This is a genomic window from Pseudomonas quebecensis, from assembly GCF_026410085.1.
GTDB classification, from domain to species: Bacteria; Pseudomonadota; Gammaproteobacteria; order Pseudomonadales; family Pseudomonadaceae; genus Aquipseudomonas; species Aquipseudomonas quebecensis.
Genome location: NZ_CP112866.1, coordinates 1,308,001 through 1,363,423 on the forward strand (window position 1 = coordinate 1,308,001; position 55,423 = coordinate 1,363,423).

At 61.1% G+C, this 55,423-nt stretch carries 56 protein-coding genes (1 of these 56 cut by a window edge); 19 read left to right on the forward strand and 37 right to left on the reverse strand.

The window, feature by feature from the left end; genetic code table 11:
- Positions 1–230 carry the 5' portion of a substrate-binding periplasmic protein gene (locus OSC50_RS06190; protein WP_253508874.1) on the reverse strand. The gene continues 532 nt to the left of window position 1, outside the view, so the window shows 230 of its 762 coding nt (coding positions 1–230); the start codon lies at positions 228–230; its stop codon lies off the left edge, out of view.
- A gap of 133 nt (positions 231–363) precedes the next feature.
- Between OSC50_RS06190 and dnaX the strand changes: the two genes are divergently transcribed.
- The 4 genes from dnaX to recR all read left to right on the forward strand — a co-directional run bounded on the left by dnaX (position 364) and on the right by recR (position 4,622).
- Positions 364–2,403, forward strand: coding sequence for a DNA polymerase III subunit gamma/tau (gene dnaX, locus OSC50_RS06195; RefSeq protein ID WP_266246319.1), 2,040 nt, complete (start codon positions 364–366; stop codon positions 2,401–2,403).
- 44 nt (positions 2,404–2,447) lie between these two features.
- On the forward strand, positions 2,448–2,786 hold the full coding sequence (locus OSC50_RS06200; RefSeq protein WP_017527493.1) for a YbaB/EbfC family nucleoid-associated protein: 339 nt from the start codon (positions 2,448–2,450) through the stop codon (positions 2,784–2,786).
- 132 nt (positions 2,787–2,918) lie between these two features.
- Positions 2,919–3,953, forward strand: coding sequence for an NADPH-dependent curcumin/dihydrocurcumin reductase (curA, locus tag OSC50_RS06205; protein ID WP_266246318.1), 1,035 nt, complete (start codon positions 2,919–2,921; stop codon positions 3,951–3,953).
- Between the two features lie 66 nt (positions 3,954–4,019).
- Entirely contained in the window at positions 4,020–4,622 is a 603-nt protein-coding gene (recR, locus tag OSC50_RS06210; protein WP_266246317.1) for a recombination mediator RecR, read from the forward strand.
- Between the two features lie 201 nt (positions 4,623–4,823).
- On the opposite strand, the gene OSC50_RS06215 is transcribed toward recR, so the two are convergent.
- The 18 genes from OSC50_RS06215 to ccoN (OSC50_RS06300) all read right to left on the reverse strand — a co-directional run bounded on the left by OSC50_RS06215 (position 4,824) and on the right by ccoN (OSC50_RS06300) (position 21,102).
- Positions 4,824–5,372, reverse strand: coding sequence for an adenine phosphoribosyltransferase (locus OSC50_RS06215; RefSeq protein WP_181076081.1), 549 nt, complete (start codon positions 5,370–5,372; stop codon positions 4,824–4,826).
- 81 nt (positions 5,373–5,453) lie between these two features.
- Entirely contained in the window at positions 5,454–6,188 is a 735-nt protein-coding gene (gene fnr, locus OSC50_RS06220) for a fumarate/nitrate reduction transcriptional regulator Fnr (RefSeq protein ID WP_181076079.1), read from the reverse strand.
- A 129-nt stretch (positions 6,189–6,317) separates the two neighbouring features.
- On the reverse strand, positions 6,318–7,700 hold the full coding sequence (hemN, locus tag OSC50_RS06225) for an oxygen-independent coproporphyrinogen III oxidase (protein ID WP_181076077.1): 1,383 nt from the start codon (positions 7,698–7,700) through the stop codon (positions 6,318–6,320).
- 101 nt (positions 7,701–7,801) lie between these two features.
- On the reverse strand, positions 7,802–8,485 hold the full coding sequence (locus tag OSC50_RS06230; RefSeq protein ID WP_181076075.1) for a sulfite exporter TauE/SafE family protein: 684 nt from the start codon (positions 8,483–8,485) through the stop codon (positions 7,802–7,804).
- Entirely contained in the window at positions 8,478–8,696 is a 219-nt protein-coding gene (gene ccoS / locus OSC50_RS06235) for a cbb3-type cytochrome oxidase assembly protein CcoS (protein WP_181076073.1), read from the reverse strand. The genes OSC50_RS06230 and ccoS overlap by 8 nt, the downstream gene beginning before the upstream one ends.
- 22 nt (positions 8,697–8,718) lie before the next feature.
- Positions 8,719–11,169 (reverse strand): heavy metal translocating P-type ATPase, encoded by a 2,451-nt coding sequence (locus OSC50_RS06240; RefSeq protein ID WP_266246316.1) that lies wholly within the window; start codon positions 11,167–11,169, stop codon positions 8,719–8,721.
- A 128-nt stretch (positions 11,170–11,297) separates the two neighbouring features.
- Positions 11,298–11,837: a FixH family protein gene (locus OSC50_RS06245; protein WP_266246315.1), complete on the reverse strand. Its 540-nt coding sequence runs from the start codon at positions 11,835–11,837 to the stop codon at positions 11,298–11,300.
- A 30-nt stretch (positions 11,838–11,867) separates the two neighbouring features.
- Positions 11,868–13,283, reverse strand: a complete 1,416-nt coding sequence (ccoG, locus tag OSC50_RS06250; RefSeq protein ID WP_181076067.1) for a cytochrome c oxidase accessory protein CcoG — start codon at positions 13,281–13,283, stop codon at positions 11,868–11,870.
- Between the two features lie 207 nt (positions 13,284–13,490).
- Positions 13,491–13,901: a type II toxin-antitoxin system VapC family toxin gene (locus OSC50_RS06255; RefSeq protein ID WP_181076065.1), complete on the reverse strand. Its 411-nt coding sequence runs from the start codon at positions 13,899–13,901 to the stop codon at positions 13,491–13,493.
- Positions 13,901–14,155: a type II toxin-antitoxin system Phd/YefM family antitoxin gene (locus tag OSC50_RS06260; protein WP_181076063.1), complete on the reverse strand. Its 255-nt coding sequence runs from the start codon at positions 14,153–14,155 to the stop codon at positions 13,901–13,903. Before OSC50_RS06260 ends, OSC50_RS06255 begins: the two co-directional genes overlap by 1 nt.
- A 178-nt stretch (positions 14,156–14,333) precedes the next feature.
- Positions 14,334–15,296, reverse strand: a complete 963-nt coding sequence (ccoP, locus tag OSC50_RS06265; protein ID WP_181076061.1) for a cytochrome-c oxidase, cbb3-type subunit III — start codon at positions 15,294–15,296, stop codon at positions 14,334–14,336.
- Positions 15,293–15,478 (reverse strand): CcoQ/FixQ family Cbb3-type cytochrome c oxidase assembly chaperone, encoded by a 186-nt coding sequence (locus OSC50_RS06270; RefSeq protein ID WP_016775513.1) that lies wholly within the window; start codon positions 15,476–15,478, stop codon positions 15,293–15,295. The genes ccoP (OSC50_RS06265) and OSC50_RS06270 overlap by 4 nt, the downstream gene beginning before the upstream one ends.
- Positions 15,479–15,484: 6 nt before the next feature.
- Complete coding sequence (gene ccoO, locus OSC50_RS06275; protein ID WP_181076059.1) at positions 15,485–16,093, reverse strand: cytochrome-c oxidase, cbb3-type subunit II; 609 nt, start codon at positions 16,091–16,093, stop codon at positions 15,485–15,487.
- Positions 16,093–17,535, reverse strand: a complete 1,443-nt coding sequence (gene ccoN, locus OSC50_RS06280) for a cytochrome-c oxidase, cbb3-type subunit I (protein ID WP_181076057.1) — start codon at positions 17,533–17,535, stop codon at positions 16,093–16,095. The genes ccoO (OSC50_RS06275) and ccoN (OSC50_RS06280) overlap by 1 nt, the downstream gene beginning before the upstream one ends.
- Before the next feature lie 369 nt (positions 17,536–17,904).
- A complete protein-coding gene (ccoP, locus tag OSC50_RS06285; RefSeq protein WP_266246313.1) occupies positions 17,905–18,852 on the reverse strand; it encodes a cytochrome-c oxidase, cbb3-type subunit III in 948 nt (315 codons plus the stop codon).
- Positions 18,849–19,055, reverse strand: a complete 207-nt coding sequence (locus OSC50_RS06290; protein WP_003175459.1) for a cbb3-type cytochrome oxidase subunit 3 — start codon at positions 19,053–19,055, stop codon at positions 18,849–18,851. The genes ccoP (OSC50_RS06285) and OSC50_RS06290 overlap by 4 nt, the downstream gene beginning before the upstream one ends.
- A gap of 3 nt (positions 19,056–19,058) precedes the next feature.
- Complete coding sequence (gene ccoO / locus OSC50_RS06295; RefSeq protein ID WP_181076053.1) at positions 19,059–19,667, reverse strand: cytochrome-c oxidase, cbb3-type subunit II; 609 nt, start codon at positions 19,665–19,667, stop codon at positions 19,059–19,061.
- Positions 19,668–19,677: 10 nt separating this feature from the next.
- Entirely contained in the window at positions 19,678–21,102 is a 1,425-nt protein-coding gene (gene ccoN / locus OSC50_RS06300; protein WP_181076051.1) for a cytochrome-c oxidase, cbb3-type subunit I, read from the reverse strand.
- Positions 21,103–21,180: 78 nt separating this feature from the next.
- Between ccoN (OSC50_RS06300) and OSC50_RS06305 the strand changes: the two genes are divergently transcribed.
- Complete coding sequence (locus OSC50_RS06305; RefSeq protein WP_253508860.1) at positions 21,181–21,873, forward strand: alpha/beta family hydrolase; 693 nt, start codon at positions 21,181–21,183, stop codon at positions 21,871–21,873.
- 80 nt (positions 21,874–21,953) lie between these two features.
- Here OSC50_RS06305 and OSC50_RS06310 read toward each other — a convergent pair whose 3' ends face one another.
- From OSC50_RS06310 to OSC50_RS06320, 3 genes are all read right to left on the reverse strand, one after another.
- The gene (locus OSC50_RS06310; RefSeq protein ID WP_181076047.1) at positions 21,954–23,519 is read right to left on the reverse strand and encodes a methyl-accepting chemotaxis protein; all 1,566 of its coding nucleotides are present in this window, start codon (positions 23,517–23,519) and stop codon (positions 21,954–21,956) included.
- 73 nt (positions 23,520–23,592) lie between these two features.
- Entirely contained in the window at positions 23,593–24,384 is a 792-nt protein-coding gene (locus OSC50_RS06315) for a CPBP family intramembrane glutamic endopeptidase (protein WP_253508859.1), read from the reverse strand.
- Positions 24,385–24,451: 67 nt separating this feature from the next.
- A complete protein-coding gene (locus tag OSC50_RS06320) occupies positions 24,452–25,348 on the reverse strand; it encodes a DMT family transporter (RefSeq protein WP_266246311.1) in 897 nt (298 codons plus the stop codon).
- A gap of 204 nt (positions 25,349–25,552) precedes the next feature.
- Between OSC50_RS06320 and aceK the strand changes: the two genes are divergently transcribed.
- Positions 25,553–27,274 carry a bifunctional isocitrate dehydrogenase kinase/phosphatase gene (gene aceK / locus OSC50_RS06325; RefSeq protein ID WP_181076042.1) on the forward strand — a complete coding sequence of 574 codons (1,722 nt, stop codon included), beginning with the start codon at positions 25,553–25,555 and terminating at the stop codon, positions 27,272–27,274.
- Positions 27,275–27,365: 91 nt separating this feature from the next.
- Here the strand turns inward: aceK and OSC50_RS06330 are convergent, their stop codons facing one another.
- Positions 27,366–28,112 carry a hypothetical protein gene (locus tag OSC50_RS06330; RefSeq protein WP_266246310.1) on the reverse strand — a complete coding sequence of 249 codons (747 nt, stop codon included), beginning with the start codon at positions 28,110–28,112 and terminating at the stop codon, positions 27,366–27,368.
- Here OSC50_RS06330 and hrpA point away from each other — a divergent pair.
- From hrpA to OSC50_RS06350, 4 genes are all read left to right on the forward strand, one after another.
- A complete protein-coding gene (gene hrpA / locus OSC50_RS06335) occupies positions 28,062–31,973 on the forward strand; it encodes an ATP-dependent RNA helicase HrpA (RefSeq protein ID WP_266246308.1) in 3,912 nt (1,303 codons plus the stop codon). The two genes, OSC50_RS06330 and hrpA, sit on opposite strands and share 51 nt — an antisense overlap.
- 263 nt (positions 31,974–32,236) lie before the next feature.
- Positions 32,237–33,358 carry a beta-ketoacyl-ACP synthase III gene (locus OSC50_RS06340; RefSeq protein WP_181076037.1) on the forward strand — a complete coding sequence of 374 codons (1,122 nt, stop codon included), beginning with the start codon at positions 32,237–32,239 and terminating at the stop codon, positions 33,356–33,358.
- 17 nt (positions 33,359–33,375) lie between these two features.
- Positions 33,376–33,990, forward strand: coding sequence for an RNA polymerase sigma factor (locus OSC50_RS06345; RefSeq protein WP_181076035.1), 615 nt, complete (start codon positions 33,376–33,378; stop codon positions 33,988–33,990).
- Positions 33,984–34,229 carry an anti-sigma factor family protein gene (locus OSC50_RS06350; RefSeq protein ID WP_181076033.1) on the forward strand — a complete coding sequence of 82 codons (246 nt, stop codon included), beginning with the start codon at positions 33,984–33,986 and terminating at the stop codon, positions 34,227–34,229. Before OSC50_RS06345 ends, OSC50_RS06350 begins: the two co-directional genes overlap by 7 nt.
- Positions 34,230–34,336: 107 nt before the next feature.
- Here OSC50_RS06350 and OSC50_RS06355 read toward each other — a convergent pair whose 3' ends face one another.
- The gene (locus OSC50_RS06355) at positions 34,337–35,659 is read right to left on the reverse strand and encodes a putative porin (RefSeq protein ID WP_181076031.1); all 1,323 of its coding nucleotides are present in this window, start codon (positions 35,657–35,659) and stop codon (positions 34,337–34,339) included.
- A gap of 283 nt (positions 35,660–35,942) precedes the next feature.
- On the opposite strand from OSC50_RS06355, the gene OSC50_RS06360 reads away from it, so the two are divergent.
- The 3 genes from OSC50_RS06360 to OSC50_RS06370 all read left to right on the forward strand — a co-directional run bounded on the left by OSC50_RS06360 (position 35,943) and on the right by OSC50_RS06370 (position 37,651).
- Complete coding sequence (locus tag OSC50_RS06360; RefSeq protein WP_266246306.1) at positions 35,943–37,067, forward strand: GNAT family N-acetyltransferase; 1,125 nt, start codon at positions 35,943–35,945, stop codon at positions 37,065–37,067.
- A gap of 79 nt (positions 37,068–37,146) precedes the next feature.
- On the forward strand, positions 37,147–37,425 hold the full coding sequence (locus OSC50_RS06365; protein ID WP_181076027.1) for a BrnT family toxin: 279 nt from the start codon (positions 37,147–37,149) through the stop codon (positions 37,423–37,425).
- Complete coding sequence (locus OSC50_RS06370) at positions 37,403–37,651, forward strand: BrnA antitoxin family protein (protein WP_181076025.1); 249 nt, start codon at positions 37,403–37,405, stop codon at positions 37,649–37,651. The genes OSC50_RS06365 and OSC50_RS06370 overlap by 23 nt, the downstream gene beginning before the upstream one ends.
- Before the next feature lie 204 nt (positions 37,652–37,855).
- On the opposite strand, the gene OSC50_RS06375 is transcribed toward OSC50_RS06370, so the two are convergent.
- The 4 genes from OSC50_RS06375 to OSC50_RS06390 form a co-directional block, all read right to left on the reverse strand.
- A complete protein-coding gene (locus OSC50_RS06375) occupies positions 37,856–39,688 on the reverse strand; it encodes an ABC transporter ATP-binding protein (protein ID WP_181076023.1) in 1,833 nt (610 codons plus the stop codon).
- Positions 39,689–39,770: 82 nt separating this feature from the next.
- The gene (locus OSC50_RS06380; protein ID WP_253508849.1) at positions 39,771–40,334 is read right to left on the reverse strand and encodes a peptidylprolyl isomerase; all 564 of its coding nucleotides are present in this window, start codon (positions 40,332–40,334) and stop codon (positions 39,771–39,773) included.
- Positions 40,328–41,140: an alpha/beta fold hydrolase gene (locus OSC50_RS06385; protein ID WP_266246305.1), complete on the reverse strand. Its 813-nt coding sequence runs from the start codon at positions 41,138–41,140 to the stop codon at positions 40,328–40,330. The genes OSC50_RS06380 and OSC50_RS06385 overlap by 7 nt, the downstream gene beginning before the upstream one ends.
- A gap of 14 nt (positions 41,141–41,154) precedes the next feature.
- Entirely contained in the window at positions 41,155–42,078 is a 924-nt protein-coding gene (locus OSC50_RS06390) for a PA3225 family LysR-type transcriptional regulator (protein WP_266246304.1), read from the reverse strand.
- 49 nt (positions 42,079–42,127) lie between these two features.
- On the opposite strand from OSC50_RS06390, the gene OSC50_RS06395 reads away from it, so the two are divergent.
- The 4 genes from OSC50_RS06395 (at position 42,128) to OSC50_RS06410 (ending at position 44,755) form a co-directional block, all read left to right on the forward strand.
- Complete coding sequence (locus OSC50_RS06395) at positions 42,128–42,442, forward strand: 3-phosphoglycerate kinase (RefSeq protein ID WP_181076016.1); 315 nt, start codon at positions 42,128–42,130, stop codon at positions 42,440–42,442.
- A 150-nt stretch (positions 42,443–42,592) separates the two neighbouring features.
- A complete protein-coding gene (locus OSC50_RS06400; protein WP_253508843.1) occupies positions 42,593–43,192 on the forward strand; it encodes an FMN-dependent NADH-azoreductase in 600 nt (199 codons plus the stop codon).
- 203 nt (positions 43,193–43,395) lie between these two features.
- Positions 43,396–44,271: a carboxylate/amino acid/amine transporter gene (locus OSC50_RS06405; RefSeq protein ID WP_253508841.1), complete on the forward strand. Its 876-nt coding sequence runs from the start codon at positions 43,396–43,398 to the stop codon at positions 44,269–44,271.
- Between the two features lie 67 nt (positions 44,272–44,338).
- Positions 44,339–44,755, forward strand: a complete 417-nt coding sequence (locus OSC50_RS06410) for an Lrp/AsnC family transcriptional regulator (RefSeq protein ID WP_181076010.1) — start codon at positions 44,339–44,341, stop codon at positions 44,753–44,755.
- A gap of 24 nt (positions 44,756–44,779) precedes the next feature.
- On the opposite strand, the gene OSC50_RS06415 is transcribed toward OSC50_RS06410, so the two are convergent.
- The 6 genes from OSC50_RS06415 to OSC50_RS06440 all read right to left on the reverse strand — a co-directional run bounded on the left by OSC50_RS06415 (position 44,780) and on the right by OSC50_RS06440 (position 51,140).
- Positions 44,780–45,445, reverse strand: coding sequence for a phenylalanine--tRNA ligase beta subunit-related protein (locus OSC50_RS06415; protein ID WP_181076008.1), 666 nt, complete (start codon positions 45,443–45,445; stop codon positions 44,780–44,782).
- 16 nt (positions 45,446–45,461) lie between these two features.
- Positions 45,462–46,688, reverse strand: a complete 1,227-nt coding sequence (locus OSC50_RS06420; protein ID WP_266246303.1) for an ATP-grasp domain-containing protein — start codon at positions 46,686–46,688, stop codon at positions 45,462–45,464.
- Positions 46,689–46,700: 12 nt separating this feature from the next.
- Positions 46,701–47,882 carry an MFS transporter gene (locus OSC50_RS06425; protein WP_181076006.1) on the reverse strand — a complete coding sequence of 394 codons (1,182 nt, stop codon included), beginning with the start codon at positions 47,880–47,882 and terminating at the stop codon, positions 46,701–46,703.
- Positions 47,883–47,887: 5 nt separating this feature from the next.
- Positions 47,888–48,205: a Rieske 2Fe-2S domain-containing protein gene (locus OSC50_RS06430; protein ID WP_181076004.1), complete on the reverse strand. Its 318-nt coding sequence runs from the start codon at positions 48,203–48,205 to the stop codon at positions 47,888–47,890.
- 12 nt (positions 48,206–48,217) lie between these two features.
- Positions 48,218–49,240 (reverse strand): iron-containing redox enzyme family protein, encoded by a 1,023-nt coding sequence (locus OSC50_RS06435; RefSeq protein WP_266246302.1) that lies wholly within the window; start codon positions 49,238–49,240, stop codon positions 48,218–48,220.
- 610 nt (positions 49,241–49,850) lie between these two features.
- Positions 49,851–51,140 (reverse strand): mechanosensitive ion channel family protein, encoded by a 1,290-nt coding sequence (locus OSC50_RS06440; RefSeq protein WP_266246301.1) that lies wholly within the window; start codon positions 51,138–51,140, stop codon positions 49,851–49,853.
- Between the two features lie 193 nt (positions 51,141–51,333).
- On the opposite strand from OSC50_RS06440, the gene OSC50_RS06445 reads away from it, so the two are divergent.
- Positions 51,334–52,680, forward strand: coding sequence for a DEAD/DEAH box helicase (locus tag OSC50_RS06445; RefSeq protein ID WP_253508829.1), 1,347 nt, complete (start codon positions 51,334–51,336; stop codon positions 52,678–52,680).
- A 49-nt stretch (positions 52,681–52,729) separates the two neighbouring features.
- Here OSC50_RS06445 and OSC50_RS06450 read toward each other — a convergent pair whose 3' ends face one another.
- Complete coding sequence (locus OSC50_RS06450) at positions 52,730–53,005, reverse strand: hypothetical protein (RefSeq protein ID WP_253508827.1); 276 nt, start codon at positions 53,003–53,005, stop codon at positions 52,730–52,732.
- 154 nt (positions 53,006–53,159) lie between these two features.
- Here OSC50_RS06450 and OSC50_RS06455 point away from each other — a divergent pair, with 154 nt between their 5' ends.
- Positions 53,160–53,561 carry a transcriptional regulator gene (locus OSC50_RS06455; protein ID WP_253508825.1) on the forward strand — a complete coding sequence of 134 codons (402 nt, stop codon included), beginning with the start codon at positions 53,160–53,162 and terminating at the stop codon, positions 53,559–53,561.
- 44 nt (positions 53,562–53,605) lie between these two features.
- Here OSC50_RS06455 and OSC50_RS06460 read toward each other — a convergent pair whose 3' ends face one another.
- Both OSC50_RS06460 and OSC50_RS06465 read right to left on the reverse strand, forming a co-directional pair.
- Entirely contained in the window at positions 53,606–54,472 is an 867-nt protein-coding gene (locus tag OSC50_RS06460) for a DUF6279 family lipoprotein (protein WP_253508823.1), read from the reverse strand.
- A gap of 66 nt (positions 54,473–54,538) precedes the next feature.
- Positions 54,539–55,261, reverse strand: coding sequence for a TorF family putative porin (locus OSC50_RS06465; protein ID WP_181075992.1), 723 nt, complete (start codon positions 55,259–55,261; stop codon positions 54,539–54,541).
- Between the last annotated feature and the right edge of the window lie 162 nt (positions 55,262–55,423).

The window sequence follows — 55,423 nt, forward strand, 5'->3', positions numbered from 1 at the left end:
AGCATGGCGGTGGCGATGCGCGCGCGTGCCAGCACCTGGAACCGGGCCGGTTGGCCGAGCTGATTGGCCAGGCTCGCCATCACGTCATACATAATCCCTTGGGTAGGCTGGCCGTTTTCCAGCTGCACCATGGGCATCGCCCAGCTGTCGGAAACCGAAAAGCGCAGCGGGGCGGGCGCCGCCAGGCTGGCCGTGGTAATCATCCATAAAGCGCCCAGGACTACGCGCATACACTCTCCGGGTTCAGGCCGATTGGGGGCCAGTGAGCAGAGCTTAGTCAGATTAGACGAGCGTGCCGGATGCAATTTCCCCCTTGCTCCGCTAGCATTACCGGCTTCCGCTTCCCAGTTGCGACGGTTTTCGATGAGTTATCAGGTTCTTGCACGTAAATGGCGCCCGCGCTCGTTCCGCGAAATGGTCGGCCAGACCCATGTGCTCAAGGCTCTGATCAATGCCTTGGACAGCCAGCGGCTGCACCACGCCTACCTGTTCACCGGTACCCGCGGGGTCGGCAAGACCACCATTGCGCGGATCATCGCCAAGTGCCTGAACTGCGAGACCGGTATCACCTCGACGCCCTGCGGCACCTGTTCGGTGTGCCGGGAAATCGACGAAGGACGTTTCGTCGACCTGATCGAGATCGACGCCGCCAGCCGCACCAAGGTCGAAGACACCCGCGAGCTGCTGGACAACGTGCAGTACGCGCCGAGCCGAGGCCGCTTCAAGGTCTACCTGATCGACGAAGTGCACATGCTCTCCAGCCATTCCTTCAACGCCTTGTTGAAAACCCTGGAAGAGCCGCCGCCCTACGTCAAATTCATCCTGGCGACCACCGACCCGCAGAAACTTCCCGCAACTATTCTGTCGCGTTGCCTGCAGTTCTCCCTGAAGAACATGACCCCCGAGCGCGTGGTCGAGCATTTGACCCATGTGCTGGGCGTCGAGAACGTACCGTTCGAAGACGACGCGCTGTGGCTGCTGGGCCGCGCGGCCGATGGCTCGATGCGTGATGCCATGAGCCTTACCGACCAGGCCATCGCCTTCGGTGAAGGCAAGGTCATGGCCGCCGATGTGCGTGCCATGCTCGGCACGCTGGATCACGGCCAGGTCTTCGACGTGCTGCACGCGTTGATCGATGGTGACGCCAAGGCATTGCTGGAAGCCGTGCGCCATTTGTCGGAGCAAGGCCCGGACTGGAACGGCGTGCTCTCGGAAATTCTCAATGTGCTGCACCGCGTGGCTATCGCCCAGGCGCTGCCCGAGGGGGTCGACAACGGCCATGGCGACCGCGACCGCGTGCTGGCGCTGGCCCGGGCATTGCCGGCCGAAGACGTGCAGTTCTATTACCAGATGGGCCTGATCGGCCGTCGCGACCTGCCCCTGGCGCCGGACCCGCGCGGCGGGTTCGAGATGGTGCTGTTGCGCATGCTGGCGTTCCGGCCCGCCGATACGGCGGACGCACCGAGACAGCCGCTAAAGCCAGTGGGAATCAGCCAGGCCACAGTTGATTCCGCCAAATCCGTGGCTGGCGTCGCCGTGGTCGCGCCAGTCGTTGCCGCGCCGGCGCTTGTAGAGCCTCCAGCGGCGCCGGTGGTGGAACCGGTGGCGGTTGAACCCCCCGAGCCTGTGGCGGAGGTCGACCTGCCGTGGAACGCGCCGGCGGACCCCGAGCCCGAGCCCGAACTGCAGCCCGCCGTCGAGCCGGTGCTGGAAACCCTCGGCGAGCAGCCCGAGCTGACCCCGATGCCCACGCCGACGCCTGACAGCGCAGTGCCGGATGCGCCGGAGTGGGTCAGCGCGCCGGTGCCCGAGCCAACGGTGGCACAGGTCGAAGCGGCCACGCCGGGCATCGATCTCGACGATGAGCCGCCGCTGGATGAAGATTACATCGAACCGGACATGGATTCGGCCTACAGCTACCTGGACGAGTTGGCCAGCGAACACGCCGCCGAACCGGCCCCGGAGCCCGAGCCGGAACCCGCCGCGGCGCCGGCCACCGGCCTGGCCCTGCAGTGGCTGGAACTGTTCCCGAAATTGCCGATTTCCGGCATGACCGGCAGCATCGCCGCCAACTGCACGCTGGTCGCCATCGAGGGCGACCATTGGTCGCTGCACCTGGACCCGGCCCACAGCGCCCTGTTCAACGCGACCCAGCAGCGTCGCCTGAACGACGCGTTGAACCAGTACCACGGTCGCCCGTTGACGATCAGCATCGAATTGATCAAGCCTGAGCAGGAAACCCCGGCCCAGGCCGCGACCCGCCGACGTCTGAACCGCCAGCGGGAAGCCGAGGAAGCGATCCACACCGATCCGCTCATCCAGCAAATGATGCAACAGTTCGGCGCAGTGGTCCGCCACGATACTATTGAACCTGTCGAAGCCCCGGTGCCTCAGGCGTCATGACACCGGGCTACTAACTTGATCCACGTACTTTTGAGGTGATTCCCATGATGAAAGGTGGCATGGCCGGCCTGATGAAGCAGGCGCAGCAGATGCAGGAAAAAATGGCCAAGATGCAGGAAGAACTGGCCAACGCCGAAGTCACCGGTAAAGCCGGTGGCGATATGGTCAGCGTGGTGATGACGGGTCGCCATGACATCAAGCGCGTGAGCATTGACCCGAGCCTGCTCGAAGGCGTCAGCGATGATGACCGTGAGGTGCTGGAAGATCTGTTCGCGGCTGCCGTGAACGACGCCGTGCGCAAGATCGAAGCCAACAGCCAGGACAAAATGTCCGGTGTGACCGCCGGCATGCAACTGCCGCCGGGCATGAAGCTGCCGTTCTGATCCACAGGCATTGGCTAGACTCAAATGCCAGGCATCGCGCCTGGCATTTTTGTTTATGCCGATCCGATCGAACCCCGGCCCGGCATCGATGGTCTGCACCCTATACCGACGAATTCGATAAGGAGCCCTCTGATGCCTCAAGAACCGACACTCAACCAGCGAATTGTTCTGGTCTCGCGCCCCAAAGGCGCACCGACACCGGAGAATTTCCGCCTGGAACGTGTGACCCTGCCGGAGCTGGCGGACGGCCAGGTGCTGCTTAAGACGCTTTACCTGTCCCTCGATCCTTATATGCGCGGGCGGATAAGTGACGCACCGTCCTACGCGGCACCGGTTGAAATAAACGAGGTAATGACGGGTGGCGCTGTAAGCCGTATCGAACAGTCGCGTCATCCGAAATTTGAAGTGGGTGATCTGGTGGTCGGTGCCACTGGCTGGCAGAGTCACAGCATTTCCGATGGCAGCAACCTGATACCGGTGCCTGATGGCCTCGCCAGCCCGTCCATGGCCCTGGGTGTATTGGGCATGCCTGGCATGACCGCCTATATGGGCTTGATGGACATCGGCCAGCCAAAGGCCGGCGAAACCCTGGTGGTGGCTGCAGCGTCCGGTGCGGTGGGCTCGGTGGTGGGGCAGGTGGCCAAGCTCAAGGGCTTGCGTGTGGTCGGCGTCGCCGGCGGCGCACAAAAGTGCCGCTATGTGGTGGATGAGTTGGGCTTCGATGCCTGTATCGACCATAAAAGCGAGGACTTCGCCGACGAGCTGGCTCAGGCCTGCTTCAATGGCGTAGATATCTATTTCGAAAACGTCGGCGGCAAGGTGTTCGATGCAGTGATGCCGCTGCTCAACCCCAAGGCGCGGGTGCCGTTGTGCGGCTTGATCGCCGGTTACAACGCCCATGAAGCGCCCAGCGGCCCCGACCGCCTGCCGGCCCTGCAACGCACATTGCTGACCAAGCGCGTGCGTATCCAGGGCTTTATCGTGTTCGACGACTACGGCGACCGCCAGCCCGAATTCCTCAGCGCCATGGCGCCGTGGGTGCGCGACGGTAAGATCAAGTTCCGCGAAGACGTGGTCGACGGCCTGGAACACGCGCCTGAAGCTTTTATCGGCCTGCTCGAAGGGCGTAACTTCGGCAAGCTGGTGGTGCGCGTCGCGCAGGATTGATCATTTGACGCTAATCCGGGGCGCGGGTATAAACCGCGTCTCGTCGTTTTGTCGGACCCATGCCCCATGAGCTTCAGCCCCCTGATTCGTCAACTGATCGACGCCCTGCGCACGTTGCCGGGCGTCGGCCAGAAAACCGCCCAGCGCATGGCGCTGCAACTGCTGGAGCGTGATCGCAGCGGCGGCACTCGCCTGGCCCAGGCCCTGAGCCAGGCCATGGAAGGCGTTGGCCATTGCCGCCAATGCCGCACCCTCACCGAAGAAGAACTCTGCCCGCAATGCGCCGACCCGCGCCGCGACGACACCTTGCTGTGCGTGGTGGAAGGGCCGATGGATGTATACGCGGTGGAACAGACCGGCTATCGCGGACGCTACTTCGTGCTCAAGGGCCACCTTTCGCCGCTTGACGGCCTGGGGCCGGAAGCCATCGGCATCCCGCAACTGGTGGCGCGCATCAAGGAACAAGGCACCTTTACCGAAGTCATCCTCGCCACCAACCCCACGGTGGAAGGCGAAGCGACCGCGCATTACATCGCGCAACTGCTGACCAATAAAGGCCTGATCACCTCGCGTATCGCCCACGGCGTGCCGTTGGGTGGCGAGCTGGAACTGGTGGACGGCGGCACCCTGGCGCATTCGTTCGCTGGTCGCAAGCCGATCGCTCTCTAAAGACCACCGCAGGACCCACTGCTATCGGGGGCAAGCCCCCTCCCACATTTTGAGACTGTTCTTTCAGTTAGTACTGGGGGAACAGTATGGATTGGCAATGCCGCAAACTAAGCGGTGCTGCGCCGTATGATCCAGCCCAGGCAATGACTGTCAAAAAGGTGGGAGGGGGCTTGCCCCCGATGGTGTCAGTCCGGGCAACCGTTAACGATCAGTCAACGCAAACTGCGTCAGGCAAAAAACCGGAATCCCCATATCTTCCAAGCGTTGCGAGCCGCCCAGCTCCGGCAAATCAATAATCGCCGCCGCTTCGAAGACCTTGGCCCCCATGCGCCGTACCAGGTTCGCCGCTGCGATCAAGGTACCGCCGGTGGCGATCAGATCATCGAATATCAGCACCGAGTCGCCTTCGCACAGGCTGTCGGCGTGCACTTCCAGGAAGGCTTCGCCGTATTCGGTCTGGTAACCCTCGGCCAGCACGTCGGCCGGCAGTTTGCCTTGTTTGCGGAACAGGATCAGCGGCTTGTTCAACTGGTAGGCAATGATCGAACCGATCAGAAAGCCACGGGCGTCCATCGCGCCGATATGGGTGAAGTCGGCCTCTACGTAGCGCTGGGCAAAGCTGTCAGCCACCAGGCGCAGGGCCTTGGGCGATTGGAACAGCGGCGTGATGTCACGGAAGATCACCCCAGGCTTGGGGAAGTCGATGACGGGGCGGATCAGGGATTTGATGTCGAACGAGTCGAAGGTCATCGTCGAAGAGTCCTGGGTGCGGAAAACGGACTCGAAGTATACCTGCGGCCTCGCCGATTGGCGCGGCCGCAGGTGTCTGCATCAACCTTCCAGGGAGCCTCCGGCCAGCGCGCACAGCTGGATCGGGTCGAGGATGTGCACTTCCTTGCCTTCGGCGGCGAGCAATTCGTTCTGCTGGAAACGGGTGAATACGCGGGACACGGTTTCTACCGCCAGGCCCAGGTAGTTGCCGATTTCGTTACGCGACATGCTCAGGCGGAACTGGTTGGCCGAGAACCCACGGGCACGGAAACGGGCCGACAGGTTGACCAGGAACGTAGCGATGCGCTCGTCGGCGGTTTTTTTCGACAACAGCAGCATCATTTGTTGGTCGTCACGGATCTCGCGGCTCATCACGCGCATCAACTGGCGACGCAGTTGCGGCAATTGCAGAGCCAGCTCATCCAGGCGCTCAAAGGGGATTTCGCACACTGAGGTGGTCTCCAGCGCCTGGGCCGACACCGGATGAATCTCGGTGTCCATGCCCGACAGCCCCACCAGTTCACTGGGCAGATGGAAGCCGGTGATCTGTTCCTCGCCGCCATCGCTCAGACTGAAAGTCTTCAACGCGCCGGAACGTACTGCATAGACGGAATCGAACTTGTCACCCTGGCGAAACAGAAACTCGCCTTTTTTCAGCGGGCGACCGCGTTTAACGATGTCGTCCAGCGCATCCATGTCTTCCAGATTCAGCGAAAGTGGCAGGCAGAGGGGCGCCAGGCTGCAATCCTTGCAATGGGCCTGGCTGTGAGCGCGCAGTTTGACTGGCTCAGACATTTCTTAAATCCTTGTGGGAAAACACACATAATGCGTAAGGGTAACGCACTGTGGTGCAGTCAGGCCAGCCTGTACAAAAAAGCAGCAATGGTATAGCAACCTGCGCAGCGTCCCGGCGTCGCTCGGCTTTCAGATCACCCGCGAAAACCGCTGCCGGTTCTGATGCTCCAGATAGGCATCGAACACCATGCATACCGAGCGCACCAGCAGCCGTCCGGCCGGAAGGACGCGAATGCCCTGCTCGTCGAGCACGATCAGGCCATCCGTGGCCATCGCCTCCAGTTGAGGCCAGAGGTCAGCGAAATACCCGCGAAAATCGATGTTGAAACGCTGCTCGACGGGTTCGAAAGCCAGGCTGAAATTGCAGATCAACTGCTGAATGACTTCGCGCCGCAAGCGGTCATCGGTGGTGCACACCAGGCCACGACTGGTGGCCAACTGCGCGCCGGCCAGGGTGTTCTGATAGCTGTTGAGGTCGCTGCCGTTCTGGCAATACAGGTCGCCGATCTGGCTGATCGCCGACACGCCCAGTCCGATCAGGTCGCAATGACCGTGTGTGGTATAGCCCTGGAAGTTGCGCTGCAGCCGGCCTTCCTCCTGGGCGATGGCCAGCTCGTCATCGGGCAGGGCGAAGTGGTCCATGCCGATGTAACGATAGCCGGCCTGGGTCAGCTGTTCGATGGTGGTCTGCAGCATCAGCAGTTTTTGCGCCGGCGAGGGCAGGTCGTCGCCGTTGATGCGCCGCTGGGGCATGAAACGCTCCGGCAGGTGCGCATAGTTGAACACCGATAGACGGTCCGGTTGCAGCTTGATGACTTCCTCCACGGTACGCGCGAAGTTGATCGGCGTCTGTTTGGGCAGGCCGTAGATCAGGTCGATGTTGATCGAGCGAAATTGCAGGGTGCGCGCCGCGTCGATCACCGCGCGGGTTTCTTCCAGGCTTTGCAGGCGGTTCACTGCGCGCTGAACCTCGGGGTCGAGGTCCTGCACGCCGATGCTCACGCGGTTGAAACCCAGTTCGCGCAGCAGGCCCATGGTGGCCCAGTCGGCTTCGCGTGGGTCGATCTCGATGCCATAGTCGCCGGAGTCATCGTCCAGCAGGTTGAAGTGCTGGCGCAGGCAGGCCATCACCTGGCGCAGTTCGTCGTGACTCAGGAAGGTCGGGGTGCCGCCGCCGAAGTGCAACTGTTCCACCGCCTGCCTGGGGTCCAGGTGGCAAGCCACCAGTTGAATCTCCTGTTCCAGGCGCTGCAGGTAGGCATGGGCGCGGCCACGGTCCTTGGTGATGACTTTGTTGCAGGCGCAGTAATAGCAAATGTTCGCGCAGAACGGCACGTGCACGTACAGCGACAGTGGCCGCGTGGCCTTGCGGCTGTCACGCAGGGCGTGGAGCAGGTCGAATGTTCCGACCTGGCTGTCGAATTGCACGGCGGTTGGGTAGGACGTGTAGCGCGGCCCTGCCAGGTCGTAGCGGTTAATCAGATCGGTGTCCCAACGAATGGCGTCGAGCATGCGGGCGTCCCCCGGATAGGCTAGTGGGCCGAGTCTAGGGGCTGGCCGGGGAGGGCGCCTTGATTTGCATCAACGGGGAGCGGCGCTATGCCACACGTTGTCTAGTGGCCCATCAACCAGTGCTGATGGGGGCCGGGCAGTGTCCAGATGCCGAAGAGCATTACCAGCATGCCGCCGGCCATGCGCACGCTGCGTTTGCGCAGGAGCGCGGTGACGCGTTCCGCCGCCAGCCCGGTGGCCAGCAACACCGGCCAGGTGCCAAGGCCGAACGCGAGCATCAGCAAGCCGCTGTCCAGCGCATTACCCTGGCTGGCCGCCCACAGCAAAGTGCTGTACACCAACCCGCACGGCAACCAGCCCCACAGCGCGCCCAGCAGCAGCGCGCGAGGCAGGCTGGACACCGGCAGCAACCGGTTGGCAACCGGCTGGATATGCCGCCACAGGCCGCGACCGAGCTGTTCGATGCGGGTCAGGCCGCTCCACCACCCGGCCAGGTACAGGCCCATGCCGATCAACAGCAGACCGGCCAGCACTCGTAAGATCATCGCCGCCGGGCTATTGGCTACGGCCCAGCCGGCCATGCCGATCAACAGCCCGGCGCAGGCGTAACTGAGCACACGCCCCAGGTTGTACGCCAGCAGCAGACGAAAGCGGCGGCTGCGCTGTTGCTTGGGAATGGCCAGGGTCAGCGCCCCCATCAGGCCGCCGCACATACCCAGGCAATGGCCGCCGCCGAGCAGGCCGAGGATCAGCGCGGAGACCAGCAATGGCGCCAGTTCAAACACGGGGCGGGTCCTGGGGCTTGGACGCCTGCTCGGGGCCGTTGGCTTCGTCGATGGCGGCCAGGTGGTTGGGGTCCTGGTCGTCGAACAGCACGCTGTGAGCCGGGCCGTCGAGGTCGTCGTACTGGCCGCTGTCCACGGCCCAGAAAAAGATGTAAATGGCCACGCCGACTAACAGCAGCGCCGCCGGAATCATCACGTATAAAGCTGGCATCTGCACTCCATGCCCGCGCGGCTCATGCCGGCAGCGGGCGGGTTACTTGGGGGGCGCCTGCGGCCGGCGCGCTCGGCACGCGAGTCAGGCGCAGGGCGTTGAGCACCACGGTCAACGAACTGAGGGACATGCCCACTGCCGCCCAAATGGGCGTGATCCAGCCCAAGGCGGCAAACGGCAGCATAAGGCCATTGTATAGACCCGCCCATACCAGGTTTTCAATGATCACCCGTCGGGTGCGCCGCGCCAGGCTGAAGGCCTGCACCAAGGCGTCCAGGCGGTTGGACAGCAGCACCGCGTCGGCGCTGGTCTTGGCCAGGTCGGTGGCCGAGCCCATGGCCACGCTGATATCGGCGGCGGCGAGTACCGGCACATCGTTGACGCCATCGCCGAGCATCAGCACGGTGCGGCCTTCCTGATGCAGGCGTTGCAGTACGTGCAGCTTGTCGTCGGGAAGCAGGCCACCGTGGGCCTCGTCGATACCCAGTTCAAGGGCGACGCTGGCGACCATCGGCGAGCTGTCCCCCGACAGCAGCAGAGTGCGCCAGCCACGTGCCTGGCAAGCCTGCAGCAAGGCCGGTGCATCGCTGCGCAGGCGGTCGTCGAGCACGAACCAGGCGAGGGGGCCTTGGCTGTCGCCGAGCAACAGCCATTGCCCGGCGGCGTCCGGCGAGGCGGGCAGCGGGCAGCCGCTGAGTTCGCACACGAACCCCGGCTGGCCGATGCGCAGCAGGCGTTCGCCCACACGCCCCTCCAGGCCGAGACCGGGGCTGCTGAGCACTTCGTCGGCGGCCAGCGGCGCGCGTCCGAAGGCACGGGCGATCGGGTGTTCGGAACGGTTTTCCAGGGCGGCGGCCAGGCCCAGGCAGGCGTCGCTGTCCAGCGTGCCCAAGGGACGAATCGCGCGCAGCGCCAGGCGCCCCTCGGTGAGGGTGCCCGTCTTGTCGAAAATCACCGTATCGATCTGGTTCAGGCCCTCCAGCACATGGCCGCGGGTCAGCAGCAGACCGAGTTTGTGCAGGGTGCCGGTGGCGGCGGTGAGGGCTGTCGGGGTGGCCAGGGACAGCGCGCACGGGCAAGTCGCTACCAGCATCGCCAGCACGATCCAGAAGGCTCGCGACGCATCCAGCTGCCACCACAGCAGGCCGATCAACGCGGCGGCGATCAACGAGCCCAGCAGGAACCATTGCGCGGCACGGTCGGCGATCCGGGCCAGGCGCGGCTTCTCGGCCTGGGCCCGCTCCAGCAGGCGCACGATGGCGGACAGTCGGGTGTCGTGGCCCAGGGCGCGTACTTCAACGGTCAACGCGCCTTCGACATTGAGGGTGCCGGCGGTGACGCTATCGCCGACCTGGCGCGCCTGCGGCAAGTACTCGCCGGTCAACAGCGATTCGTCGATGCTGGACTGACCGTCGAGGATCACCCCGTCCGCCGGCAGCACCGCGCCCGGGTGTACGTGGACCCGATCGCCCACGGCCAGTTCGCTGAGCAGAATGCGTTCGCTCTGGCCGTCGCTTTGCACGCGCAGGCACGAGGCGGGCAGCAGATTGACCAACTGTGCAGTGGCCGCAGCCGTGCGTTCGCGGGCTCGCCGCTCCAGGTAGCGCCCGGCCAGCAGGAACAGCGCGAACATGCCCACCGCATCGAAATAGAGCTCGCCGACACCGGTGATCGCGGTCCAGATTCCGGCCAGATAGGCCCCGCCAATGGCCAGGGACACCGACACGTCCATGGTCAGGTGGCGGGTACGCAGGTCGCGCAGTGCCCCCTTGAAGAACGGCGCGCAGCTGTAGAACACAATGGGGGTTGTCAGAAACATCGCCACCCAGCGCAGGATCACATGCAGCTCCGGGCTTAGATCAATATTGAATTCCGGCCAAGTGGCCATGGTTGCCATCATCGCCTGGAACCACAGCAACCCGGCTACACCCAGTTGGCGCAGGGCCAGGCGGTTTTCGCTGGCCAGTTGTTCGGCGGCGCGGTCCGCTTGATACGGATGGGCGGCGTAGCCGATATGGCGCAGTTCGCCGAGCACCTGGCTCAACGGCAGCTGCCCATCGGCCCAGCGGACCTGTAAACGATGGTTGGACAAGTTCAGTCGCGCCTCGGCCACGGCGGGCAGGCTGCGCAGATGCTTTTCGATCAGCCAGCCACAGGCCGCGCAACTGATGCCTTCCATCAGCAGGGTGGTTTCGGCCAGTTCGCCGTCATGGCGCACAAAGGGTTTTTGCACGTCGGCGCGGTCATACAGCGCCAACTCCTCTACCAGTTGCACCGGCAGCGCTTCGGGGTTGGCCGAGGCTTCGCTGCGATGCTGGTAATAGCTTTCCAGGCCCCCGGCCACAATCGCTTCGGCCACCGCCTGGCAACCGGGGCAGCAGAGTTCGCGGCGCTCGCCGAGGATCCGGGCGGTGAACCGGCTGCCGGGCGGCACGGGCAGGGCGCAGTGGTAGCAGGGGGTTGGGCTGGTCATGGCTTAGTTCCGCAGATCGTTCCCACGCTTTGCGTAGGAACGCCTCGCTGGACGCTCCGCGTCCGCTTTTGTGACGCTGAGCGTCACGGGCTGCATTCCCACACGGAGCGTGGGAACGATCAATCAAGTTACTTCTTCAGGTCTTCGGCGCCCTGCAACGGCTCATCACCCAACAGCAAATCCTTGTCGTGGCTGACCTCTTCCTCCTCAAACAGGCGCCAGGTCCGGTCACCCTCGGTGCCGAGTAATTCCACGAAGCGGCGGCCTTCGACCTTGTCGGTGACCTGGCCCAGGTAACGGCCCGGTTCGCTGTCGCTGCGGGTCAGGTTGATCTTGCGGTCTTTCTCCGGCTGGGTCGGCGAAATCAGGCTCAACTGCAGGGTGTTGGGGTTGCTGTAGCCGGTGAGGTTCAGCTCGACCTCACCGGTCAGTTCGTCCAGGTGCAGCGTGGCGCGCAGTTGCAGGGTCTGGGCCAGCCGTTCGCGGTCCAGCGAACGATTGATGCCTTTGCCGGCCTCGTAATAGTTGTCGTTGACCAGGTTGTCCGGGTTGTTCACCGCGATCGTCACCATGGACAAGGTCAAGGTCACCGAGCAGGCGAGGATCCCGATGATGATCCAGGGCCAGAGGTGCTTGTACCAAGGGCTTGCGGCAGTGGCTGCGGGCATTGTTCTGCTCTCTGTCTAACGGCGTATTGGTTAACGAACCTGGGGGCCGATGAATCGGCTCTTGGCTTCGACGTGAATGCTCGGGTCATCGGCATCCTTGAGGATGAACGTCACCTCGTTGGTGCTCGACGGCACCTGTTCCGGCGCACTCGACAGTTCCACCGGCATGCTCACGATATCCCCGGCGGCCACCTTGATTTCGCGTCGGCCCTGCAGCTTGAGGTCCGGCAGGCCGTCGGCATCGAGCACGTAGGTATGGTCGCGCTGGTCTTTGTTCATGATTTTCAGGCTGTAGACGTTTTCGATGCGACCTTCGGCGTTTTCGCGAAACAGTACGCGGTCCTTGCTGACGTCGAAGCCCACCAGCGAGCGCATGAAGAACGCTGTGACCAGCAGGCTGATCATCGCCAGCAATACCAGTGCGTAGCCGATCAGGCGAGGGCGCAGCTTGTGGGTCTTCTGACCGGACAGGTTATGTTCGGTGGTGTAGCTGATCAGGCCGCGCGGGTATTCCATCTTGTCCATGATGTTGTCGCAGGCGTCGATGCACGCCGCGCAGCCGATGCATTCGATCTGCAGCCCGTCACGGATGTCGATGCCGGTCGGGCAGACCTGGACGCACATGGTGCAGTCGATGCAGTCGCCCAGGCCCTGGGCCTTGTAATCCGCACCCTTTTTACGCGGCCCACGCAGTTCGCCACGGCGCGGGTCGTAGGAGACGATCAGGGTGTCCTTGTCGAACATCACGCTCTGGAACCGCGCATACGGGCACATGTAGATGCACACCTGCTCGCGCAGCCAGCCGGCATTGCCATAGGTGGCCAGGGTGAAGAAGCCCACCCAGAAATACGACCAGCCATCAGCCTGGCCGGTGAAGAAGTCGAATACCAATTCGCGGATCGGCGAGAAGTAACCCACGAAGGTCATGCCGGTGACGAAACCGATGATCAGCCACAGGCTGTGCTTGCTGAACTTGCGCAGGAATTTGTTGGCGCTCATCGGCGCTTTGTCGAGCTTGATGCGCTGGTTGCGGTCGCCTTCGGTGACTTTTTCGCACCACATGAAGATCCACGTCCACACGCTTTGCGGGCAGGTATAGCCGCACCACACACGCCCGGCGTACACGGTGATAAAGAACAGGCCGAACGCGGCGACGATCAGGATGCCCGACAGCAGGATGAAATCCTGGGGCCAGAACGTGGCACCAAAAATAAAGAACTTACGTTCCGGCAGGTTCCACCATACGGCCTGGTGACCGCCCCAGTTCAGCCACACTGTGCCGAAGTACAGCAGGAACAGTCCGGCACCGCCGAGCATACGCAGATTACGGAACAGGCCGGTGAAGGCGCGGGTGTAGATTTTCTCGCGCGCGGCGTAGAGATCGACCGTCTGGCTCGAATGTTTGGCAGGCGGGGTAACGTCATGTACCGGTATTTGGTCGCTCATCATTGCATCCCACGGCGGTGGAGATTTGCCTCGGCCAGTACGTGCCAACCGCGGTCAAATTAGGGGTGTTGCAGTAGCGTAATGATACGCCCCCGATGGTACGCCAAGGGTGCGACCTTTGGTCGCGTTGGGGGAAATCAATTGATGGTGTACGTGATCTGGATCAATTGACTTGGGAAGTATGGACGGTTCCTATCGGTTAGGCGGTCATTCGTCCCACGGATTGATCAGTGGAACGCCGCTGGATTTGAAATCGCTGACGTTGCGCGTGACAACTGTGAGCCCATGGACCAGAGCGGTCGCGGCAATCAATGCATCGCTTTCGTTCGCTTGGTCCGGCACATGCAGGTGTGCACAACGCAGCGCGACGGCTGCATCCACCGGCAGAATTCTGGCATCGAAAGCGGGTATCACATGACGCTTGAGCCAGGTTCGCAACACTTTCCCCTGAGCCGGGTCTCGCCGCTCCATACGCAAGACCCCGGTTTCCAATTCTTTCAAGGTGATTGCCGAAATAAACAGACGCGGAGCAATGACACTTTTGGCCCAGGCGACCACGTTTGCATCAGCCTGGGGTTTACGAAGTTCAGAAATGACGTTGGTGTCGAGTAGATACATCAAGAGAGGTCCACGGGTCGATGAGTGATCACGGCACGTTCGGTTTCGAAGTCGATCTCTGCCGCTTCCGGCATCACCAACAGGTCAACGATGTCGGCATTGAGCCCTGTCAGTTTCTGATAGTCCTCAATGCTTAGCAGTACATGGGCAGGCTTGCCGCGATCGGTGATAAAAACCGGCCCTTGGCGGGTGGCTTTTTTGGCACCACTTGTGTCTTGGTTGAATTCGCGGCTGGAAATGGTCGTGATGGTCATGGGGGCCTCCCACTTGTCGGGGTGAATGTAGTTACGTTACTACTCTCCGGTAGCAAGCTTCAAGCGGCAAGCCACAAGGGGTAGAGCGTCGGTTGAGTTATCGCTGCGTCTTGAACGAGAAAAGCCCCGCCAGCGTTCGCTGTACGGGGCTTTTCTCGTGTCGCTTGCGGCTTGAGCTTTAATCCTGCTTCTGTGACAAGCTGTAAACATACGCCGCGAGCAAGTGCACCTTGTCGTTGCCCTGCAGTTGCTCCTGCGCAGGCATCTGGCCCTGGCGGCCGTAGCGGATGGTTTGCTGCAACTGAGCGAAGCTCGAACCGTAGATGAACGCGCCGGGATGAGTCAGGTCGGGCGCGCCCATGGCGGGGGTGCCTTTGCCGGCAGGGCCGTGGCAGGCCACGCAGTTGGCGGCGAAGAGTTTTTCACCGTTGGCCACGTCGGCCTTGGCGCCTTCAGGCAATTTGCGCCCGTCGAGTTTGGTCACCACAAAGCCGGCCACATCGGCCACGCCTTGTTCGCCGATCACTTCGGCCCAGCCTGGCATCACCGCGTGGCGGCCTTTGAGGATGGTTTCCTTGATGGTGTTGGGTTCGCCGCCCCAGCGCCAGTCGGCGTCGGTCAGGTTGGGGAAGCCATAGGCGCCTTTGGCGTCGGAGCCGTGGCACACCGAGCAGTTGGAGGCAAACAGGCGGCCGCCCATTTTCAGTGCTTGCGGGTCTTTGGCGACTTCTTCAATCGGCATCGACGCGAATTTGGCGAAGATCGGCCCGAACTTGGCATCCGACCTGGCCATTTCCTTTTCCCATTCGTGTACGCCGGTCCAGCCGGTCTGGCCGTTGGCGAAAGGGGTTTGCTTGTCGTTGTCGAGGTAGTTGTAGCCCGGCAGCAGGCCTTTCCAGTTGCCCAGGCCCGGGTAAAGCACCAGGTAACCGAGGGCAAAGACGATGGTGCCGACGAACAGCATGAACCACCACTTAGGCAGCGGGTTGTCGTACTCCTCGATGCCATCGAACGAGTGGCCGACGGTTTCGTCGGTTTGCTCGGCGCGCTGGCCCTTGCGGGTCGACAGCAGCAGCCAGGTCAGGGCGAAGATGGTACCCAGACTGAGGACTGTGACGTACAGACTCCAGAACGTAGTCATTCTTTGTTACTCCTAGAAGCTTGCTCGACGTGCTTGATGGCTTCGGGGTCATCCGCAAAGGGCAGCATGGTTGCGTCGTCAAACTCCGACTTGCGCTTGGGGCTGAACACCCACAGCGCCAGGCCGATAAAGGCCACCATCACCACAACGGTGCCCAGGCCACGAATCATCCCGATATCCATGAAGAATCACCGTTTGCTTTTGATGATGGTGCCCAAGCCCTGCAGGTAGGCCACCAATGCGTCCATTTCGGTCTTGCCCTTCACCGCAGCGGCTGCACCGGCGATGTCTTCGTCGGTGTAGGGCACGCCCAGGGTGCGCAGGACTTCCATCTTCTTCGCGGTGTCCTTGCCGTCGAGCTTGTTTTCCACGAGGAACGGGTACGCCGGCATTTTCGACTCAGGCACTACGTTGCGCGGGTTGTACAAGTGCGCACGGTGCCAGTCATCGGAGTAACGCCCGCCGACACGGGCCAGGTCCGGGCCGGTGCGCTTGGAACCCCACAGGAACGGATGGTCCCACACGCTTTCACCGGCCACCGAGTAGTGGCCGTAGCGTTCGGTTTCGGCGCGGAACGGGCGGATCATCTGCGAGTGGCAGCCCACGCAGCCGTTGGCGATATAGACGTCGCGGCCTTCCAGTTCGAGGGCGGTGCGCGGCTTCATGCCTTCGACCGGTTTGTTGGTCACGTCCTGGAAGAACAGCGGAACGATTTGGGTCAACCCACCGATACTCACGGCGATGACCATGAAGAAGGCCAGCAGGCCGATATTCTTCTCGACGACTTCATGCTTCATCAGTGGGCTCCCACAACGGCGATCTTGGCGGCGGCTTCGGCTTCGGCCGGGTCGGAGGCACGCACGGTGCGCCAGACGTTATAGGCCATGAACAGCATGCCGGTAGCAAAGAACGCGCCGCCCAGGGCACGGACGATGTAACCCGGATGGCTGGCTTGCAGCGCTTCGACGAAGGAGTAGGTGAGGGTGCCGTCATCGTTGATCGCACGCCACATCAAGCCCTGGGTGATGCCGTTGACCCACATCGAAGCGATGTAAAGCACCGTGCCGATGGTGGCGAGCCAGAAGTGCGTATTGATCAGCCCGACGCTGTGCATCTGCACGCGGCCGAACAGTTTGGGGATCATGTGGTACAGCGCGCCGATGGAGATCATCGCCACCCAGCCGAGGGCGCCGGCGTGTACGTGGCCGATGGTCCAGTCGGTGTAGTGGGAGAGCGAGTTGACGGTCTTGATCGCCATCATCGGCCCTTCGAAGGTCGACATGCCGTAGAACGCCAGCGACACCACCAAAAAGCGCAGGATCGGATCGGTGCGCAACTTATGCCAGGCGCCCGAGAGGGTCATCATGCCGTTGATCATGCCGCCCCAGCTTGGCGCCAGCAGGATGATCGACATGGCCATGCCCAGGGACTGCGCCCAGTCCGGCAGCGCGGTGTAGTGCAGATGGTGAGGGCCGGCCCAGATGTACAGGGTGATCAGCGCCCAGAAGTGCACGATGGACAGGCGATAGGAGTAGATGGGGCGTTCGGCCTGTTTGGGCACGAAGTAGTACATCATCCCCAGGAACCCGGTGGTCAGGAAGAAACCTACGGCATTGTGGCCGTACCACCACTGGATCATCGCGTCCGTTGCACCGGCGTAGGCCGAGTAGGACTTGAACAGGCTGACCGGCAACGAGGCGTGGTTGACGATATGCAGCATCGCCGTCACCAGGATGAAGGCACCGTAGAACCAGTTGCCCACATAGATATGCTTGGTCTTGCGCTTGACGATGGTGCCGAAGAACACCACTGCGTAGGTCACCCAGACGATGGCGAGCAAAATCGCGATCGGCCATTCCAGCTCGGCGTATTCCTTGGTGGTGGTGTAACCCAGCGGCAAGGTGACGATGGCGCCGATGATGACCGCTTGCCAACCCCAGAAGGTGAAGGCGGCGAGGCTATCGGAGATCAGTCGCGTCTGGCAGGTTCGCTGCACGACATAGTAGGAGGTGGCAAACAATGCACATCCGCCGAAGGCGAAGATCACCAGGTTGGTGTGCAGCGGGCGCAGGCGACCGAAGGTCGTCCAGGGCAGGTCGAAATTCAATTCCGGCCAGACCAGTTGCGAGGCGATGAACACCCCGAGCCCCATGCCAAGGATCCCCCAGACCACCGTCATGATGGCGAACTGGCGGACTACCTTATAGTTATAAGCAGTCGGACTGATTGCTGTGCTCATTCTAAGGTTCCACGGTTTAGGTTTTTTTATAGGTAAAAATCGGCCGCAAGTATGTAGAAAGCGAGGGGTCATTGCAACGCAATGGCTGACCTGTATCAATGCGTTCCACGCCAGATTCTGCGCCCTTTCCATGTTTAGCGTAAGGACAAAATCCGAAATAGAAAGCTGATCGAGTGGACAGGAAAATTTGCGGGTCGCAACGCTGCTCGTCGCGCACACCAGGATCGGTCCACTGTGCAAGCAAGCGTAGACCCGAATGGGAGGAGGGGAAAGGTTTGCCTGAGAGGGGTGCGACACTTGGTCGCGCGGCTCGGTCAGGAACCGCTGCCGGTAAAAAAGGGCCGCCCCGGGAGGGGCGGCCGTCAGCGCTTATTGCGCCTGGCTTTCTGGCTTTGCGCCATCAGCGTTGTGGGACAGGCTGTACACGTAAGCCGCCAGCAAATGCACCTTGTCGTTGCCCTGCAGGGTTTCCTGCGCGGGCATCTGGCCTTGGCGGCCGTGACGGATAGTCTGCTGCAGTTGCGCCAGGCTGGTGCCGTAGATAAAGCCGCCGGGCTCGGTCAGGTTGGGCGCGCCCATGGCTTCCACACCGTGGCCTTGCGGGCCGTGACAGGCGACGCAGGTGCTATTGAAGGTGGCCTGGCCGGCGGCCAGATCGGCGGCGCTGTCGGCCGGCAGCGGCAACTTGGCCAGGTCATGACGCACATAGGCCGCGACGTTTTTCACCCCGTCCTCGCCCAGCACTTCACCCCAGGCCGGCATTGCTGCGTGGCGGCCATTCATGATGGTGGCCTTGATCGCCTCGGCCGAACCGCCCCAGCGCCACAGGTTGTCGGCCAGGTTCGGGAAGCCATACGCGCCCTTGGCGTCCGAGCCATGGCACACCGCGCAGTTGGAGGCGAACAGGCGGCCGCCCATTTTCAGCGCCTGTGGGTCTTTGGCCACTTCTTCCACGGGCATCGCTGCGAATTTGGCGAAGATCGGCCCGAACCTGGTGTCGGCCTTGGCCATCTCCTTCTCCCACTCCTTGGCCGAGGTCCAGCCGTCTTCATAGCCCGGCAGCACGCCTTTCCAATTGCCCAGGCCCGGGTAGAGGATCAGGTAGCCGACCGCGAACACCAGGGTGCCGGCGAACAGCATGAACCACCACTGGGGCAGCGGGTTGTCGTATTCCTCGATGCCATCGAAGGCGTGGCCCATGGTCTGGTCGACACTGCCCTTGGTCTCGCCCTTGCGGGTGCCGATCAGCAGCCAGGTCAGCCCGATCAGGCTGCCGAGGGTCAGTACGCAGATCCATGTACTCCAGAACAGGGTCATGGCCGAGTGCTCCTTATTGCAGGCTCTTCTTGAGCGTCGGATGGGGTGGCGGTGGGCTCATCGGCGAACGGCAGCAGGCGCGCCTGCTCGAACTCCGCATTGCGCCGATTGTTGAACACCCACAGCGACAGGCCGATAAAAGCGATGGCGACGACCAGCGTGCCAAGGCCGCGGATGGTGCCCGCATCGAATTCAAATCCCATGGCTCACCTCTTGCTCTTGATGGCAGTGCCGAGCACTTGCAGGTACGACACCAGTGCGTCCATCTCGGTCTTGCCCTTGAGGCTGGCCACGGCACCCTTGATGTCGTCGTCGGTGTATGGCACGCCGAGGGTGCGCATTACGTTCAACTTGGTCTCGGTGTGGCTGCTGTCGACCTGGGCCGTGACAAGCCACGGGTAGGCCGGCATTTTCGACTCAGGCACCACGTTGCGCGGGTTGTACAAGTGCGCACGGTGCCAGTCGTCCGAGTAGCGCGCGCCGACGCGTGCCAGGTCCGGCCCGGTGCGCTTGGAGCCCCACAGGAACGGGTGGTCCCACACGCTTTCACCGGCCACCGAGTAGTGGCCGTAGCGTTCGGTCTCGGCGCGGAACGGGCGGATCATCTGCGAGTGGCACTGCACGCAGCCTTCGCGGATGTAGATGTCGCGGCCTTCCAGCTGCAGCGCGGTGTAGGGCTTCATGCCTTCGACCGGCTTGTTGGTCACGTCCTGGAAGAACAGCGGGACGATCTGGGTCAGGCCGCCGATGCTTACGGCAAGCACCATCAGCAGCATCAGCAGGCCGACGTTTTTTTCAATCGTTTCGTGTTTCATCATCGACTCCTCAGGCCATCTGCGCGGCGGTGGCAACTTCGGCAGGCTGTGCCGAACGCACGGTGCGCCAAGTGTTGTAAGCCATCAGCAACATGCCGCTGAGGAATACCGCACCGCCCACCAGCCGCACGATGAAGCCTGGGTGGCTGGCCACCAGGGTTTCGACGAAGGAGTAGGTCAAGGTGCCATCGTCGTTGATCGCACGCCACATCAGGCCCTGGGCGATGCCGTTGACCCACATCGAGGCGATGTAGAGCACGGTGCCGATGGTGGCCAGCCAGAAGTGCGCGTTGATCAGGCCAAGGCTGTACATCTGCTCGCGACCGAAGACTTTCGGGATCATGTGGTACAGCGCGCCGATGGAGATCATCGCCACCCAGCCGAGGGCGCCGGCGTGTACGTGGCCGATGGTCCAGTCGGTGTAGTGGGAGAGCGAGTTGACGGTCTTGATTGCCATCATCGGCCCTTCGAAGGTCGACATGCCGTAGAACGCCAGGGACACCACCAAAAAGCGCAGGATCGGGTCGCTGCGCAACTTATGCCAGGCGCCCGAGAGGGTCATCATGCCGTTGATCATGCCGCCCCAGCTTGGCGCCAGCAGGACCAGGGACATCACCATGCCCAGGGACTGTGCCCAGTCCGGCAGCGCGGTGTAGTGCAGGTGGTGCGGACCGGCCCAGATATACAGGGTGATCAGTGCCCAGAAGTGCACGATCGACAGGCGATAGGAATACACCGGACGCTCGGCTTGCTTGGGCACAAAGTAATACATCATGCCGAGGAAACCGGCGGTGAGGAAAAAGCCTACTGCGTTGTGCCCGTACCACCATTGCACCATGGCATCCGTCGCACCGCCGTACAGTGAATAGGACTTGGTCAGGCTGACCGGGATTTCCAGGTTGTTGACGATATGCAGGATCGCCACGGTGATGATGAACGCACCGAAGAACCAGTTGCCGACGTAGATGTGCTTGGTGTTGCGCTTCATCACCGTGCCGAAGAACACGATGGCGTAAGCCACCCAGACGATGGTGATCAGAATGTCGATTGGCCATTCCAGCTCGGCGTATTCCTTGGAACTGGTGTAGCCCAGCGGCAAGCTGATCGCGGCCAGCAGAATCACCAGTTGCCAGCCCCAGAAGCAGAACGCAGCGATTTTCGGCGCGAACAGCTGGGTCTGGCAGGTACGCTGCACGGAGTAGAAGGAGCTGGCGAACAGCGCACAGCCACCGAACGCGAAGATCACCGCGTTGGTATGCAGCGGGCGCAGGCGGCCGAAGCTGGTCCAGGGCAAATCAAAGTTGAGCGCAGGCCAAACCAATTGGGCGGCGAGAAAAACCCCGAGCCCCATGCCGACGATGCCCCACACCACCGTCATAATGGCGAATTGGCGGACCACCTTGTAGTTATAGGCGGTACTTAAAGTAGTGTTCATGGTTCCCCATCCACGGTTCAACCCAAGCAGAGCGGCACTTGGGCTGGAGTTATAGGCAGACTGAATAGCGAGGCAAGCATGGGCAAAGAGCACAAGGCCAGTATTGACGGGGATCAATGGGCGCAGTGTGTGCGGGAACGCGGCTGGCTCTGGGATGTCGCCTCGAACACGGCGGCGGGGCGGCCGGTGACGCTGATCCTGGCCCACGGCGCCGGCGCTCCGATGGACTCACCCTTCATGAACGACATGGCTGCACGCCTCGCCGGGCATGGCGTGAGCGTGTTGCGCTTCGAATTTCCGTATATGGCCCAGCGTCGCATCGACGGTGGAAAACGCCCGCCAAACCCGGCGCCGACATTGCTGCAGGCCTGGCGCGAGGTGTACACCGAGGTGCGACGTCATGTCGCTGGGGCCGTGGCTGTTGGCGGCAAGTCTATGGGCGGGCGCATGGCCAGCCTGTTGGCCGATGAGCTGGGCGCCGACGCACTGGTGTGCCTGGGCTACCCGTTCTACGCGGTAGGCAAACCACAGAAACCCCGGGTCGAACATCTGGCTGAGCTGAAGACGCCGACGTTGATCGTGCAGGGTGAGCGCGATGCCTTGGGCAATCGGGCCGCGGTAGAGAGTTATGCGTTATCGCCGGGCATCGAGGTGATGTGGCTGGCGGCGGGGGATCATGACTTGAAGCCATTGAAGGCTTCCGGGTTCAGTCATGAGCAGCATCTGGAGGCTGCGGCGGTGCAGGTGGGCAGGTTTCTCGGTGCCTGTTAAGGCTTATCGGGGGCAGCCCCCTCCCACACTTGATGTACTCACAATCAAAATGCAGGAGGGTTCTACACCCCGATAGCGGTCTATCGGTTGAAACGCTCGACCAAGGAATACTGGCTGTTAGCTGTATGAGTCAGCTCCTCACTCAGTTGCGCCGAGTTCAGTGCCTGTTCCGAGGTTTGATCGGCCAGCAGCGCAATCGTGCTGATATTGCGGCTGATCTCTTCGGCCACCGAGCTTTGCTCCTCGGTCGCGGCGGCGATCTGGCTGGTCATGTCGGTGATGTGCGCCACCGCCTCGCTGATACCCACCAGCGCCTGATCCGCTTCCATCACCCGCGCCACGCCTTCTTCGGCCTGGCGATGCCCGGCGTCCATGGTCTGCACGGCCGCGCTGGCGGTTTGTTGCAGCTTGGCGATCAACGCATGGATTTGTCCGGTGGACTCGGTGGTGCGTTGCGCCAGCTGACGCACCTCGTCGGCCACCACCGCGAAGCCGCGACCCATTTCCCCGGCGCGCGCCGCTTCGATGGCCGCGTTCAGGGCCAGCAGGTTGGTCTGGTCGGCAATGCCTTTGATCACGTCGACCACACCACCGATCTCGTCGCTGTCCTTGGCCAGTTGGGTCACGGTCACGCCGGTTTCGCCCACGGCGGTGGACAAGCGCTGAATCGCCTCGCGGGTTTCCCCGGCGATATCGCGGCCACGACCGGTGAGGCGGTTGGCTTCCTGCGTGGCATCGGCAGTACGTTGCACATGGCTGGCGACTTCCTGGGTGGTCGCGGCCATCTGGTTGACGGCGGTGGCAACCTGCTCGGTTTCCACACGCTGGCGTTCCAGGCTGCTGGAGCTGTTGTGCGCCAGGGTGTTGGATTGCGCCGCCTGGTCGTTGAGATGCTCGGCAGTGTCCTGCAAGCGCGTCAGACATGTCCTCAAGCGTGCCTCCTGGCTGAGGATCGACATCTCCAGGCGCGCCTGGGCGCCACGGCTGTCGGTGTACATCTGCGCGATCAACGGGTCGGAGGTGGTCTGCTCGGCCAGGCGCAGCAGGCGTTTGAGGCCACGCTGTTGCCAGCTCAGCCCCAACAGGCCCAACGGCACCGACAGTGCGGCGGCCAGGGCGAAGCCCCAATGGGAATTGAGCCACGCGCCGATCATAAAGCTCAACTGGCTTACCAGGATAAACGGCAGCCAGTCCTGCAGCACCGGCAGCCATTTGTCGCGCCGTGGGATCGCCGACTTGCCCTGGTTGATGCGTTGATAGAGCGCTTCGGCCCGGCGGATCTGCTCGGCGGTGGGTTTGACCCGCACCGATTCGTAGCCGATCACCTGGTTGCCATCGAAGACCGGCGTTACATAGGCGTTAACCCAGTAGTGATCACCGGTCTTGCAGCGATTCTTGACAATGCCCATCCATGGCAAGCCTTGTTTGAGCGTCGACCACATGTGCGCGAATACAGCCGCCGGGACATCCGGGTGACGCACCAGGTTATGCGGGGCACGCAGCAGTTCTTCACGGCTGAACCCACTGATTTCGACAAACGCGTCGTTACAGTAAGTGATCACGCCCTTGGCATCCGTGGTGGAGATCAACCGTTGCTGAGCGGGGAAGGTACGTTCGCGCTGGGTAACGGGTTGGTTATTACGCATGATTGTTCAATCCGCAAGGCTTTCAGGGGGTATCGACCGGCACGGAGGTTTATTTAACTTATTTTTGCAACAATCAGCCGGCCAGCATCGGATACGTAAACAACCCGAAGTGAAGCAGGTTCAAGCCAAAATGCGTGGCAATTGCCGCGCCCAGGCCGCCAAACCGGTAAGCCAGGCCGTAGCCGACCCCGGCGATGCTCGCCAGCAGTACCCAGTGCCACCCCGCGCCCACATGCACCAGGCCGAACAACAGCGATGCCAGCAGCAGTGCGAGGTTGTCGCCGTAGGGCAGGTGCTGGAACCGTTGACTCAAGCCGCCTTGAATGTAGCCACGGAACAGCGCTTCTTCCACCAGCGTGACCAGCAGCAGGTTATTGAGCACCCACAGCCAGGCCTGGTCCGGCCATTTCGGTGCCCAACTGATGACGCCGAGCAGGGCCGCGCCGCCCAGGGCCGCGATGGCGGTAAGGGTCAAGGCCAGGGCGGTGACGCAGATCGACAGGCGCAACGCACGCCGGGCCACGATCCAGGGGCAGGCCAGCAGCAGCCAGAAGCCGATGAGGGGTTTGTCCTGGTTCAAGTACATCGAGAACGGCACCGCATCGGGGGTGAAGCGCTGCGGGTCGATCCCGCGACCATTGTAGAAACCGGGCAGCCAGTGCATCGCCAGGCCCAGCGCCACTACGATAAACAAACCATGGCCCACGTAGCGCGCCCAGGGTGCGCGTTGCCGGCGCACGGCATAGCCGGCGACCCACAACAGGGCGACTGACACCACCGCCAGCGCGCCGAGTTGGCCGTAAGCCAGGGCTGTTACATAACCGATGGAAAGCAGTGCCAGGTACAGCCAGGGCAATGTCAGCATGGGAAGATCCTTGAAAAAAAACGGGCGGCATTATAGCGAGCATCCCTGCAACCCTCATGAAACCTGGCTACAAGGTCTTGGCCCGGCTCCCCACGCGCAGCACCAGCCACAACGCGCCCGCAATCAACACCCCGCCATACAGGTGGGCCATCGACAGGGGTTCATCCAGTAATAACGCGCCCCACAGCACCCCGAACGGTGGGATCAGGAACGTGGTGGTCATCGAACGCACTGGACCGATGGCCGTCAGCAAGCGGAAGTACAGCACGTAGGCCAACGCCGTACACACCAACCCCAAGCCCAGCAACGATACCCAGACCCGCCAGCCGCCCCAACTGGCCGGAGGCTGATACACCGCGCTGACGGCGAAAAGGGGTAACAGAAACAAGCTAGCGCCGAGCATGCTGCCCAGGGCGGCGAGGCGGCTGTCCAGGCCGCCGCGTTGATCCAGCCAGCGGCGTGCCAGGAAACCGGCAAAACCGTAGCAAGTGGTGGCCAGCAGGCAGGCGAGGGCGCCCATCAGCAAGGGCAGGTCGAATGCCATCGGCCCGGCGCGGGTGAGCACGGCCACGCCCATCAGGCCCAGGCACACACCGGCGATTTTCGAGAAGGTCAGGCGTTCGCTGAAAAACAGCCCGCCAATCAATACGCCCATCAGCGGCGTAGTGGCGTTGAAAATCGCTGAATAGCCGGCCGGCAGGACTTGGGCGGCCAACGAGTACATCGTCGCGGGGATCCCGGAATTGATCACCCCCAGCAGCAGGACAGTCCAGAATTTGCCGTGGAAATCCCATTTCACGCGCATCGCGGCCAACATCACCAGCAGCCCGGCGGCGGCGATCGACACGCGAAAAAATGCAGTCGGCAGCGTACCGATTTCCGGCGCGATGATGCGCATGAACAGAAAGCTCGCGCCCCAGATAGCGGCCAGCCCCAGCAGGTACAGGGTGTCGACAGGTCTCACGGAAAACTCCTACGCCAATAAGCCGGCGAGTGTTGCCCAGAGGCCTGCCTGACACAATCCCTGAGTGCAGGGCGAGGTAAAGCCGCTCCATGGCGGATGCAGGGTTTGCATGGGGCGGACCCGCGCCGCAAAAAACCGTCTTCTCCTGGGTTCGCGCACTGGCTAAGCTCAAGGGCTTCCAGATGCCCGTTCGAGGTTTCCCGCATGTCGCAACCCACGCCCGCCCTCGCCATCGCCCGTACGATCCTCGAAGGCTTCGACGATTACCGCGAACATTTTCGGCGGATCACCGACGGTGCCCGCGAGCGGTTCGAAAAAGCCCAGTGGCAGCTGGGCCAGGCGGCATCGGCGGCGCGTATCAATCTGTATGAAGAAAAGGTCGGTGAAGTCACCGCGCGTCTGCGCGCCGCGTTCGATGCCGGCGATCTGCTGGACATCGACCTGTGGCCCCTGGTGAAAAGCGCCTATATCGGCCTGATCGATCTGCGCTTCGACGATGAGTTGTCCGAGACTTGGTACAACTCGATCTTCTGCGGCCTGTTCAGCCATGACCTGATCAGCGACGGCTGCATGTTTATCCACACCACCCGGCCCAGCCTGCGGCGCGCACGAGCGGCGCAAACCCGCGTCTACGCGCCGGCCGGGCAGATTGGCGAGATGCTCGGGCAGATCGTTGAGGACTTCCGGTTCAGCGAGCCCTACGCCGACCTGGCGGCCGACTTGCGCCGGCTCGAAGCCCAACTGCGGGAAAACCTGCCGGATTGGGTGTGCAAAGACCCGGACCTCAAAGTCGAGCTGTTTTCCTCGGTGCTCTACCGCAATAAAGGGGCCTACCTGGTGGGGCGCATCTATACCCGCGACGAGCAATGGCCGTTGGTGATCCCGCTGCTGCACCGTGAAGGCCAGGGCATCCGCATCGACGCATTGATCACCGACGAGGCCGAGGTGTCGATCATCTTCTCGTTCACCCGCTCCTACTTCATGGTGGATGTGCCGGTGCCGGCGGAGTTCGTCGGTTTTTTAAAGCGCATCCTGCCCGGCAAGCACATCGCCGAGCTGTACACCTCGATCGGGTTCTACAAGCATGGCAAGTCGGAGTTCTACCGCGCATTGATCAACCACCTGGCGAGCACCGACGATCAGTTCATCATGGCCCCCGGCGTGCGCGGCATGGTCATGAGCGTGTTTACCCTGCCGGGCTTCAATACGGTGTTCAAAATTATCAAGGACCGTTTCTCGCCGTCCAAGAACGTCAACCGCGCCACGGTAATTGAGAAGTATCGGCTGGTAAAAAGCGTCGACCGCGTCGGGCGCATGGCCGATACCCAGGAGTTCGCCGATTTTCGCTTTCCGTTGAGCAAATTCGACCCCGACTGTCTGGCCGAACTGCTGGAGGTCGCCGCCGACACCGTCGAAGTGGAGGGCGACACCGTGCTGATCCGCCACTGCTGGACCGAACGGCGCATGACCCCGCTTAATCTTTACCTGGAAAACGCGAACGATGCCCAGGTGCGCGAAGCCCTGGAAGACTACGGCCTGGCCATCAAGCAGTTGGCGGCCGCGAACATCTTCCCCGGCGACATGCTGCTCAAGAACTTCGGTGTCACCCGCCATGGCCGTGTGGTGTTCTACGACTATGACGAAATCTGCTTTCTCACCGAGGCCAACTTTCGTCACATACCCGCGCCGCGCACCCCCGAAGACGAAATGGCCAGCGAACCCTGGTATTCCATCGGTCCGCTGGATGTGTTCCCGGAAGAATTCCCGCCGTTCCTGTTCGCCGACGCCGGCCAGCGCAAGCTGTTCGATGAATTGCATGGCGAGTTGTACAACGCCGATTACTGGAAAGGCCTGCAGGAGGCGATTCGCGCGGGCAAGGTGATCGATGTGTTTCCGTACCGGCGCAGGTGGGGAGAAATATCTTGAGCAACGGTCGTTAAGCAAATTCTGGAGCGCGCTATCCCAAACTACCGGCAATTATAAAATTGCCAGTAGTTGAGGGTAGTAGGAGGCGAGTTTACTTTTTGGCCAGAAAGGGCGTGTTTTTGTTAGTTTCCAGCAGCTTGTCACTCCAGTTGCTCAAACGATTTCTGTCGGTTTCGTTGGACGAAGTGCTCTGGCTTTTAGAAGTTGCCTGATAGAGCTGGTTCATCGACTCCTTGTAAGCGTTGTCAATATTTTTGGTTGGAAGCCCCTTGTCCTGCAGTTCAATTTTTCTCTGTAGTAAACCTATAGGTCTATCAACGGAGCTTCGATCGAAGTTGGTCGCGGGAAAGTCGGTGGGAAGACTTTTTAAGGTTTCAATTGTCTTCCACGAGCCGGAAGAGGCTGCCGATGAGCCTTGCGGCATGCTGTCGGGTGTACGTTGGTGCTTTACCGCAAATGAGTGTCCATAGCCGCCGTCGCGGGAGGAAGACATACGGTCTATTGGCATAATAAGCTCCGTTTTCAGTGATAGTGTTTTGGTATTCAGATATACCCGGCAATCTATTGAAACCTGCGTATTCCACCCATCAAATCGGACTTCCGCTTTTGGGTAGTGCGAAAGTAATACAAGGAGCTGTAGTAAAAATCGCTGCCAGGTCAGGCACGAGGGATTGCAATGTGATGCAACATCTCCTGACGTCTCAAAATCTGCGACAATCGCCCGCATTCCATCGACCGACGCTGCGCAGGTCTCACCTGCCTCACCCAAAAGACCCTTGCCGCCCTGATGACTGAACAAGCGCCCACTATCGACCAACTGCTCAAAAACCTCGATCACGCCATGCTCGCCGACCGTCACCGCTTGCGTCGGCAACTGCTTGAGTTGCGCAAGAAACCCGACGAGGAAAAGTTGGCGCAGTGGGTCGCGCGCATGCAGGCATCCTGTGCCCAGGTGACGGCGCGGCGCGCCAGCCTGCCGCTGATCCGCTATGACGACAGCCTGCCGATTGCCGCCAAGCGCGATGAGATCAAGGCCGCGCTGCAAGCGCATCAAGTGCTGATCATCGCCGGCGAAACCGGTTCGGGTAAGACCACCCAGTTGCCGAAGATCTGCCTGGAGATCGGTCGCGGCCAGTACGGTTTGATCGGCCACACCCAGCCTCGCCGGATCGCTGCGCGCAGCGTGGCCAGCCGCGTTGCCGAAGAACTGGCCACGCCCCTGGGCGCGCTGGTCGGTTACCAGGTGCGTTTCGAAGACCAGAGCGACGCCAACACGCTGATCAAACTGATGACCGACGGCATCCTGCTGGCGGAAACCCAGAACGACCGCTACCTGGAACGCTATGACACGATCATCGTCGACGAAGCCCACGAACGCAGCCTGAACATCGACTTCCTGCTCGGCTACCTCAAGACCCTGCTGCCGCGCCGCCCGGACCTGAAAGTCATCATCACCTCGGCGACCATCGATCTGGAGCGCTTTTCCAAGCACTTCGACGATGCGCCGATTGTCGAAGTGTCGGGCCGCACGTTTCCGGTGGAGACCTGGTACCGCCCGCTGACGCTGGAGCAGGACGAGGAGGGCAACCGCGTCGAGGATGACCTGACCGTGGACCAGGCGATCCTCGCCACCCTCGATGAAATCGCCGCCTATGAGCGCAGCGAGCGCCGCAGCCCCGGCGATGTCCTGGTGTTCCTGCCGGGCGAGCGCGAAATTCGCGACGCCGCCGACATGCTGCGCAAGGCCCAACTCAAGCACACCGAGATCCTGCCGCTGTACGCGCGTCTGTCGCCCGCCGAACAGCAGCGGATTTTCCAGTCACATCCAGGTCGGCGCGTGGTGCTGGCGACCAACGTCGCGGAAACTTCGCTGACCGTACCGGGCATTCGCTATGTGATCGACAGCGGCACCGCGCGCATCAGCCGCTATAGCTACCGCGCCAAGGTGCAGCGCCTGCCGATCGAGGCGATTTCCCAGGCCAGCGCCAACCAGCGTAAAGGTCGCTGCGGCCGGGTCGAGCCGGGTATCTGTGTGCGGTTGTACAGCGAAGAGGACTTTATCGGTCGCCCGGAATTTACCGACCCGGAGATCCTGCGTACCAACCTCGCCGCCGTGATCCTGCAGATGCTGCACCTGCGCCTGGGCGAAATCACCGACTTCCCATTTATCGAACCGCCGGACGGCAAGGCCATCAGCGACGGTTTCAACCTGCTGCAGGAATTGTCGGCGGTGGACCGCAACAGCCAGCTCACGCCGCTCGGCCGGCAATTGGCGCGCCTGCCGGTGGACCCGCGCATGGGGCGTATGTTGCTGGAAGCGGCCAAGCTTGGCAGCCTGCAGGAAGTGCTGATCGTGGCCAGCGCCATGTCGATCCAGGACCCGCGCGAGCGGCCGCCGGAGCGCCAGCAGGCCGCCGACCAGGCCCACGCGCAGTGGAAGGATCCGGACTCGGACTTCGCCGGATTGGTGAATCTGTGGCGCGGTTTTGAAGAGCAGCGCCAGGAGCTGACAGCCAGCCCGCTGCGTAACTGGTGTCGCAAGAACTTCCTCAACTACCTGCGCCTGCGCGAATGGCGCGATTCTCATCGCCAGTTGAGTCTGATTTGCCGCGACATGCAGCTGAGCCTTAATAAAGAACCGGCGGACTACCCCAAACTGCACAAGGCCGTGCTGTCCGGCCTGCTCAGCCAGATCGGCCAGAAAACCGAGGACGGCGATTACCTGGGCGCGCGTCAGCGACGCTTCTGGATTCACCCGTCCTCGGGCATCGGCAAAAAGCGCCCGCAGTGGCTGATGACCGCCGAATTGGTGGAAACCACCAAGCTGTATGCACGCATGGTGGCCAAGATCGACGCCGACTGGATCGAGCCGCTGGCCGGGCACCTGATCAAGAAAAACCACTTCGAGCCGCATTGGGAGAAGAAGCGCGGCCAAGTGGTGGCGTTTGAGCAGATCACCCTGTTCGGGCTGATTGTGGTCGGCCGCCGGCCGGTGCATTACGGGCCGGTCGACCCGGTCGTCTCTCGGCAATTGTTTATCCGCGAAGGCCTGGTGCGCGGTGAGATTCAGTCGCGCGCCAAGTGCCTCAGCGCCAACCAGCGCTTGCTGGAACAGCTCGACGAACTGGAAGCCAAGGCCCGCCGCCGCGATATCCTGGCCGACGAAGAAACCCTGTACGCCTTCTACGATGCGCGCTTGCCGGCGGAGATCCACCAGACTGCGACCTTTGACAGCTGGTACAGAATCAACAGCCAGAAAGACCCGCAATTGCTGATCATGCGCGAAGAGGACGTGCTGGCCCGCGAGGCCAGTGAAGTCACCGCCGCGCATTATCCCGACACCCTGCACCTGGGCGATCTGGCGCTGGCTTTGAGTTACCACTTTGAACCCAATCATCCGCGCGACGGCGTGACCCTGCGCGTGCCGGCGCCGCTGTTGCCGGCGTTGCCCGCCGAACGCCTGGAGTGGCTGGTGCCCGGGATGATCGAAGCCAAGTGCATCGCGCTGGTGCGCAACCTGCCCAAGGCCCTGCGCAAGAACTTTGTGCCAGTGCCGGACTTCGTCAAGGCTGCGCTGCAGCGCATCGAATTCGGCCAGGGCTCATTGCCCCAGGCACTGGGGCGCGAACTGCTGCGCATGACCGGTGCTCGGGTCAGCGACGAAGCCTGGGCCGAGGCGGCGCAGCAGGTGGAGAGTCACCTGAAGATGAACCTGGAAGTGGTCGACGGTCAGGGCAAGTTCCTAGGCGAGGGCCGTGACCTGGCCGAACTGACCGCACGCTTCGCCGAAGCCAGCCAGGCCGCGTTGGCCGTGCCGCAGACCGCGAAGAGCCAGCAACCCGTGGAGGCCAAGGTGTTTGCGGCGGTGGCCGAGAAGACCCAGCAAAACATCGCCGGGCTGTCGATGACGGTGTACCCGGCCCTGGTGGAAGAGAATGGCACGGTCAAGGAAGGGCGCTTCTCGACCGCCGCCGAGGCTGAATTCCAGCACCGTCGGGCGTTGCAGCGCCTGCTGATGCAGCAACTGGCGGAACCGGCCAAATTCCTGCGCGGCAAATTGCCCGGTCTTACCGAGTTGGGCCTGATGTACCGTGAACTGGGGCGTGTCGACGCGCTGGTCGAGGACATCCTGCTGGCCAGCCTCGACACCTGTGTGTTGGAAGGCGAAACCAGCCTGCCGCGTGACGGTGCCGGCCTGGCAGCGCTGGCCGACCGCAAGCGCGGCGGCTGGACCGAGCACGCCGAGCGCCTGGCGCGCCTGACCCTTGAGGTGCTGAAGCTCTGGCATGGCCTGCAAAAGCGCTTCAAAGGCAAGATCGACCTGGCCCAGGCGGTGGCCTTGAATGACATCAAGCAGCAATTGAGCAACCTGGTGTACCCAGGCTTCGTGCGCGAAACCCCGGCGCAATGGTTCAAGGAACTGCCGCGCTACCTCAAGGCCATCGAGCTGCGCCTGGAGAAGCTGCCCAGCCAGGTACAGAAAGACCGGGTGTGGAGCGGCGAACTCAGCGGCCTGTGGATGCAGTACCAGAACCGCCTGAACAAACACACCCAGGAAGGCAAGCGCGACCCGCAACTTGAGCTGTACCGCTGGTGGCTGGAGGAATACCGCGTGTCACTGTTTGCCCAGCAGCTTGGAACCAAGGTGCCGATTTCCGACAAGCGATTGAGCAAGCAGTGGAGCCTGGTCGAGGCCTGATCTCTTTCTCGTTATCCAGGCAGGCAGACCAATATATGAGAGGGTGCGTGTCCCCTCTCATGGTGAAACCATCTGGCAGATGACGCCAAATCCCTGGGTTTGTGGCAAACTTCGCCGCTATAAATGCCGGGATCGTCGCAAAAGTCTGCGACGCGATGGAATAAAGCGATGCCAGTTTGGTGTCCGCAGTGCGGAATCGGACTACTTACAGTTTGGTACGACGGTACCAATATCTTCTGCCTGACAGATTTAGAGGAACGACCGTGCATAACGTCGTCATCAGCGGCACTGGCCTGTACACCCCGGCCAACAGCATCTCCAACGAAGAGCTGGTGCAGTCTTTCAATACCTACGTGCATCAGTTCAACCGCGACAACGCCGAGGCCATCGAGCGCGGTGATGTGCAGGCGCTGACCGAATCCAGCGCGGCCTTTATCGAAAAAGCATCGGGTATCAAGAGCCGCTTCGTGATGGACAAGGACGGCATTCTCGATCCTCAGCGCATGGCCCCAAGCCTCCCGGAGCGCAGCAACGACGAGTGGTCGGTGCTCTGTCAGATGGCCGTCGGCGCCGCCGAACAGGCTCTGCAGCGCGCCGGCAAGACCGCCGCCGACATCGACGGCGTGATCGTCGCCTGCTCCAACCTGCAGCGCGCTTACCCGGCCATCGCCATCGAAGTCCAGGAAGCCCTGGGTATTGCGGGCTTCGGTTTCGATATGAACGTAGCCTGTTCCTCCGCCACGTTCGGCATCCAGAACGCCGCCAACAGCATCCAGCTGGGGCAGGCGCGGGCGATCCTGATGGTCAACCCGGAAGTGTGCACCGGCCACCTGAACTTTCGTGACCGCGACAGCCACTTCATCTTCGGTGATGCAGCCACGGCGGTGATCCTGGAGCGCGCCGACCTGGCCACGTCCGAGCATCAGTTCGAGGTGGTGAGCACCAAATTGCTGACCAAGTTTTCCAATAACATCCGCAACAACTTCGGCTTCCTCAATCGCGCGGCGCCCGAAGGCATCGGCGCGCCGGACAAACTGTTCGTGCAGGAAGGTCGCAAGGTGTTCCGCGATGTATGCCCGATGGTCGCTGAGCTGATTGGTGTACATCTGGAAGAAAACCAACTGAATGTGGCGGATGTGAAGCGCTTCTGGCTGCATCAGGCTAATCTGAGCATGAACCACCTGATCGTGAAGAAACTGTTGGGCCGTGAAGCCTCCGTGGAAGAGGCGCCGGTGATTCTCGACACCTACGCCAACACCAGTTCGGCCGGTTCCGTGATTGCCTTTCACACCTACCAGGACGATTTGCCCAAGGGCTCCGTCGCGGTGCTCAGCTCGTTTGGCGCGGGTTATTCGATCGGCAGTGTCATTCTGCGCAAACGTTGATAACACCGAGGTCATCTATGGCTGCCGCGGACGACGCTCACCTGCTTGAGCGCCTGCTCAAGGGCGAGCAGCGTGCCTATAAGGAGCTGGTCAGCACCTATCAAAGTGCGATGCGGGCGGTGGCGTATGCCATCGTCGGCCAGCGCCACGCCGATGAAATCGTGCAGGACGCCTGGCTGGCGGTGGTGCGCAACCTCGGCAAGTTCGAGGGACGCTCCAGCTTAAAGACCTGGTTGCTGACCATTACGGCCAACGCCGCCAAGGGCCGCTACAAGCAGAATCGTCGGGAAGTGCTGCTCGACGATTTGCCCTCGCCCCATGGCACCATCGGCGATGACCGTTTCAGCCCCGATGACGGTCACTGGGCCGTCGCCCCCTACGCCTGGCACCAGGACACACCGGAGGCTTTACTCACGGAGGACGAACTGCGCGACTGCCTGGAACATACGTTGCTCAGTTTGTCCGAGCTGCAAAGCAGCGTGCTGGTGTTGCGCGAGCGTCAGGGCCTGGCATTGGAGGAGATCTGTAATTTGCTGTCCCTCTCGCTCTCCAATGTGCGAGTGCTGTTGCATCGGGCACGGCTTAAAGTCTTCGCCACGGTGGAGCATTTTGAGGAAACCGGCGAATGCTGACCTGTAAAGAACAAGTGGCGCGTTCCAGTGACTATCTCGATGGGCAATTAACCTTTCGCGAGCGCCTGCTGGTGCGTCATCATTTGATGTTCTGCCCGAACTGCCGTCGCTTTATCCGGCAGATGCGCCTGATGCAGGCGACCTTGAAAATCATGCCTGATGCGCCGGTCACGGATGTGGATGCCTTGGCGCAGCGGCTCGCTGACGAGCGGCGCAAAGACCAGAAAGACGGGAAATAACCAGGCTCGCGTGGGTGAGCCGAACGGATGATGGGGATCGCCCCGCCCACGCCAGACTGTGACAACCACCTCAGGCCTTCCTGCCCCAAGGTGTACAACGCTTAGCTTCAGAACTTGGCTTCGGCATCCAACTGCAGGGTGTTGGTGTCGGCGTCGCGCTGGGTACGGCTGGAGAAATCCGCTTTGGTCAGGAAGTAGGTGGCACCGACGGCGAAGTTCTTGTCGATGTCGTAGCCCACTTTGAACTTATGGCCGCGTGAACCGGTGGTGCCGTTGGCGAAGTCCGAGTCGGTGAAGGCGCCGACCACGGCGTTACGCTGGGTGTCGCGGTAGTTGTAGTCCAGGTTGAAACCGAACACCTTGGACTTGGCACCCAGCAGCCAGGCGGTGTCCTGATCGGTGGAGGCGTCGTTGTTTTTCACGTATTGACCGTACAGCGACAGCGGTACAGCCAGTCCGCCGATGTCCAGTTGGCTGAAACCTTCGTACAGGCGGAACTCTTCGTTGGCCGAGTTACCGTTGACCGCCAGCGCGCACGGCGTGGTGGTCGTGGTGCAGCGGCTGTCTTCATCGTTCTTGTACGCGTAGACGCTGCCGCCCACGGTCAGTTTCAGGTTGTCGGTGAGCGAGATACGCGAGCCCAACTGGCCGGCGGTCAGGCGCAGGTCGTGACGGAACTGCACGCCATCGCCGTCGACGTTGTCCTTGAGGTTGTAGTTGCCGATGCTGCCGAACAGCTCGGCGCTGCTGCCCAGAGGATACTTGTAGGTCAGCGCCAAACCTTCAGGGTTGATGTCGCTATCCCAGATCACGTCGCCCATATTGACCCACGGTTGCAGCATCTTGCCGCCGATTACGTGCAGGTTCTTGATCTGGTCAGGGTGGTAGTCGATGTAGCCCAGGTCCAGCCAGATCGACTTCTTGTCGAAGTAGCCATCCTGATCCTGGTTGGTGGAGCGGGCGTCGTCGCCGCCGCCGGTGGCGATACGGATACCGGTGTCCACTTGCGGGTTGATCTCGGTGTAGGCGCCCAGACGGGCACGGATACGCTGACGATCCTTGTCGCGGCCACCGTTGTTGGGCTCGCCGTCGATCTTGATGGTTTCCTGGCGGAAACGCACATCACCCTTGAATTGCGTCTTGGCTGCCCACGCCAGCTTCTGGTCGAACACGCTCAAATCGTTGGTCTTTTTGGCGGTGGCCGCGATCTGTTCGTTGGTCTCTTGTTGAGCTTGCCGTGCGATCTGCTGTTCTTTCTGGTCTTTGGCCAACTCGGTTTGCAGTTCGGTGTACTGCGCCGCGGTGATCTGGCCGTTGGCCTTGAGCATGTCGAGCAATTTAGCGTCGACTGCGGCGCTGGCCGGAACACTCAGGGCCAGCAACAGGCCGCCGCACAGGACCGCCGCAGTTTTAGTGGAAGCAAGACGCATATCAATCTCCGAAAGTGAGGAGGGATGGCAAACCATCCAGGACACAACCGACCGATGACGGACGGAAAAGTAACCACCTGCTAGAACCAGGTGCTCTAAAAACAGGCGTCAGTATCGCGATGGTTTATGACGGAGCGGTGGCAAAGTGATGTCATGTCGATGACAAATGAATCGAGCGCGGAACTATCGGTTTAGAGCCTTGTCCGGCGATTCGGGCGTGTATCGATGCTGGCGATAGGCGATACTCGCCAGGCTTTCACGCCATGATGTAGTGAGGATGCCGATGCCGTTGCAACGTCTGGACAACCTGTCCGAAATCTCCCCGCAGGTATGGGATGCGCTGGTGCCGAGCGCCCAGCCCTTTGTGCGTCACGCCTTCCTCAGCGCTTTGGAAGACAGTGCCAGCCTCGGTCCGCAGTCAGGCTGGAAAGCGGAGCATTTGCTGCACTGGGAGGGCGATCGACTGGTGGCGGCCCTGCCCGGTTATCGCAAATGGCATTCCTATGGCGAGTACGTGTTCGATCACGGCTGGGCCGATGCCTGTGCGCGTGCCGGGATCGAGTACTACCCCAAACTGTTGGTGGCGGTGCCGTTCAGCCCCGTCAGCGGCCCGCGTTTGCTGGCCGCCAGCGTCGAGGACGGTTTCGAACTGCTCAACAGTCTGCCCGGTTACCTGGAAATAGAAGGGCTCTGCAGCGCACATATCAACTTCACCGACGGGCTGGCCGATGAAGCCTTGGCCGGCCAACCGGGCTGGTTGCAGCGCCTGGGTTGTCAATTCCACTGGCAGAACCGCGATTATCGCGACTTCCAGGACTTCCTCGACGCTCTGAGCTCGCGCAAGCGCAAGCAGATGCGCAAGGAGCGCGAGCAGGTAGCGGGGCAGGGCATCGCGTTCGAATGGCTGCAAGGTCACGAACTGAGCGAGGCGCAGTGGGATTTTGTCTACGCCTGTTACGCCAATACCTACGCGGTCCGTCGCCAGGCGCCGTACCTGAACCGAGCCTTTTTCAGTCTGCTGGCCGAGCGTATGCCCGAGGCGATCCGCGTGGTCCTGGCCAAGCAAGGCACACGTCCGGTGGCCATGGCCTTCAGTCTGATCGGTGGCGACAGCTTCTACGGCCGCTACTGGGGCTGCCTGGCGGAGTTCGACCGCCTGCATTTCGAAACCTGTTTCTACCAGGGCATGGATTACGCCATCGCCCACGGCCTGCAACGATTCGACGCCGGCGCCCAGGGCGAACACAAACTGATCCGTGGGTTCGAACCGGTGATCACGCGTTCATGGCACTACCTGCGGCATCCGGGCTTGAAGAGCGCGGTGGAGGATTTTCTCGAGCGCGAACGGGTAGGGATTCTGGCGTATGCCGAGGAGGCGAAGGTGGCGCTGCCGTATCGGCAGGTATAAAGACCGTTGGTCTGCATCGGTACGCACAGGTAATAATCTGGCTATCATGTATGTACAAAAGTACATACAGGCGTTTGCCATGCATTTTGAATGGGATGATTCCAAGAACAAGGCCAATATCTCCAAGCACGGCATCGATTTCAATGACGTCCCCGATATATTTCGCCATCCAATGCTGGCCTTGCGCGATGATCGAGCGGATTATGGGGAAGAGCGTTGGATATGTATTGGTTGGATAAAACTGTTAATGGGTGTAGTCGTATACACCGAGCGATGTGGTGATGTGATTCGTATCATCTCCGCGCGAAAGGCAACTAAGAAGGAGGCCAAATACTATGACGCAAACATCCAAAACTGATTGGGAGCGCCTGGCCAAAATGAGTGATAAAGAGATCGATACCAGCGATATCCCTGAATTGGACGCCGAATTTTTCCGTCGTGCGGAGTTACGTGTGCCTGTAAAACAGGCAGTGACTATTCGGCTGGATGCCGACGTTCTTGAGTGGTTCAAAGGTCAAGGCACGGGTTATCAGACGCGGATCAACCAGTTGTTGCGCCAATACATGCAGGCCCATCAGGGGTGAGCAGGTGCCCTGATCCTTCTTTGCATGGGGTGTCAAGCTGGAGGCCCTTTATCCAGACCCACTTTCACAACGGCGCTGCGGCGACCGTACTGTCGCTGACCTGAGCGACGATACACGTCGGTAATCCCCTTACCGCGTTGCCCGTGAGGAGCTTGCCTGTGGCAAGCCCGCTCACGACAACGTGGCCCCTCACCGATCTGTCAGTCAGTCGATACCGACGAAGCCACCGGTTTGATGCTGCCAGAGCCGCGCATACAGCCCGCCATGGGCCAGCAGTTCGGCATGGCTGCCACTTTCGGCGACCGCGCCTTTCTCCAGCACCACCAGGCGGTCCATGCGGGCGATGGTCGACAGGCGGTGGGCAATTGCGATCACCGTTTTGCCTTGCATCAGGGTTTCCAGGCTTTCCTGGATCGCCGCTTCCACTTCCGAGTCCAGCGCCGAGGTGGCCTCGTCCATGATCAGGATCGGCGCGTCCTTGAGCAGCACCCGCGCAATGGCGATGCGCTGGCGTTGCCCGCCGGAGAGTTTCACCCCGCGCTCACCGACGTGAGCATCCAGCCCGGTGCGGCCTTCAGCGTCCGACAGTAAGGGGATGAACTCATCGGCGCGCGCTTTATGAATCGCCCTCCAGAGTTCTTCGTCAGTGGCATCGGGCTTGCCGTACAGCAGGTTGTCGCGGATCGAGCGGTGCAGCAGCGACGTGTCCTGGGTGATCATGCCGATCTGTTCGCGCAGGGTCTCCTGGGTCACTTCGGCGATATTCTGGCCGTCGATGAGGATACGCCCACCCTGCAGGTCGTAAAGGCGCAGCAGCAGGTTGACCAGCGTCGATTTGCCCGCGCCGGAGGGGCCGATCAGGCCGATTTTTTCCCCGGCCTTGATGCTCAGGTTGAGGCCGCCAATGATCCCGCTTTTTTTGCCGTAGTGAAAATCCACCTGCTCGAAGCGCACTTCGCCATGGGGTACGTTCAGGCGTGGAGCATTGTCGCGGTCGGTCACGGCCAGCGGCTGGGCGATGGTTTTCAGGCCGTCCTGGACCATGCCGATGTTTTCGAAAATGCCATTGACCACCCACATGATCCAGCCGGACATGTTGACGATGCGGATCACCAGGCCAGTGGCCAGGGCGATGGCGCCCACCGAGATCAGCGACTGGGTCCACAACCACAGCGCCAGGCCCGTGGTGGTGACGATCAGCAGGCCGTTCATGGTGGTGATGGCAATGTCCATGCTGGTGACCACGCGGCTGGCCAACTGGGTTTTTTCAGTCTGCTCGATCAGCGCTTCCTTGGCGTATTGCTGCTCGTACTGAGTGTGTGCGAACAGCTTCAAGGTGGTGATGTTGGTGTAGCCGTCGACGATGCGCCCCATCAATTTGGAGCGCGCCTCGGAGGAGATCACCGAGCGTTCCTTGACCCGCGGTACGAAGTAACGCAATGCCAGGCTGTAGCAAATGATCCAGCTCACCAGTGGGATCATCAGACGCCAGTCCGCCTCGGCAAACAGCACCAGGGAACTGATGGCATAGATCGCCACGTGCCAGATGGCATCCACTGCCGCCACGGCGGAGTCGCGCAGCGAATTGCCGGTTTGCATGATGCGCTGGGCGATTCGTCCGGCGAAGTCGTTCTGGAAGAAATTCAGGCTCTGCTTGAGCACGTAGCTGTGGTTCTGCCAGCGGATCAGGCTGGTCATGCCGGGGCTGATCGTCTGGTGCACCAGCAGGTCATGCAGGGCGCCGAAGATCGGGCGCAGCAGCAGGGCAACCACGGCCATCCAGATCAGCTCGGTGCTGTGTACCTGAAAGAAGTCCGCGGGCGGCGTGCCCTGGGCCAGGTCGATGATGCGACTCAGGTAGCTGAACAGCGCGACTTCGATCAGCGCGCCGATCAAGCCCACCACCAGCAGGGCGGCGAAGTGCGGCCATACCTGGCGCAGGTAATAGAGGTAGAAGGGCAGGACTTTGTCAGGCGGGGCGGCGCTGGGCGCGTCGCGGAAAATATCGATCAGTTGTTCGAAACGACGATAGAGCATTGGGGTTGACGCCCGCCGGGCGGGCTCTCCTTTCAGGTGCGCGCGCAGCCTTGGGGGCTGCGCGCGGTGCGTCCTGCAGACTTCAGTCGATGCGCTTGGCCGACTTGATCACGACAGGGTCGATTGGCACGTTCTGCATGCCTTGCTTGGTGGTGGTCTGGGAGTTGACGATGATATCGACCACGTCCATGCCCTTGACCACTTTGGCGAATACCGCGTAGCCGGCATCGCGGCCGGGGTCGAGGAAGGCGTTGTCAGCCACGTTGATGAAAAATTGGCTGGTGGCCGAATCCGGGTTCGAGGTGCGCGCCATCGACAGCGTGCCACGCACGTTGTGCAGGCCGTTGCTGGCTTCGTTCTTGATGGGGGCTTCGGTCGGTTTTTGCACCATCTGCGTAGTGAAACCGCCGCCCTGGACCATGAAACCCGGAATCACACGGTGGAAAATCGTGTTGGTGTAGAAGCCTTTGTCGACATAGGCCAGAAAGTTCTTGGTACTGATCGGCGCCTTGACCGGGTCCAGTTCGATTTCAATCTGGCCATTGGTGGTGTCGAGCAGAACGTGCGGCGCCTTGGCCGGCTCTGCCGCCATCAGGTTGGCAGCGAACAAGGCGGAACCGGCGAAGAAGGCGATTTTTTTCAGCATGGGTCAGTGATCCTGGTAGTGGTGTCGACGGTCTTTAGAAAATCGAGCAGGGTCGTGTTAAAGGCGTCGGGTTGATCCAAAGGCGTGGCATGGCGGGAATCTTCGATGACCACCAGTCGCGCATCGGGCAGCAGTTTTACATAGATTTCTTTTTGCGCCACGGGGGTGTAGTCGTGGTCGGCGCTGATGACCAGGGTTGGACAGGCGATCCTGGAAAGTCGTTCCTGCACGCTCCAGCCCACAATCGCATCGAAGCTGGCGAGATAAGCACGTTTGTCGTTTGTTGCCCAGCGCTCGGCCATTTTGCGACGCAGATCGGCCTGCTGCGGTTTGGGAAACAACCGCTCGGCCAGGGCCTTGCCGATGCTGCTCAGGCTGAGCACGCGCGCCAGTGTCCAGCGCTTGGCCCATTGCCAATGGTCATTGACGCTGCGTACCTTGACCTCGGGCGCGCTGTTGACGATGCACAGGCTGCGCACCAGGCCGGGCGCGTCCACCGCCAGCTGAAAGGCGATCATACCGCCCATGGACAGCCCGGCCACATGGGCCGGCGGCAGGTCGAGGTGGTCGATCAGCGCGATCAGATCCGCGCTGAAGCCCGGGATACTGTAACGCTCGCGCGGCTTGTCGGAGCGCCCATGGCCGCGTACATCCACCACGATCAGGCGGTAATGCCGGGACAGTACCGGCACCTGCAGCTCCCAATCCTGGCTGCTGGAACCCAGGCCGTGGATCAGGATCAGCGGAGTACCGTGGCCGTATTCCGTGTAGTGCAGGGTGCAGCCTTGATGGTCGAACCAGGCCATGCACGAACTCCGTTTCAGGCTTGCCGAGGCGCGGCGAAAGGCGCGTCCAGCGGGGCGGTGTCGAAGGTGCGCAGCAATTCGACAAGGATCTGCGTGGCCGGGCCCAAGGGTTTGTCCTTGTTTGAGTACAGAAAGAACGTCGGGTGGCGGCTGCCGCCCTGTTCCAAGGGTAGCTGCTTGAGTACGCCCTCGGCGAGTTCGCGTTCGATCATGTGGCGTGGCAACCAGGCAAAACCCAGGCCGCTGCCCACAAAGGACGCCGCCGTGGCCAGGCTGCCGACGGTCCAGCGTTGTTCGGCGCCGAGCCAGCCCACATCTCGCGGTTGCTGGCGACCGGAGTCGCGGATCACCACTTGCATCTGGCTCTCCAGGTCCTGGAAGCTCAGCGAGCGGTTCATGCGATGCAGGGCATGCTCGGGGTGGGCCACGGCGACGAACTCCACATCGCTCATCTCGGTGCCCAGGTAGCCGGGGATACTGAACCCGCAAATCGCCAGGTCGGCCACGCCTTCGATCAGCAGCTCTTCGACACCGGACAACACCTCCTCGCGCAGCCGCACACGGCAACCCCGGCTTTGCGGCATAAATGCGCTCAAGGCGCGCACCAGCCGGGCGTTGGGGTAGGCGGCGTCCACCACCAGGCGCACTTCGGCTTCCCAACCCTGCTCCATATGGTGGGCAAGGTCTTCCAGCTGGCTGGCGTTCTTCACCAGTTGCCGCGAGCGGCGCAACAGCACTTCGCCGGCATCGGTGAGCACCGCCTTGCGCCCGTCGATGCGCAGCAGCGGCACGCCGAGCTGGTCCTGCATGCGGGCCACGGTGTAGCTCACCGAAGACTGCGAACGGTGCAGCGCTTCGGCCGCCTGGGCGAAGCCGCCATGGTCGACCACGGCTTGCAGCGTGCGCCATTGATCGAGGGTAACGCGGGGCGCTTTCAAGATAGGTTCCTCTTGTCCTAAGCTGGCGGTCCTTATTGGAGACTGCCGAATGAGAAAATTCTGTTGTGTGTTGCTGGCGCTGTTGCCGATGAGTGCGTATGCCTACCCCATCGATGTGACCAAAAAGATCGAAGGCGTGAGCCTGGACTACACGGCGTCCGACGTGGACGATGACATCAGTTCGATTCAACTGAATAACTACGGCACCATTGACGCACAGTGTTCGGTAGTCTTCACCAACGGTCCGGAATCGCCCCGTCGACGTAATGTCTCGGTACCCGCCGGCAAAAGCACAAACACCACGGTCAAGTTCACCCGCTCCATTATCAAGATGCGTATCGCTCTGGAGTGCGCCCCGAAATAGCGCGCCGGTGGAGCGCTCTACAGGGATAGCCGGTTAATCAACAAATTTCTAGATGGGTTATAGCAGTTTTTTGCGCTTTTTAATCGAATCAGCCCTGGATAATCTTTTCTCCATCGACTTACAGCAGTTTCAGATGGAGCCTACAGAGCCATGTCCAACGTTCTGATTATTGAAAGCAGTGCACGTCAGCAGGATTCGATCTCCCGCCAGCTCACCCGGCAGTTCATCGGCCAATGGCGCGCCGCTCACCCGGCGGACCGCATCAGCGTGCGCGACGTGGCCCTTAACCCGGTGCCGCACCTGGACGCGAATTTGCTCGGCGGCTGGATGAAGGCGGCGGAGCAGCGCAATGACGACGAACAGATCTCCCTCGACCGCTCCAACGAATTGACCGATGAACTGCTCGCCGCCGACGTGCTGGTGCTGGCGGCGCCGATGTACAACTTCGCCATCCCCAGCACGCTGAAAGCCTGGCTGGACCACGTGTTGCGTGCCGGTGTGACGTTCAAATACACCCCCACCGGGCCTCAGGGGCTGCTGACCGGCAAGCGCGCCATCGTGCTCACCGCTCGCGGCGGTATTCATACCGGCGCCAGCTCCGATCACCAGGAACCGTACCTGCGTCAGGTCATGGCCTTCATCGGGATTCACGACGTCACCTTCATTCATGCCGAAGGGGTGAACCTGAGCGGTGACTTCCAGGAGAAGGGCATCAACCACGCCAAGGCGCTGATTGCCCAGGTGGCGTGATCCTTTAATCGCCACGTAATCGCCCGGTGTTTATATCGCTCCACGCCAACCCTTCAAGTACGCGTAACGAACCTCCCTTTGCACTTGTTGCTCCTGAGTGCTCCTGCCCGACTGCCGCTATAGCGAGGTCGGGTTTTTTTTGCCTCCAGTTTCGTCCCGCGACGAAAAGCTTTAATGTCCCGCCCATTCGAAACGAGGCGCGCATGGGCTATCTACTGGTTGTCACCCTGATTCAGGCATTTTCCTTCAGCTTGATCGGCGAATACCTCGCCGGTCACGTCGACAGCTACTTCGCGGTGCTGGTGCGCGTGGTGCTGGCCGGGCTGGTATTTATCCCGCTGACGCGCTGGCGTTCGGTGGAGCCTGCGTTCATGCGCGGCATGCTGGTGATCGGCGCGCTGCAGTTCGGCGTGACCTATGTGTGCCTTTACCTGAGCTTTCGCGTGCTCACGGTGCCGGAGGTGCTGCTGTTCACCATCCTTACGCCGTTGCACGTGACCCTGATCGAGGACGCCCTGAATCGGCGTTTCAACTTCTGGGCGCTGCTGGCCGCGCTGGTAGCGGTGGCGGGCGCGGCGGTGATTCGCTTCGACCAGATCACCGCCCACTTCCTGATGGGCTTTTTGCTGCTGCAACTGGCCAACTTCACCTATGCCGCCGGGCAGGTGATGTACAAGCACCTGGTGGCGCGCTACCCGAGCGACCTGCCGCACTATCGACGCTTCGGCTACTTCTACCTTGGCGCGTTGCTGGTGGTGTTGCCGGCGTTCCTGCTGTTCGGCAAGGCTGACTTCCTGCCGGAGGCGCCGCTGCAATGGGGCGTGCTGGTGTTCCTCGGCCTGGTCAGTACGGCGCTGGGCCTGTACTGGTGGAATAAAGGCGCGTGTCTGGTCAACGGTGGCACGCTGGCGGTGATGAACAACCTGCACGTACCGGTGGGCCTGCTGCTCAACCTGCTGATCTGGAACCAGCACGAGCCGCTGGGCCGCCTGGCCTTGGGTGGCCTGGTGATTCTGGCGGCGGTCTGGATAAGTCGATTGGGCGTAAAGCCCGCGCCTGGCGTACAGTCTGCGACGTGATGGGCCTTGGGCGGCGTGAGCGGCGATGAAAGTCTGCTATCGGAAAGAACGGTGTGGGGGCGGCAGAGTGGACAAGATTGATGAACTGATCATTGCGGCCTTGAAGGATGACTCCCGCGTCAGCCTGGCGCAATTGGCGCGGCAAGTTCACAAGTCTCGAACCGCAGTAGAGTCGCGCGTACAAAAGCTGATTGAAAAAGGCGTCATCCTGGGCTTTACCATCAACGTCGCGGAGGGCGATGGCACCTTGCAAGCGGCGTTTTTGATGCTGACGCTCAATGGCAGTCACTGTCACCTCGTGTATCCGATGCTTCAGCAGTTCAGCCAGGTGGTGCATGCCTACTCACTGTTTGGCGACGTGGACATGATGCTCGACGTTCGCTACAGAAGCTTTGAAGAACTGATGGTGTTCAAGGAAAGCCTGTTGAAGATCGAGCATGTGAAGGAAGTGGTGGTCAACCCTGTGCTGAAGGCCTGGCGTTAGGCCCAGGCCATGGCCGGCATGGCTTCACGCATGATCGCGAACGGTTTCAAGAAAATGATGACTCAGGTTCGGCATTTGCTGACGAAGGGTGTCCACGAGTTCTTCGATGACCGCCTGGTTGAATTGGAACGATGTGTCGTCATGTCCCAGGATCACCACCAGCAGCCTCGATGAGTCTTTCGTCAGCCGGAAGTCATGGGCATCGGCGTCCACCTTGCCGATGCTCGCCAACGGCACATCCCCGCAGGTATAGACGATGTCGCCGACAGGAATCGTGATGGGCTTCTTGGCGAACAGCGGGCGTAGCACCCTCGGTTTGTCCGAGCGCATCACATAGATGTCATCCTTCTGGTGATACGTGTGCACGCCGATGCTGACCCCATGCCGGATTGCGACCGCGTTATAGGCATCGACGATATTGTTGATGGGGTAAACGCCTTTGGCGATGAAGCGTCGCAGCAGCTTCTCATTGGCGCTGACGGTATTTTCGTAGCCGAGTTTTTTGAGCTGCCTGGAAAACCCTTCGTAGACGACGTTCGAATCCAGCTCGTTAAGATGCGAGGCCACGTGGTTCAGGTTGCTCTGCAGTACCCCGACGAAGCTCCGATCATCCGAGACGGTGACGTCCTCGATAACGGCCGCGCACGCATTGTTGATGCCCAGCTCGCAAGCTGACTTTTTGATAATCAAACGGCTTCTCATAACCTTAGGCCCACAGTTTTTTTCGCAGATTGGCGGTACTCACGTCCAGTTGCTGCGCCGAGGGGCTTTGCAGCCAGAACAGCCCTGGACAGGTGGCGAAGTCGATAGTGACCGGGGTGGTATCGCCGGCGCGCATGAAATACCGGTGCCCGCAGTAGGCTTCGTCCGCCTGGGCGCTTTGTAAGGCCTGGGGTGACGGCGGCTCGAAGGTTCGGCTTTCATCGGAGCAGAAGAAACCGATCCGGCCATGGCTGATCTGGCTGGCCGCAGCGGCCTGGGGGCGAGGGTGGCCGAGGTAGCTGTCGATCGACAGTGACAGCAAGTCGGGGAGATACACCTGCTGGAACAGCAGGGGCGCGATGCCGCCGTGCAAGCGACCGCCGGCCTCAATCATTACCGGCCCGGCGTCGGACCAAATGATCTCCATATGGATCGGCCCGACGCGTACGCCCAGGGCCGCCGCCGCCTGGCGGGCGTAATCGGTCAGCGGTTGCAGTTCGGGCGCCTGAGGGTCGAGGGTGTCGAGGCTTTCGTAGACAAACATGCTGCCGTTCTTCTGGATCTTGGTGTACTTGCAGACGCTGGCGACGATGTAGGTGCTGCCGAAGGCGACCATATCCACCACGTACTCAGGCCCCGCTATGAACGACTGCACGATAAACCCGAGATTGACTTCGCCGAGGTCGTTTTTCTGCTGCCAGGCGGCGTTTTTCAAGGCGGTTTCCACTTCGCGCTTGCCCTGGGCAAACACCACGCCTTCAGTGGCGGCCGAGTTCAGTGGCTTGACCACATAGGTGGCCGACTCGTCGAGTTTGGCCACCACCTCGCCGATGCGGCTCGGTGAGCTCAGCAGGTGCGAGGCGATGTGGGACAACTGGTGGTGTTTCAATGCCTGCTGCATGGAGAACTTGTTACGGCGCAGGTCGCTGGTGATGCGGCTGTTGCCGGGGATGTCGAGCAGCTCCGTCAGGTAGTCGGTGAGATAGATCGCGGTTTCGCAACCGGCGATCACGGCGCTCAGCGACAAGGTTTCCAGAGTGATCAACAGGCTTTCTTCCCAGTGATACACCTGATCAAAGTTGTCTGCGATCAAGTCTTGGGTGAAGTGTTCCGGCAAGTCACGGGTGGAGATCACGGCGATGCACCGGATGCCCTGCGCGTTGAGCAGGGGGGCATACAGTTTGCCCGTGGAGAACGGGTCAACGATCAATACGGTTTTCACTACTGTCACGTCGTGTATTCCTTATTCCGTGGTGGCGGTGGGCGCGGGGGCCGGGGTCAGGTTCCACGCCAGTACGGCAGTGGCCAACAGGCCGGCGGAGACGATCATCAACAGGCGGGCGCCTTCGAGTCCTAGGAAGCCGGAGGTGGTGAAGAACGTCAGGATCATCGGCGCCGAGCCACTGACCAGCAGGTAGTAGAGCGAGCTTTTGGCCGCGATCACGTCGGCTACCCTTGCGTTGGGCGCCGACTCGATCAAGGTTCTGCGCAATTGGATGCGCAGGCTGTTGATGCAAAAACCCAGCAGGAACGCCGCGGCCATCATCACGTAGAGGTTGTGGAAGTAGACGATCGCCACGTCCGCCAGTATCACCAGCGAGATCGCGCCGTAGCGGTTGAGCTTGATGCGCGGCAACACCGCAGCGCTGAAGGCACCCAGGCCCGCCAGGCCGCTGGCGACCCCGAACAGCGTGGCATTCCACTCATTGAGTTTTTGAAAAACGATGGGCACCAGGCTGTTGAACGCGCCGATATGGAAACCGATCATGCTCAACACGATGATCAGGATATAGAGGTTTCGCGGTAGCTCCAGTGGCCGCGCGGTGGAGGTTGCCGTGGCCTGTTCGGTGGCGTGTTCGTTGGGGCTGTCGGCTACCAGAAGGATGGCCGCGAGCGAGACAATCGCTGCCAGGCTGATGATCTGCAGCGTCTGGTTGACCGAAAACACATCCACAATCAACCCGCCCAGGAGCGCGCCGCCGAAGGCACCGATCTGTATGGAGGTTTGCATCAACCGCGCGCAGGTATCGCTGTCGGTGAGGCCGGCCAGCACCAGCTTGGTATTTTTCGATTCCAGTGTGCTGATGGTGAAGTAGTCGGTCACGCCCACTACGAACGCAATGGCCAGGAAGCCGATCGGTAGCAGGGCGGCCTCGGTAAACGACAAGCCCAGGACTGCCGCAAAGGCCACCAGGCGAATGTACAACAGCCGTTTCAGGCTCAGTTCAATGGTGAAGAACCGGCCGATGTACTGTTCGCACAGATAAGGCACGACGGTCGCCACGCACAAGGTGGCGCCGACCAGGAAGGTCGAACCGGTAGTCTCCAGGCCGAACCAGACCATCGCGATGACAATCGCCATGTCGAGGCCGGTGAAGAGCGTCACGATTGAGTAGAACGCTGTCAGTGTCGATTTAGTCTTCATGAGCTTCATCCGTCGTAGCGGGAAATTTTAAGCAGCGGCACACAACGCTCTGTGTCGCCGACGACCGTGCTGATCCGGTTCCTGACACGCACGGTGGGCAGTGCGCTCTTTTCCAGGTTGCAGACCCTGTAGGCGTTGTCGTGCCAGGGACAGATCACACTTTGGCCGTCGCCTGTCACTTCGCCCATGTGCAGCGGGCCGCCACGGTGGGGGCACTTGGTGGGCAGCAATTGCGTCGAATACGCGTGACGCTTGAGAAAGTAGGTGCGTTCCTCCACGGCCACATAGTTGGCGTGGGAGATATTCAGGCTGATGGCTTTCATGGGGTTGCCCACTCAAATGGCGGTTACGGTGTAGGTGCAGGAGGGACTGCAGATGCGCGTGCCATGCAGCATTCCCTTGGGAATCACAACGCCTTCGCCGGCTTTGAGGCGTACCGTCAGTTCGGGGCTGGCGACAAACTCCAGCTCGCCTGATTCGACCCAGAACAGTTCGTCATTGGGGTGGGTATGCAGCACCGACAGTTCGAGTTCAGTCTCGGTAATCCTCAGGTCCACGGGTTTTTGGCCCTGCAGCGCCGCTGCCTGTGCGCGATGCTGATCCAACTCGTCATGCCATTGGATATGGGCATACAGCTCTTCGTCGGCGATGTCCTGAAGCAGCCTGAACTCTTCGAAGCCGCGTATAAGGTCGGGAATGATCTGGGGGCCGAACTGCTTGATCATGGGCATGATCAAGCGCTGCAGCGCCATTCTTCCGTGGTGTACATCGATGTGGGCATGTTCGTCGAAATAGTCCGTGGAGACGGCGCCGTTGAAGATGGTCTTGATTGCGCGTGACTGGTGCTTGGTCGTCAGTGCCAACGTGGCTTCGGTGTAGTACATCGCGCCGATATAGCGGAACAGTTCGCCGTGGTTGGCCGATACGTAGTGGAAGTAGTTGGTGAGCGACAGCGACGCCGGCGTATAGAACTGCCAGTAATGGTGTACGTGATGGGACATGCCCATGTCCTGGAGCATGTCTTCGAAAATGGTGCTGTGCTTCTTTTTGTCGACGCCGTAGCCATACTCGTCGATCAGGATCTTGAACAATTCGCTGGTGTACACACCGCTGTTGCCCAGTACGTTGCGGGCCATCGCCGATGCTTCACTGAGAAAGTCTCCCGCACATTGCGTCATGAAAAACCTGGCGGCACGTTCCGGCTGGCGACTGGTGGTTAACACTTCATGGAGTTTGGACTCGGAGTGAGCGACGTCGTCCAATACTTTATCGGTGTGGGCGATAAAGGACTCCAGGCACCAAGGGCCGTTGATATGCACTTCTTCCTTGAGCCAGTTGTATAGATAGTGTTCCAACAAGGGCCGGATCTTTTTACCACTGGCGGCGTGAACGGGATCGTAGAAACTTTTAAAAGCCTTTAAATCCAGTTCCAATGGCGCCTTGGGTAAAAAGACCAGATCCTGTTCGTAGATATTCAACAATAACCGCTGTGCCAAGAGATGCTGACTGTTTGAAAGTTGATCGCTGGTCAGGCAGGTGGTAATGATTGAATCGGTGACGTCCTGTGGCCGCGACGGTCGCTGATAAGGGCTTTGGGTATAAAAGTCTTGGGGTTGAGCAAAGGCGGCGGCACCACAATAGTGGGTCAGGGCTTCGGCATTCGAACTTAATACAAAATCTGCTGCATTAACGGAAAGCTGAGTTGTCCATAACATGGCGGGGGCCTTTTGCTGGCGTGGTTCGATGGCCCAGATGCTAAGCAGTTGGTTTTTTTAAAAACAGATTAGAAACAGTGCGCGCACGTAGTGAAATTCACTAAACGCGTAGGAAGAATTTTCTTTGTGGGCTGTGCCGGTTGAAGAATGGGCCGTGGCGGCTACACATAGTGGCGGGCTTTTTTACGGCGGGTGAGTCAGCAGTGGCAGACCTTGGAGCGAGGCGCTTGCCAGTACCTCGCCGGTATCGCTGTCAATGCTCGGAGGATTGCGAGGCGTGGGTATCGCGTGCCAAGGTCAGTATTGCGGTGCGCAAGTCGGTGCCGCTGGGTTGCTGATACAGGTTCAATCCGAATTCCGGCAACACTGCCAGCAGATAGTCAAAAATATCCCCCTGGATGCGCTCGTAGTCCGCCCACACGGTGGTGCGGGTGAAACAGTAGATCTCGAGCGGCACGCCCTCGGCGGTGGTTTGCATCTGGCGGACCATGCACGTCATGTTGGGCTGGATGTCCGGATGACTTTTCAGATAGGCCAGCGCGTAGGCGCGGAAGGTGCCCAGGTTGGTCATGCGCCGGCGGTTGGTCGACAGTTGCGCACTGTGGCCCTGGGCTTCGTTCCACGCCTTGAGTTCGGCCTGTTTGCGGCTGATGTAATCGGTGAGCAGGTGCACCTGGGTCATGCGCACTTCTTCATCGTCACGCAGGAAGCGCACACCGCTGGCGTCGATGAACAGGCTGCGTTTGATGCGACGCCCGCCGGAAACCTGCATGCCGCGCCAGTTCTTGAACGACTCCGACATCAGGCGCCAGGTCGGGATGGAGACAATGGTTTTATCGAAGTTCTGCACTTTCACCGTGTGCAGGGTGATGTCGACCACATCGCCGTCGGCACCGACCTGAGGCATTTCGATCCAGTCGCCGACCCGCAGCATGTCGTTGCTGGTCAGCTGCACGCTGGCGACGAACGACAGCAACGTGTCCTTGTAGACCAACAGGATCACCGCCGACATCGCACCCAGGCCGGATAGCAGCAACAACGGCGAACGGTCGATCAGGGTGGCGACGATGATGATCGCGCCGAACACAAACAGCACCATCTTCGCCAATTGCACATAGCCCTTGATCGAGCGGGTGCGGGCATGTTCGGTGCGGGCATAGATGTCCAGCAGGGCGTTGAGCAGGGCGCTCATGGCCAGCACCAGGAACAGGATGGTGAACGCCAGGGCGACGTTGCCGATGAACAGGGTGGCGGTCTTGCTCAGGTCGGGCACCAGGTACAGGCCGAACTGGATCACCAGTGACGGGGTCAGTTGCGCCAGGCGGTGGAAGACTTTGTTGTGGCGCAAGTCGTTGAGCCAGTGCAGGGCCGGTTGCCGGCCGAGCAATTTGACCGCGTGCAGGATCAGGTAGCGCGCCACCCGACCCAGTACCAGCGCCACCACCAGCAATACCAGCAGGCCCAGGCTCGCGTGCAACAGCGGGTGTTGATCCAGTGCGCCCCAGAGGTCTTGGACGTTACGCCAAAGCTGTTTGATATCCATGGATGAAGCGGTTCCTCGGTAAGACAGGTCGGGGGCGATTAGAGCATCTGAGTGCGACAAAGTTGATGTCATTGACACAATCACGCACAAAAAAACGCCTGATTGGCACCGCTCGCGTAAAGAAACTCGGTTTGGACGCCCGAAACCGTTACCCTATGCAGCTGATATTTTGCATTTCTTCGAGGTAGCACCCGTGTTTTCCCAATTCGCCCTGCACGAACGCCTGCTCAAAGCCGTGGCCGAGCTTAAATTTGTCGAGCCTACGCCAGTGCAGGCCGCGGCCATTCCGCTCGCGCTTGAAGGGCGTGACCTGCGGGTGACGGCGCAAACCGGCAGCGGCAAGACCGCCGCGTTCGTCCTGCCGGTCCTGAATCGTTTGATCGGCCCGGCCAAGGTCCGCGTCAGCATCAAGACCCTGATCCTGCTGCCGACCCGCGAGTTGGCCCAGCAAACCCTGAAAGAGGTCGAGCGCTTCTCGCAGTTCACCTTCATCAAGTCCGGCATCATCACCGGTGGCGAAGACTTCAAGGTCCAGGCCGCCATGCTGCGTAAAGTGCCGGACATTCTGATCGGCACGCCAGGGCGCATGATCGAGCAACTGAACGCCGGCAACCTGGACCTCAAGGAAGTCGAAGTGCTGGTGCTCGACGAAGCCGACCGCATGCTTGATATGGGCTTTGCCGACGATGTGCAGCGTTTGGTGGGCGAGTGCGTCAACCGTCAGCAGACCATGCTGTTCTCCGCCACCACCGGCGGCTCGACCCTGCGCGACATGGTCGCCAAGGTGCTGAACAACCCGGAGCACCTGCAGGTCAACAACGTCAGCGACCTCAATGCGACCACCCGCCAGCAGATCGTCACCGCCGACCACAACGTGCACAAAGAGCAGATCCTCAACTGGCTGCTGGCCAACGAGACGTATCAGAAAGCCATTGTGTTCACCAACACTCGCGCCGCCGCCGACCGCATCTACGGCCGTCTGGTCGCTCAGGAATACAAGGCGTTCGTGCTGCACGGCGAGAAAGACCAGAAGGATCGCAAGCTCGCCATCGACCGCCTCAAGGCCGGCGGTGTAAAGATCCTGGTGGCCACCGACGTCGCCGCCCGTGGCCTGGACGTGGATGGCCTGGACCTGGTGATCAACTTCGACATGCCGCGCAGCGGCGACGAATACGTGCACCGCATCGGTCGCACCGGGCGAGCCGGTAACGATGGCCTGGCGATCTCCCTGATCTGCCACGGCGACTGGAACCTGATGTCGAGCATCGAGCGCTACCTGAAGCAGTCGTTCGAGCGCCGCACCATCAAGGAAGTCAAAGGCACCTACACCGGGCCGAAAAAGGTCAAGGCGTCGGGCAAGGCCGTCGGCGTGAAGAAGAAAAAGACCGACGCCAAGGGAGAAAAGAAGAAAGCCGGCGCGAAGTCGCCGACCAAGCGCAAGATCGCCAACCGCCCGAAGACCGACAACCTGTCGTTGGTAAGCAAGGACGGCATGGCCCCGCTCAAGCGCCGCAAGCCGCAAGTGCCGGCCGCTGAATAAGCCTGAGGCAATATAAAAAAACCGGACGATGTCCGGTTTTTTTATAGGCTCAGTTTTTGGCCTTGGCGGCAGCCTCTTTCAACTCTTTGAGGCGCGCGTCGATCAACTGGCATTTGTCGGGAAACTCCGCGCTTTCGGTGTCCAGGTCCATTTTCTGCAATTGCTGGTTCATCTCCTTGGCTTTGGCCGGGTTCTGTTCGGTGAGCTGGGTGACTTGCCTGGCCAGTTCCTCGCGCTTGGCGGTGGCTTCTTCCGGAGTACAGGCCCAGGCGGGCAGGGCGGTGAGCAGGGCGGCAGCGACAGCCAGCTTCATCAGGGTTTTCATGATCGACCTCCTTGGCGTTAGTAGTCAGTTGAGGGGGCGAACGTCTGGAAAGTTCAGAGAAATACCGCCCGTGCATTCGGCTGAACGGCCGCTGACGTCACAGGTCACACCTGCTGACGGGCTACTTTTCCTCACGCCCGCAGGAGGAATCAGGATGACGACTTACAATTGGGATTTGATCGAACGTTTGCTGCATGAAGTGCAGAACGGCGAGGGTAACTTTGCCCCGCGCAAGTATGCGGAGCAGGAAGCCGCCGATAAGGCCACGGCCGGCGAATCCATCGGTAATCTGGATGCACTGAAAAAAAACGCCGCCGATTATGAGGCGCTGCTGCTCAAGCGCGGCTTTATCCAACCGCGCCCGGAAGAAGAGGGCGGTAACGGTGAAAATTTCATCTTGACCCCGCGGGGTTCGAGTTTGCTGGCGCTGATCGACAGCTCCATTCCCGGCGATGCCCGTTCGCGTCAGATCCTGGACGAACAGGAAGACGCGTTGGACGAAGCGACCTTTGAGCGTGTGGCCTGCGAAGCGGCGAATGCGGGCGGCGCGATCTAAGGTCTGTACGACGCTGTCGTGGCGGGGGGGGGCACCCCGCCCCGTTAGCGCTCAGTGGCCTTCAGGCATTTGAGGGCTTTGAAGTCGCTGCGCACCCCGTCGATTTTCTGAGTCAGTTTCAGCCGCTGTTGCGCAGTGCTGTCCGCCATCAGGTCGATAATCAGGCTGCGCGCCTGCGCTTCCGTCTGCGCGTAGGCCGCTCGGTACTGCGGGGTCCACAGGCTTTCCCGGTCCACCAGCAGCTGCTGCATTTTTTGTGGGAAATCGGCGTTACGGCGTTGCTGCACCGCGTCGATAAACTGCGCCTGCCAATGGGCGCGGTTGCCGATCCACTGCTCATTCTGCTGGCCCAACGCTACCGACCAGGCCATGACCCTCGCTTGCTGGCTGGCGCTGAGCGGGCCCATCCAACTGTCCAGGCGCTTGCGCATGCGCTCGGCGCGTTCCTTTATCTGTTGCTCCAGTGGCGGCTTGAGGTACTCGTCCTGGCGTTTGCGCAGGTCTTTGGCCAGCGCGTCGTTCATCGCGTTGACCTGCTCATCGTCCAATCCCTTCAGCAGCTCGATAGCCGAGGGCGTGATTTCGCGGGCGACCTCGGCGATCGCTCGCTTGGCCTCTGCCGTACGGGCCTGAAGTTCGACGTCGGTGACTTGGTTGCTGTCGACCATCTGTTGCAGGCGGTCGAGCCAGTCCAGATAACCCGGCAATTGGGTGGTGCAATGCCAGGCCAGGTGTTCCTTGAGTCTGTCGTTGAACCAGCTTTTCTGCCCGGCATTCATGTCCAGATAGTCGTTGAGGGTCCAGGGAATGATCACGTCCAGGTTGCGATAGGCCAGGCCCACGCGATTGCAGCCGGCGAGCAGCAGACTCAGGGCCAGCAGTGCCACCGTTAATTTGAGCCGACGCAGCATGAGCGAAACCTTGCGCAGAGGGGATTAGTGCATGTGAACGCTGGCCGGGTCCGACAGTTCAGCCGGTTAGTAAAACGAGCGCACGGCCTTGAGGGTCAGCAGGCCATCGCATTCTGTGTTGTGCCCGGAGTAGGCCGAGCAGTCGCCGCCGCTGAGGCTGGAATCGCTGTAAATCAGGTCCAGGTCGATGCCTTTCCAGGCGCGGGAAAATTGCACCGACCAATCGCTGAAACTGCTGATGGAGCCACCGTTCACCGAGACCGGGGAGCCCAGCTGATGGGTGGTGTACTTCATGCTCACGCCGATACCGAAGGGCTGCGTGCCGCCCAGGTCAGCGAAGAGGGTGCTGTCCTGACGGTCCGGGTCGTTGCTGAATGAGGCGCCGAAGCGATTGCCCAGCAGGTTCAGGCCACCGTAGAACTCCTGGCTGTTCATCGGGCTGAGCGTGGGGTAGCTGTAGTGGATCAGGCCCACTTCATAGCCCAGGGTCTGGTCAAAGGGGTGCTTGAAGCCCATGTAGGAATCGACTTCGAGGTTGCTGGACGATGACAGGCCCATGTTGGGCGAAAATTGGCCGAAGTACAGGCCGCTGTCGTGGCTAAGGTCCAGGCCACCGTGAAACGAATCACTGCCCGGCGACGTCGGTTTGACCAGACCCTGGGCCATGCTGCGGCTGGGGGTGGTGCCCAGCTTGAGGTCGAAGTCGCCCAATTCGCGCTGGAAGATTTGCGCTTCGGCCAGCGGGCTGGCGACCAGGGCAGTGATCAGGAATATGCAGGGTTTGAACATGCTTCACTCCATGAAAAGCGAGGAGCAGTGACGGAGAAAATCGAGCGGATGCCCGTGCTAGACGTGTGCAAGGATACCGGCGAATGGCGGGCGTTGAGCTCCGTTCGTCGATTAGCGTGCTATTGAATGCGATGTGAGGGTGTCTCAGACGCCAGCCCTAGC

Bases quoted from the DNA above. Each gene is read 5' to 3' on its own strand.
- dnaX (WP_266246319.1), top strand. From the start codon at position 364: ATGAGTTATCAGGTTCTTGCACGTAAATGGCGCCCGCGCTCGTTCCGC.
- OSC50_RS06200 (WP_017527493.1), top strand. From the start codon at position 2,448: ATGATGAAAGGTGGCATGGCCGGCCTGATGAAGCAGGCGCAGCAGATG.
- curA (WP_266246318.1), top strand. From the start codon at position 2,919: ATGCCTCAAGAACCGACACTCAACCAGCGAATTGTTCTGGTCTCGCGC.
- recR (WP_266246317.1), top strand. From the start codon at position 4,020: ATGAGCTTCAGCCCCCTGATTCGTCAACTGATCGACGCCCTGCGCACG.
- OSC50_RS06215 (WP_181076081.1), bottom strand. From the start codon at position 5,372: ATGACCTTCGACTCGTTCGACATCAAATCCCTGATCCGCCCCGTCATC.
- fnr (WP_181076079.1), bottom strand. From the start codon at position 6,188: ATGTCTGAGCCAGTCAAACTGCGCGCTCACAGCCAGGCCCATTGCAAG.
- hemN (WP_181076077.1), bottom strand. From the start codon at position 7,700: ATGCTCGACGCCATTCGTTGGGACACCGATCTGATTAACCGCTACGAC.
- ccoS (WP_181076073.1), bottom strand. From the start codon at position 8,696: ATGCCAGCTTTATACGTGATGATTCCGGCGGCGCTGCTGTTAGTCGGC.
- OSC50_RS06240 (WP_266246316.1), bottom strand. From the start codon at position 11,169: ATGACCAGCCCAACCCCCTGCTACCACTGCGCCCTGCCCGTGCCGCCC.
- OSC50_RS06245 (WP_266246315.1), bottom strand. From the start codon at position 11,837: ATGCCCGCAGCCACTGCCGCAAGCCCTTGGTACAAGCACCTCTGGCCC.
- ccoG (WP_181076067.1), bottom strand. From the start codon at position 13,283: ATGAGCGACCAAATACCGGTACATGACGTTACCCCGCCTGCCAAACAT.
- OSC50_RS06255 (WP_181076065.1), bottom strand. From the start codon at position 13,901: ATGTATCTACTCGACACCAACGTCATTTCTGAACTTCGTAAACCCCAG.
- OSC50_RS06260 (WP_181076063.1), bottom strand. From the start codon at position 14,155: ATGACCATCACGACCATTTCCAGCCGCGAATTCAACCAAGACACAAGT.
- ccoP (WP_181076061.1), bottom strand. From the start codon at position 15,296: ATGACTACGTTCTGGAGTCTGTACGTCACAGTCCTCAGTCTGGGTACC.
- OSC50_RS06270 (WP_016775513.1), bottom strand. From the start codon at position 15,478: ATGGATATCGGGATGATTCGTGGCCTGGGCACCGTTGTGGTGATGGTG.
- ccoO (WP_181076059.1), bottom strand. From the start codon at position 16,093: ATGAAGCATGAAGTCGTCGAGAAGAATATCGGCCTGCTGGCCTTCTTC.
- ccoN (WP_181076057.1), bottom strand. From the start codon at position 17,535: ATGAGCACAGCAATCAGTCCGACTGCTTATAACTATAAGGTAGTCCGC.
- ccoP (WP_266246313.1), bottom strand. From the start codon at position 18,852: ATGACCCTGTTCTGGAGTACATGGATCTGCGTACTGACCCTCGGCAGC.
- OSC50_RS06290 (WP_003175459.1), bottom strand. From the start codon at position 19,055: ATGGGATTTGAATTCGATGCGGGCACCATCCGCGGCCTTGGCACGCTG.
- ccoO (WP_181076053.1), bottom strand. From the start codon at position 19,667: ATGAAACACGAAACGATTGAAAAAAACGTCGGCCTGCTGATGCTGCTG.
- ccoN (WP_181076051.1), bottom strand. From the start codon at position 21,102: ATGAACACTACTTTAAGTACCGCCTATAACTACAAGGTGGTCCGCCAA.
- OSC50_RS06305 (WP_253508860.1), top strand. From the start codon at position 21,181: ATGGGCAAAGAGCACAAGGCCAGTATTGACGGGGATCAATGGGCGCAG.
- OSC50_RS06310 (WP_181076047.1), bottom strand. From the start codon at position 23,519: ATGCGTAATAACCAACCCGTTACCCAGCGCGAACGTACCTTCCCCGCT.
- OSC50_RS06315 (WP_253508859.1), bottom strand. From the start codon at position 24,384: ATGCTGACATTGCCCTGGCTGTACCTGGCACTGCTTTCCATCGGTTAT.
- aceK (WP_181076042.1), top strand. From the start codon at position 25,553: ATGTCGCAACCCACGCCCGCCCTCGCCATCGCCCGTACGATCCTCGAA.
- hrpA (WP_266246308.1), top strand. From the start codon at position 28,062: ATGACTGAACAAGCGCCCACTATCGACCAACTGCTCAAAAACCTCGAT.
- OSC50_RS06345 (WP_181076035.1), top strand. From the start codon at position 33,376: ATGGCTGCCGCGGACGACGCTCACCTGCTTGAGCGCCTGCTCAAGGGC.
- OSC50_RS06350 (WP_181076033.1), top strand. From the start codon at position 33,984: ATGCTGACCTGTAAAGAACAAGTGGCGCGTTCCAGTGACTATCTCGAT.
- OSC50_RS06355 (WP_181076031.1), bottom strand. From the start codon at position 35,659: ATGCGTCTTGCTTCCACTAAAACTGCGGCGGTCCTGTGCGGCGGCCTG.
- OSC50_RS06360 (WP_266246306.1), top strand. From the start codon at position 35,943: ATGCCGTTGCAACGTCTGGACAACCTGTCCGAAATCTCCCCGCAGGTA.
- OSC50_RS06365 (WP_181076027.1), top strand. From the start codon at position 37,147: ATGCATTTTGAATGGGATGATTCCAAGAACAAGGCCAATATCTCCAAG.
- OSC50_RS06370 (WP_181076025.1), top strand. From the start codon at position 37,403: ATGACGCAAACATCCAAAACTGATTGGGAGCGCCTGGCCAAAATGAGT.
- OSC50_RS06375 (WP_181076023.1), bottom strand. From the start codon at position 39,688: ATGCTCTATCGTCGTTTCGAACAACTGATCGATATTTTCCGCGACGCG.
- OSC50_RS06380 (WP_253508849.1), bottom strand. From the start codon at position 40,334: ATGCTGAAAAAAATCGCCTTCTTCGCCGGTTCCGCCTTGTTCGCTGCC.
- OSC50_RS06385 (WP_266246305.1), bottom strand. From the start codon at position 41,140: ATGGCCTGGTTCGACCATCAAGGCTGCACCCTGCACTACACGGAATAC.
- OSC50_RS06395 (WP_181076016.1), top strand. From the start codon at position 42,128: ATGAGAAAATTCTGTTGTGTGTTGCTGGCGCTGTTGCCGATGAGTGCG.
- OSC50_RS06400 (WP_253508843.1), top strand. From the start codon at position 42,593: ATGTCCAACGTTCTGATTATTGAAAGCAGTGCACGTCAGCAGGATTCG.
- OSC50_RS06405 (WP_253508841.1), top strand. From the start codon at position 43,396: ATGGGCTATCTACTGGTTGTCACCCTGATTCAGGCATTTTCCTTCAGC.
- OSC50_RS06425 (WP_181076006.1), bottom strand. From the start codon at position 47,882: ATGAAGACTAAATCGACACTGACAGCGTTCTACTCAATCGTGACGCTC.
- OSC50_RS06430 (WP_181076004.1), bottom strand. From the start codon at position 48,205: ATGAAAGCCATCAGCCTGAATATCTCCCACGCCAACTATGTGGCCGTG.
- OSC50_RS06440 (WP_266246301.1), bottom strand. From the start codon at position 51,140: ATGGATATCAAACAGCTTTGGCGTAACGTCCAAGACCTCTGGGGCGCA.
- OSC50_RS06450 (WP_253508827.1), bottom strand. From the start codon at position 53,005: ATGAAAACCCTGATGAAGCTGGCTGTCGCTGCCGCCCTGCTCACCGCC.
- OSC50_RS06455 (WP_253508825.1), top strand. From the start codon at position 53,160: ATGACGACTTACAATTGGGATTTGATCGAACGTTTGCTGCATGAAGTG.
- OSC50_RS06460 (WP_253508823.1), bottom strand. From the start codon at position 54,472: ATGCTGCGTCGGCTCAAATTAACGGTGGCACTGCTGGCCCTGAGTCTG.
- OSC50_RS06465 (WP_181075992.1), bottom strand. From the start codon at position 55,261: ATGTTCAAACCCTGCATATTCCTGATCACTGCCCTGGTCGCCAGCCCG.